We start from the raw sequence: 54,640 nt of genomic DNA on the forward strand, positions 1-54,640 counted from the left end.
ACAGGAATACACGATCGACGCGGACGCTTTCGAGCGCCGCCTCGTCGAGTCCTACGGCCCCGATGTGGCGGTGGATGTGCGCGCGCTCGGGCTGGCCCGGGTCTGACCGGGCCAGCGGGCCGAGCCGGAAGGCATCCGGGGATGATCGGATAGCCTGCACGGGTGCGTACACCGCTTCCGGCCGCGGGTTCAACTCGCCGCGGGCTGATCGCCGCGGCGACGCTGGCCCTGCTCGTTTCGGGGGCGTGCGCCGACGCCAAGCCGACATCCGAGCAGCAGCGAGGGCCCGATCCCGAGGTGCTGATCGATGAGCTGACCGCCGGCCTCTCCCGGGACAACCCCTACCGTGACCCGGACACGGAGGAGCGGGCGACGGCCCGGCGGGCAGCGCGGTCGCTGGTCACCGAGCCGAATGCCGCCAACGACCTGGATCAGGTCTTCGGCGACCTCGGCTTCCGGGCTCATCATGGGACGGACCCGGTCACCGACCGGCCGTTCGACCTCTACCTCGCCGATGGGTCGGACGATCGTTCCTGGGGCGCCGTGCTGGTGGACCGGGGCACCGCGCCGCGCACGGTGATCGAGGTGCCGCACCCCGGCTTCGACATCAACACGGAGAAGCTGGGCCTGGCCGTCCACCGGAAGACGCCGGGAAGCGTGCTGCTCGTCGCCGGGGCACACCGGCAGGCCGCCGACAGCGACGCGGACGTCGCCCACAACGACCGCTCGCTGTTCCACACCCTGGCGACCGAGTTCGCCAGGAACGACCTCGACCAGATCCAACTGCACGGCTTCGCCGACCGGAACCTGCCCACGTCCGACGCGGTGGTGTCGACGGGGTCGGCTCCGGTGACCCCGGTGGCCCGCCGGATCGCGGACGGCCTCTCCGAGGCCGGGCTGAACACCTGTCGGGCGTGGGTGCGGAAGTGCGGCCAGCTTGAGGGTAAGACCAACCAGCAGGGCCGGGCCGCGGCGGAGCTGGAAGCGGTCTTCGTCCACCTGGAGCTGAGCTGGTCGGTCCGGCGGGACGCCGAGGCCCGTGGCCGTGTCGCGGAAGTGCTCGCGGCGCAGCTCGCCGTGGCCTGACCCGTTGCAGGGTCGCCGTCGAGGTCAGATCCGGCGGGCCGTCCGCCAGCGCAGGGCCCAGTAGCCGGTGCCGTCCAGGATGGACTCGCCACCCAGGTCACCCATGGTCGGGCCGTTCGCGGTGGTACGGCTCGAAATGAACCTGTGGTGTCCCCGGTCGTCGACGCCGAGGTACATGCCGGAGTGCTCGATGTTCGCGCCCTGCACCGGCCCGGCGTTGAAGAACAGGAGATCGCCGGGGAGCAGCCGATCCAGCTCCCGGGCCCGCTTACCGGTGTTCGGCATCAGCAGGGCCCCTGGTCCCACCGAGGCCATCGCGGTCGCCCGCCGGGGCAGGCCGGGGCCGGCGTTGTTCGTGCCGAGGAGCGGGTAGCCCATCCGGTAGCCGTAGACCATGCGCAGGAAGCCCGAGCAGTCCAGGCTGCGGATGTGCGACGCCGTCGGCTTCTCCTTCTTGTCGGGGAACTCCCACGACACACCGAGGTAGTCGTAGAAGTCGGAGTTCTCCGCGCGACCGTCCGGGTCGATGTCCGACAGAGGCCCGAAGGCGGCGTCACCGGAGTACTGCCGGCCTTTCGCGTCCTTCTTCGGCACGGCGACGTAGGTGTACTCCCGGGCCACCGCCAGCACGTCGGGCGAGCGGTCGGTACGGGCCTTTCGGAACCAGTCGGTGAACCACTTCTCCTTCTCGGCACCCGCCCGCCACTCCCGTGGTGCCAGTCGTACCCAGAGCTCGGCGGGGACCTTGGCCTTGGTGAACCGCGACTCGGCGAACGTCCGCTTCGGGCCGCTGATGTGCACAGTGCGGGCACCGTCGGTCATGATCGCGACGGTCCTGCCCTTGGCGTCGACCATCTGTGTCCGGTTCGGCGCGGTCAACCGTCGGTAGCTGTAGCCGGAGCCGCTGGTCACGGCCGCCTGCGCGGCCTGCGCGCCGAGGCTCAGCTCGATCGGATCCGCCGCGCTGTGCCGGGCGATGACGTAGGCGAAGGTGCTGCCGCCGCTCAGCAGAGCGAAGGCGGCGACGGTCATCAGCATGGCGCGGCTGCGGGAGTAAGTCCGGTAGTTCATGCCTGTCCCTCGTCGGTGTGGGGCCTCAGGTGACCGGCACGAAGCCGGCCACGACGCCGCTGAACGCCACCCCGTAGGTGATGACGGTGACCATGACGGTGGCCAGCACTGTCGCCTTCGGCGGCTGGCGTACGAGCTGGTAGGCGATCAGCCCCGGTGCCACGAAGCCCAGGGTCTGGTGTGCGAAGAGCAGCGGCAGGTCCCGTTGGACGATCACGAACAGAGTCATCTGGAGGAGGACGCTGAGCAGGACGATCGCGGCGAAGAGGCGCTTGCCGTAGAGGATCACCATGCGCTGCATCAGCCGGGTGAGGGCGTAGGTGACGACGGTCATGACCACGATCACCGCAGCCTGGAGCGGGTCCTCGATCAGCGCGAGCGCGATCCAGCCCGGCGTGATCATCCCGCCTGGCGAGAGGTTCGTGGTCAGATAACAGAGCAGCGCGAAGACCAGGCCGATGCCGAGGCACGCGGTGGCCAGCTGGGCGCTTAGTTCTCCTCCGAATGTCACCGGTAGGTCCTTCCCAGGAACACGGTCTCGCCGTCCACGGCGGAAGCGCGCGCGGTCGGCGGACGGAGCATCGATTCGGCACGACTGTGGTCCTGCGGTTCCCAGCTCGGCAGGGCGGCCAGCTCGTGCAGCAGCACCTCACCCTGCCCGTGGATGTTCCCGACGGCGACGATGGAGGCATCCTCCGCCGTCACCGCCATGACCTCGCTGATCAGCCGTTCCGACGGGAGCTTGCCGCCCAGGTCGACCACCCGGCTCTGCAACTCGGCGGGAACGTTGACCTTGGCGCTGCGGGTCATCTCGCCGATCAGCACGATGCACTGCGGCTGTACCCGGCCGGCGAGCGTACCCATCTGGCCGTTCCGTTCCACCCGGTCCGGTCGACAGTTGATGACCATGGTCAACGGCTTGCTGATGAGCCGTTGCTTCTCCAGTTGCTCGATGTTCATGTACGTCGACTCCGGGTCGTTGGCGGCGAAGATGTTGGCGAAGCGGACGCGCTTGTCGCCGTACAGAACCCGGGCCACGGAGAGCACTCCCGGGTCGGGTGGGGCCGACCACATGCCGGTGAGCGCGCTGTGCCTGTCGACGCCGAGTTGTTCGGCAACGGCGAGTGCGATGGCCACGTTCTCCTTGAAGGTGATCCAGCCGAAGCCGGACATCTCCTGGTCGGTCACCGACTCGGGGTCGACCGCGATCAGTCGGCAGTTCCGTTTGGCTGCCTCCTTCTCCAGGATCGCCAGTCGGTCCTTCTCCGCGGTGATGCAGATGCCGTCCTCGGGCATCGACCGGCTCAGCGACCGGGCCACGTCGTCGAGGGTCGGCCCCATCTCGGCGAGGTGATCCTCGCGGACGTTGCAGAGCACCCCGATGGTGGATCTGATGAGCTTGCTCTGGTTGATCTCCTGCAACGCCGGCATGACAGCCATGCACTCGATGACGAGCGAATCCGGGTGGTAGACGGCGGCCCGCCGGACGATGCCGATCTGCTCGACCACGTTGGCGATCCCGAACTTGCGGTGCACCGGCTCCTCGCTGGCATCCGGGAAGATGAACCTCGCGGCGGTGCCGGTGGTCTTGGCCACCACCACCTTGCCGCCGCCGCGCAACGCGCCCGCGCAGAGTCGTGTGATCGAACTCTTGCCACGGATCCCGTTGACGAGCACCCGGTGCGGGATGGTGTCGAGGTTGCGGTTGTGGTTCCGCTGCTCGATCACGCCGGCCACCAGGAGGGCGAGGCAGCAGAGGCTGTAGACGGTGTAGAGGTAGAACATGCTCAGCCTTTCGTCGCCCGGTTGCGAGTCCCCGCCGCGTGCCGGACGCGGGCGAGGACGCTGGTCCGGTCGGCTCCCGCACCGCGTAGCCGCAGCGCACCACCGAACCGGGCGGACCCGGTGTGTCGGACCTGGCGACAGATCTCCAGGCACATCGCGATCGCACCGATGTCGTCGTGGCGCTGCGGCGGGACGGGCAGATCCACGGTCCCGTCGGCCATCCGCTCGGCGAAGGAGCTCAACCTCCGCAGCGGCCGGACGAAGATGTAGAGCTGCCACAGGTGGGTGAGAAGGGCGATGCCCACCACGGCCCCGGCCACAAGCAGGGTCCACCGCCGCTCCACCATCGTGGGCAGGCGCAACGCGGCGACGTCCTGCTCCAGCACGACCGCCCACTCAAGGTGGGCGACTGTCGTCGGCACGGTCAGACCGGAGGCGGCGACCATCGCCGGGGTACCGTCCTCGGTGGTCGACCGGCCAACAGTGCTGCCTGGCAGCACCTCGACGGCGACGCTTCGGGCCAACGCGCCCTGTAGCGGCTGGAACGCCTGGAAGCCCTCCGAATCCAGGATCGTCCGCAGCTCGGCGTCGACGACCCGGACGCGGCCATCCACCCGACGGACCAGCCCGAGCAGGCGGTCCGGGTCGAACTCACCGACCACAGCGAAGCCGTCGGAGCGCTGGTTGAAGGCGTACACGAGCGGCAACCGCTCGGCTGTGTCGTCGAGATGGATGCCGACCTCGCCTGGCAGCGGCGCGACGGTCCGCAGCGGTTTCCGGCCCGCGCCGGCCACCATCTTTCCGTCGTGGTCGACCAGGTACAAGGCCCGCAGCCGCTGCTCGGCGGCGAGTTCCCGGTCGAGGGTCCGGTCCGCCTGCCCGAGGTCCTTCGAGGTGATCCCCTGCGAGACCCGGGAGACGGTGGTCAGGCCGTCATCCAGCAGGTGCCCGAGGGCGTTGCTGGCCTCCTCTGCCCGGCTCTCCGCATCCCGCACCAACTGCACGGGAATCGTCGGATCGGTAGCCTGCAACGCGACCACCGTGGCCGCCGCCGGCCAGAGCATGGCGACCACCACGGCGACGGTCAGACCCTGGAGGACGGTTGGCCGCCACCGCTGGTCCGGCGGGTACTGGTCGCCGGAGGCCAGGGCCAACGCCCGCGTGATCCGGTGCGCCTCGCGGATGCGCATCGGCGGACGGCGCCGGGTCATCACGCCGCAGGCGTCGGCCTTGGCCTGGTTCAGCAGCGCCCGGACCGGCCGGACCAGCGACATGCGCATGAGTACGAAGCTGAGCAGTGTCACGAGCAGCAGGCTGAGCCCGAGCAGTACCCCCTTGGTGCCCGAGGTTCCCGCGCTCACGTCCGCCGCGAGCAGGGAGACGACCACGAGCCCGGTCTCACCCACCGGCGCGGACGACACCACGAGCCTGCGGTCCGTCCACTCCTTGACCACCACCTCGCGGCTCTGGGGCGAGTCGGACCCGGCCAGGCCGGCGAAGACGGTCGGCAGGTGCACGGCGTCGACCGCACTGGCCCCCTGCATCAGACTGCTCTTGCCGTCCGGCCCGATCATGTGGACGCCATGTCCCGCGTCGGGGTTGAGTCGCAGGTTCCGCATGGTGACCTGCTGGAGTGCGAGTACCGCCCGGGTGTCGTCCAGCGCGACGGCATAGACCAGCACCGGGCCATCAGCCGTGGTGGCGGCGATCGTCCTGTCGACTTCCAGCACCGGCGGCAGGAGGTCGAGCGGTAGCGCCGCGCCCTTGGCGGCGAGAGGTCGCCGGGAGGCGGTTTCCACGATCACCGCGCCGGTGAAGCCGGCGCCCTCCCCGACCAGGCGGGTCAGCAGATCGGCGTCGCTAGTGGTGCCCCGGTCCTGCACGGTCCGGCTGAGGTTGGTCGCCCGGTTGCGGGCCTCGGTCTGCATGCTCGACGCCAGTTTGGACACGACGTCACGCTGGGAGTCGACGACGGCTGGGAGCACCCCACGCTCGGCGCTGACCGCGAACCCGAGGATCGCCATGGCGACCACGAACATCGTGGTCCAGAGATAGACGAGTGAGGGTGCGCTCGTGCCGGCGGGAAAGGACGCGGCCGGCAACTGCTGGTCGAGCGCCCGTCGCCTCCAGGCCAGCAACTGTTCATGATCGTCTGCGGGCCCAGCCGTCGACTGCCATGGCGCGTACTGCGCCGACCTGCCTGACACGAAACGACAACCTTCCCCGTCGAGCTACTTCCTGGACCGCTGCCTGTCCAGCTCGTCAGCCAGGCGACGGCCGCTGGCCGCCGCGAATGCTAGCAAGGTGTGCCACCACGAGATCTGTGACGATTTCGCCTTTGTGTCGGCTCAGTTGCGGCTGTTACTTACGCGGCACTCCGCGTACCACCAGGCCTGCGGTGTCGGCGGCCCTGGTTAAGAGGTTGCCTTCGATCCGCTCGACCGCGGCCTCGTAGATCCGGCGGCGCCCAGGGGAGAGGGCCGGATCCGCCAACGCCCGCTCAAGATCGACCAGACGGATGTCCGGATTCAGATCAACGAAGGTGGGGATCGCCTCGATGGCCACCACCTTCCACCTCTTCGTCTCGCCGGCCGGACCGAACGTCACCCGGGTCATCGCGCCGTCACGGTTGGCGTTCACCGGCTCGGCGTGCCGGGCGATCTGGTTGCCCATCCCGTAGACGATCCAGGTGTCGCCGATCCGCTCCACCGGCTGGACGACGTGTGCGTGATGCCCGAAGACGACGTTCACGTCGTCGATGGCGGCGATCTGACGGGCCCAGGTCTGCTGGTCGACGTCCGGTTCGTGCTCGTACTCGGTGCCCCAGTGCAGGCTGACCACCACGATCTCCGCGCCCGCCTCCCGGGCCGCCGCCGCGTCCCGCCGAATGGCCTTCACGTCGATGAGGTTCGCCACCCACTCCTTGCCGGCGGGCGGGCGCAGACCGTTGAAGCTCTTGGTGAAGCTGATGTGCCCGACCTTCACGCCCTTGGCCCGATAGATCTTGACGGTGCGGGACTCACGCTCGGTCCGGTAGCTGCCGGTGTGCCCCAGATCCGACTTGTCCAACGCGTCGAGGGTCCGCTTGACGCCGTCGTACCCCTGGTCGATCGTGTGGTTCGAGGCGGTGGAGCAACCGTCGTACCCGGTGCTCTTGATGCCCTTGACCACCTCCTGCGGCACGTTGAACTTCGGGAAGCCGATGTAGGGGCCTCCCGGCGGTGCCAGCGGGGTCTCCAGGTGGCACAGGGCCAGATCCGCGCTGGAAACGGTCTCCCGCACCGGCGCCAGCATGGGGGCGAAGTCGAACTCGCCGCCACCGTCGCGCCGGGCCTGGTCCCACAGCTCGGGGTGCAGCAGGATGTCCCCCGCGCCGAGCACGGACACCGTCCGTCCGGCCGCTTTCACCGGGGCCCCCAAGGGGCGGGGTGGGTCGGCCGGCGCGGGAGATTCGACGGACCAGGGTCCGAGGACATAGATCGCCCCGACCCCGACCGCCAGTGCGATCACGCAACTGAGGATCGCCCGTAGCGTGCCGGAGAACCCGCCGCTCACCTGAGAATTGCTCGCCACCGCGACAGGCTAGTACGCCTTGTCCGCCGCCCGCTGACGGGTTGGTCCGCTGTCCCCCTGTCGATCAGCGACCTCGACAGTCGGAGAAGCCGGCGCTCTCGTCTCGCAGACCCTGAGCGAGCATGCCCGCGCGTCTTGGCAGCGGCACGCGCCTCAGCTACCGTGGGAACGCTCCCATGAACTTAGATACATCTATGTGATCTGGAGGCAACACGTCGTGGCTATCCTCTCCTCGCTCCGCCGCAGATCGGCGGCTTTCAGCGTGGCGGCCGTCGCGGGCGCCACCGCCGTCGGCGTCTGCCTCGCCGTCAGCAGCGCCTCCGCCGGCACGCTGTCCGGGTCGCTCTACCGTGACCCGAGTTCGGCCGTCGTCCGCTGGGTCGCCGCCAACCCGGGCGACTCGCGTACGGCCGTCATCCGGGACAAGGTCGCGAGTCAGCCGCAGGCGCGCTGGTTCGCCAACTTCAACCCCTCGACCGTGCAGTCCGAGGTCTCCGGGTTCATCGGTGCCGCCAACGCGGCGCAGCAGATCCCGGTCCTGGCCGTCTACGAGATCACCAACCGGGACTGCGGCGGTGCCAGCGCCGGTGGGGCGCCCGACCTCAACCAGTACCAGACGTGGGTGTCGAACTTCGCCAGGGGACTGGGCAACCAGACCGTCATCATCATCCTGGAAACCGACTCGCTCGCTCTGCTGACGTGCCTGAGCAGCGCCGAGATCAACGCGCGCAACGCGGCGATCTCGACGGCCACCCGGACCATCAAGTCGGGCAACCCCAACGCCAAGGTGTACCTCGACGGCGGCCACTCCACCTGGAACAGCGCTGGTGAGACGGCCAACCGGCTTCGGGCAGCCGGCGTGCAGTACGCCGACGGCTTCTTCACCAACGTCTCGAACTACAACTCCACCTCCAACGAGGCGAACTTCGGTCGGGGGGTCATCTCCGCTCTCAACGGCATGGGGATCTCGGGCAAGCGCCAGGTCATCGACACCAGCCGTAACGGGGGTGCCAGCGGGGACTGGTGCGGCGACGACAACACCGACCGGCGCATCGGGCAGTACCCGACGACCAACACCGGCGACGGCAACATCGACGCGTACCTGTGGGTGAAGCCGCCGGGGGAGGCGGACGGCTGCCGCTTCACGGCCGGCTCGTTCCAGCCCGAACTGGCCTTCAGCCTGGCCAACGGCGCGCCCAACCCGCCCACCACCACCCCGCCGACGACCCCTCCGACGACCCCTCCGACGACGCCGCCGACGACTCCGCCGACCACGCCGCCGGCCGGTGACGGCTGCTACGCGTCGATCGCGGTCAACCAGTGGGCTGGCGGTTTCACCGCGAGCGTGACGGTCACCGCCGGCAAGTCGGACATCAACGGCTGGACCGTGACCGTCGCGCTGCCCAACGGCGCTGTCACCAGCGCCTGGAACGCACAGGTCAGCGGCACCAGCGGATCCGTAGCGTTCACCAACGTGAGCTACAACGGACGTGTCCTCGGCCGGCAGTCGACCAACTTCGGCTTCCAGGGCACCGGCACCGGCCCGGGTGTGTCGGCCGATTGCGTGACCAACTGACATCAGTCGATGCGGCGGCCCGGCGCGGAGGACCACTCTCCGGGCCGGGCCGTTCCTCGCCACCCCGGGTCGCGCTCGCGCCCCCCGTCGCCTTCGGGGACGCCGCGCCAGCTAGGTCCGCACGCTGGTGGCCGGTGGTTTCTCGGCATCCCGACCACGGGTCGGTCGAACCGACCAACTGCTGTGGTTCCTCCCTCTCCTGTGGGACATCTCGTGGCCGGCGAGCAACGCGATCGCCACGGCTGTCAGCAGGCCACCGAACAATGGGATGACGCGCACCCCTGCCGTTGCCAGCAGACCCGCGCCGATCAACGAGCCGGCCGCGAGGCCGAAGTTGAACGCGACGCTGAGGCTGGCCGACGCCATGTCGGTGGTCGACGGGGCCACCTGCATGACGCGGTGCTGGATTCCCGCGATCAGCGAACTGAACGACATCCCCGCCACGGCGAGCAACGGGATCGTCACCACCTTGCTCGCGCCCGCTCCGTAAAGGCCGAGCATCGCCGCGGTGAGAAGCCCGAGTAGAACCAGCACGACGCCGAGCGGAAACCGGTCGAGGACCCGACCGACCGCCCAGGTCCCGGCGACGCCGAACGAGCCCTGGACGAAGAGCAGCAGGCCGAGAGATGCTGCGGCGAACCCGCTGACGTCGAGGAGGAAGACCGTCATGTAGGTGAACGCGCCCATGGCGCCGGTCACCGCGAGGACGGTGGCGAAAAGGAGCACGACGAAGCGTGCTCGGTCCGGCATCGGCCCGATGCCGCCGGCACTCTGTTGCGGTGCGACGCTCGGCAGGAGCAGGGCGACCGCGACGCAGGTGACGAAGCCGAAGACGGCCATCGCGACGAAGGCGGCCCGCCACCCGGCCTGCCCGCCCAGCCAGGTGCTCAGCGGTACGCCGAGGACCGGGCCGAGGGCGTTACCGATCGACAGCCGAGCCACGATGCGGCCGCGGATGTTCGCGGGGAACATCGAGATCGCCACCGGAAACACCACAGCCCAGAAGACACCGTTCGTGGTGGCTGACACCAGTCGCGCGGCGAGCAACACCTCGTAGGAGGTCGCGAAGGCCGACACCGTCGTCGCCGCGGCGAACACACCGAGGGCGCCGGCGAGCAGTGGACGCCGGGGCACCCGCCGAGTGACCCGGGTCAGCGGGAGCGCCACGATCATGACCACCACGGCGTACCCGGTCACCAGCAGGCCGGCCTCGGACCTGGAGCGTCCCAGGTCCGGGGCGATCAGCGTGAGCAACCCGATCGGAAGCACCTCGGTGGTGACGTAACAGAAAGTGGCGGCGGACAACGCGGCGAGGGCATAGACCGCGCGTCGTTGGGGCGCCATTGGCTACCTCCCAGATCCCGAACGCCGATGATGCCGGCTAAATGGATTTTGACGGTAGCATAGACGAGTGGGCATCCCTCGTTGTTCGGCCGTAAGGCGTTGTCCTTGTGTCGGTGTGCGGGGCCAAGCGTGGTGCGCCAGCTCTTGAACTGGACAGGCGTGAACCGCCGTCGACGCTTTTGCTGGTAGCCTCGCTGCTATGCCACTCGACGTGTGCCAGCTACCGATGGTCGGGGGGCACCCCGTGCTGGATCTGGTCAACACACTGGAGCGCGGCGGCACGTCGCCGCACGACTTCCTGTCCGACAGTTCCGCCCTGCTGCGTTGGTCGGTCCAGGTGGGCCTGATCAGCGACGCGGAGGCCGACCAGGTTGGCCGCGCCTGGGGCGACGAGCCGGCGGCGGCACACGCGGGCCTGGCCGCCGTGCGGGACATCCGCGAAGGGCTGTATCTCGTGATGCTCGCGGCGATCACCGGCGCGGACGACGGCGCGGCGGGCGACCCCGTCGCGGCCGGTGCCGCACTGGTCGGGCTTCACCAGCGCTGGTCCGGCGCGGCCGCTCGAGCGAGATTCGTGCTCGACTCGTCGCAGGTACGGCTGGTCTACGGCACGGTGCCGGCCATGTTGGTGCCCGACCGGATCGCCGAGGCAGCCCTGGACCTCATGGTGGCGGCCGACCTGACCCGGGTGCGCCGCTGCCCGGTGCTCGAAGGCGGCTGCGGCTGGCTGTTCCTCGATCGGACCCGCAACGGATCCCGCCGCTGGTGTCGCATGGCCGACTGCGGCAACGCGGTGAAGGCGCGACGGCTCACCGAACGTCGCCGCGCCGCCCGGCCCGCCAGTCCGTAGCCGGTCGACGGTGATGAACGTGGTGAGTCTCCGACGGCAGCGGACGGCTGCCGCCCTCATCTCGGTCCGCCTGGCGTCCCGCCGGGGGTGGCCCTGTGCTGGGACAAGAGGCGTCCGGGCGGCGGGGTGAACGCAGGCCGCTCCCTGCCACCTCCGTTGGACGCCCGGGTCGCTAGACTGAGCGCTCGCGCCCCCGTAGCTCAGGGGATAGAGCATCGGTTTCCTAAACCGTGTGTCGCAGGTTCGAATCCTGCCGGGGGCACCGTACAGATCAGCAAGAACGCCATCTGACCAGCGGGCACGCTCCCGCGTCGATCGGCCGGTCGCCCTCGTCGACATCGATGCCCACGGGTCAGCGGCCGCGCGCTCCAGCACCGCACCATCCGGGCCGGCCGGTCACGACCGGCCGGAGCGGTGGGCGACTCAGGCGGCGTAGATGAGCTTGACGCCGTCCAGCCCCAGGGCGGCTGCCCGGGTTCCGCGGACCCCGCTGTTGAGGTTGCGCCAGCCGTTGTTGCTGGCGGCCTCGTGCACGTACCCGTCGACGACGTTGTAGATGTGCTTCACCCCGTTGACGTTGAGCGCGGCCAGGGCGTCGCCCTGTGCGCCCTGGATGCCGGTCCACAGGTTCGCCCAGCCGGCGTTGCTGGCGGCCTCGTAGATCCGGCCGCCGTTCAGGGCGTAGAGGATCTTCGTGCCGCCCACTGTGATCGCCGCTACCGCCGAGGCGGGGACGCCGGTGTTCAGGTTCCGCCAGGCGTTGGCGCTGTGCGCCTCGTGTATGTAGCCGCCGACGATGCTGTAGATGTACTTGACGCCGTTCAGCGCGATCACCGAGATCGAGGACGAGCTCGCGCCGCCGATGCCGGTGTTGAGGTTGCGCCAGCCGTTGTTGCTGGCGGCCTCGTGCACGTACCCGTCGACGACGTTGTAGATGTGCTTCACTCCGTCGAGGTTCAGCGCGGCCAGCGCGGTGCCCTGCGCCCCGTGGATGCCGGTCCACAGGTTGTTCCAGCCGGCGTTGCTGGCGGCCTCGTGGATCCGGCCGCCGTTGAGGGTGTAGAGGATCTTCGTGGATCCCAGGGTGATCGCGGCTGCCGCAGTGCCGGTCACCGCGCCCGTGCTGCCGGAGACCGGCAGGGCGCGCCAGCCGGCGTTGCTGGCCGCCTCGAACACCTGACGGGGCTGGTCGGCGGGGTTCTGCTGGATGTAGACGAGTGGGCTGATCAGGGCGCCCGACGGGTTGATCATGTGCCAGTGCAGGTGTGGGCCCGTCGAGCTGCCCGAGCCGGGCGCCCCGGCCGCGCCGCCGGAGCGGCCCACTATCGTGCCCGCGCCCACGCTGGCGCCGTCGGCGAGCAGGAACTGCGACAGGTGCAGATACTGGCTGCGGTACCCGTCCGCGTGGTGGATCGTGACGGTGTGCCCGCCCGCGCCGTTGTTCGGGATGTTCTGGATGGTTCCCGCGCCGCAGGCGGGCAGCCGCGTACCCACTCCCATCCCGAAGTCGATGCCGCCGCGCGAGCCGCGGCTGAGGTGGCCCTCCCAGGTGTCGGTGATCGGGTAGGCGCTGAACGGGTTGTAGATCGCCGGTGCGGCCTGTGCGGCCTCGGGGACCAACAGGCCACCGGCGCCGATGGCACCGGCGCCCAGCACCGCCGCGCGCAACATGGTGCGGCGACTCACTGCGGAGGTGGTCGTCTCGTTGCCGCAGCAGCTGCCTTCGTGACCGTCAGTCATTCCCACTCCTTCTGCGCCCGCACCAGGTATCTACGGAGGCTAATGGGTGGGGTGGTCGGGCGGTACCGCGGCCACCGGACGTTGATCAGAGCGTCGGCAGCTGTTCGGCTCGGGTGACCACCTGGTCGATGAGGCCGTACTCCCGGGCCTGCTCGGCGGTGAACCACCGGTCCCGGTCCCAGTCCCGCTGGATCTCGTCGAGGGTCCGTCCACTGTGCTGGGCGATGAGCTCCTGCATCGTCCGCTTCACGTGCAGCATGTTCTCCGCCTGGATGGTGATGTCGGCGGCGGTTCCGCCCATCCCGCCGGACGGCTGGTGCATCATGATCCGCGAGTGCGGCAGCGCGTACCGCTTGCCTGCCGTGCCCGCGCAGAGCAGGAACTGCCCCATCGAGCCGGCGAACCCGAGCGCCAGCGTCGCCACGTCGTTGCGGACGTAGCGCATCGTGTCGTAGACCGCCATCCCCGCGCTCACCGAACCGCCCGGCGAGTTGATGTAGAGGTAGATGTCCCGATCGTCGTCCTCGGCGGCGAGCAGCAGGATCTGCGCGCAGATCTGGTTGGCCGACTCCTCCGTCACCTCGGTGCCGAGGAAGACGATCCGCTCCCGCAGCAGCCGCTCGAACACCTGGTCACCGAAGGTCGGCTGCCCGCCGTTGAGCATCTGTACGCCGTACCCCATCATGTGCCGCCGCCCTTCGCCGTGCCGGCGGGCGGTGGGCCACCCGGTGGACCGGCCCTTCCAGCGTGCCGGCGGTCGCGGCGGCCAGCCCACGGATTCTGCCGCCGGCAGATCCGCCGACGGCAGAACCGGCGCGGCCTACGCGGCGGTCAACCGCCGCGCGCCGACCGGGGCCGACCCCCTGCCAGCCAGGCAAGGGGTACGCGGGCCGGGGCGCGAGCCACCAGCGGAGACCGTCACGCCGACCCGCATGGTCGGCTCGCCGGCCCTGGGCACCCGCTGGAGGGGCAGCCCGCCGCCGAGCGGACCCACCAGAAGGGTGGCATTGCCGATCTCACGTCGGACCGCCTCGACAGGCTCCAGGTGGGTCAGCGCGGCGCGGGGTGCCGCCGGGAGACGGGGCTCGACCCGGCGCATGTCGTCGCGGGCCTCGCCGAGCAGGTCGGCGAGGCTGATGCCGAGCGCTCGGCAGATCGCCGCCAGCACCTCCGACGAGGCCTCCTTCCGGCCCCGCTCGACCTCCGAGAGGTAGGGCACGGAGACATCGGCCGACGCGGCAACCTCGCGCAGCGTGCGGCCCTGACGCTGGCGGTGGCGACGCAGCACTCCACCGATGACTCGTCGCAGCAACGACATGCCGGCCTCACTTTCGCGGTCGTCGTCGGGAACACCCCCATCATGCCCGTCCCCGGCCGTCCGGGCCGACCCGTCCGGGTCCGCGCCGCTCCCACGGCGCGGACCCGGGTCGTTCACCGGCTCAAGTGGGTGTGCCAGGTGGCCGGGTCGGGCACCAACGTGACCGCCGGGAACAAGGCCCGGGTGCCACCGGCCGGGAGCAGGGCACTGTCGTAGATCGACACGTTCGCCCCGTTGACGTCGTAGACGGTCAGCGACTCGTTGCCGTTCTCCCCCCTGAACCGCGCCGGGTGCCCATCCAGGGTGGTGTTCGGGTCGACGTACGCCCGGTCGGCGGGGTCGGTCACGTTGCGGTAGCGGGAGACGCCGATGCTCAACGTCCGGGCCCGCTGCTGGCCGGGGTCGGCGGTGGCCGGTTTCGGAGTCCAGGTCCAATCCGCGTACCAGGTTCTGGGCTCGTCGAGTGACTCGGACACGTTGAGCATGATCATCCGCAGGTTGGCAGGTACGCCCGCCACGGTCGCCGGCATCGGAACGGCGTCGGTGCCGAAGCGCAGCGAACCGGCCACCCGCGCCGCCACGTCCCGCACGTCCGATTCGATCCCGAACACCCGCACCTGTGCCCATCCGTCCGGGGCGTACCGCCAGCGCAGAATCGCCTCCGGCCTCTCGGTACCGGAGTAGCTGACGAAGACGCTGTCCCCGCCGTTGAGTCGAGGGCCGGCGGCGGACTCACCGACCACCGCGGGTTCACCGCTGTCCCGCTGCGGTGCCGATGGCTCCACCCCCCTGGGCAGGAGTGCGACCGTCACGCTCTGACTCCTGTCGTCGTTGCGGCCGTTGGTCGCGCTGAGGTACACACCGGTACCGCTGAGCAGCAGCCCGGCCTGGTAATGGAGATCGCGCATCCCGTCCGGCAGCCAGCCGAACCGGACGTACACCCGCTGTGGGTCGACAGTGGTGAGCGCGGCCGGCAGCCCGGTCTCGCCGTCGACGGCCGCCGGGCCGGCCGGACCGGTGGCGGGTGTGCGGTCCGGGGTCAGCAGGTCGGGGACGGTGAGCCCGCCGACGGTGAGCGCCACCGCCAGCAGCGCGGCGCCGGCACCGTGGGCGAGGCGGCGTTGCCGCCGTGCGGTGGTCATCGCCCGTTCCACGTCCAGCACGACGGAGGGTCGCTCGGCCGACTCGATCTCGGTCAGCATCAGGTCGCCAATCTGGCGTTCGTCAAGCATCGTCGCTCCTCTCAGTTCGCGGTCAGGGTGGGGGTGAGCAGGGTGCGCAGGGTGGCCAGGCCCTTGGCGGTCTGGCTCTTCACCGTCCCCGTCGAGCAGCCCATCGTGCGGGCGGTCTCCTCGACGCTGAGGTCCTGGAAGTACCGCAGCACCAGCACCGCGCGTTGGCGCGGAGGCACCTGCCGCAGCGCGCCCACCAGGGTGATCCGGTCGGTCGGGTCGGCGAAGGCCCTGGACACGTCGGGCAGCGCGGAACCGAGGCGGACCCGCGTCCACCGCAACCGCCGCTCGTCGATCAGTCGCCGCAGCAGCATGGTGCGCACCAGGGCGTCCAGGTGATCGGCCTGCCGCGCCCGCGCCCACGAGCGGTACAGCTCGGTGAGCACCCGTTGGAGGATGTCGTCGCCCCGGTCCCAGTCCCCGCACATCAGGTAGGCGGTGCGTCGCCACTGCGCCATCCGGGACCGGACGTACTCGGTGTATTCGTCGTCGGCCTCGGCTCGCCGTCTGCCGCTCGTCGTCACGAGGGTCGCGCCCCCTCCGTCTGCCGGCCTGCACCGGTTCGTCGTTGTCGTCCGGTAGTCGGGTGCGGGAGCGGCGTCGGTTGCCCGCCGCGACCCGGACGTGCGATCGGCGGCGTACCCGCTATGTTGTGGGCGTGCAGGCGACGGCGGGGCAGCAGGTTCGACGGTGATCCATTTTCCCGCGCAGCGGCGGGGCCCACTGAGCGCGCTGAGCCTTCGGCTCGCCGCTGCCCTGGGCCTGGTCTTCGCCGTGGTCGCCGCGGTCTATCTCGGCCGGGACGGCTACCGCGATGTCAACGAGGACGGTCTCACCCTCCTCGACTGCTTCTACTACGCGGTCGTCTCGCTCTCGACCACCGGTTACGGGGACATCACCCCGGCCGCGCCGTCGGCCCGGCTGGTCAACGTCCTCTTCATCACCCCGGCCCGAGTGATCTTCCTTATCATCCTGGTCGGTACCACCCTGGAAGTTCTGACCGAGCAGTACCGGACCGGCCGTCGCCTGTCGCGGTGGAGGAGAGCCGTGAAGGACCACGTCATCATCTGCGGCTACGGCACCAAGGGGCGTAGCGCTGTCTCCGCCCTGATGGAGAACGGTCTGGACCGTTCGCGGATCGTGGTGGTGGAGCGCAGCGCCGCCGCCCTGCGGCAGGCCACCTCCGCCGGGCTGGTGGCGATCGAGGGCTCGGCGACCCGCTCGTCGGTGCTGAACGAGGCGCACGTCAAGAACGCGAAGGCCGTGATCATCGCGACCGACAGCGACGACGCGTCGGTGCTGGTCGCGCTGACGGTACGGCAGCTCACCGCCGGTCAGGTCCGCATCATCGCGGCGGCGCGGGAGGCGGAGAACGCCCCGCTGCTCAAGCAGAGTGGCGCGCACCATGTGATCGTCTCCTCGGCCACCGCGGGCCGGCTGCTCGGCCTGTCCACCTCGGCGCCGCCGCTGATCGACGTGGTGGAGGACCTGCTCACCCCCGGCCAGGGCATGGCGCTGGCGATGCGTTCCGCCGAGCGGGACGAGGTGGGTCGCTCGCCGCGCGAGCTGGAGTCGTTGGTGATCGCCCTGGTGCGGCGGGGCAAGGTGGTCACCCTGGCCGACCGGGCCGGCGCGGTGATCGAGACCGGCGACATGCTGGTGCACGTACGCGACGACCGTCCCCAGTCGGCGACCACCGCCTGATCGTCCTACCGCTGCCGCGGCGTGCCGGCCCCGCTGTGGCCGATGTGGTGAGGCGGCGTCAGCAGGTGTCGTCGGCGACGCAGATCGCCTCGGTGCAGTTGACCGCCGTGCCGGTGGAGGCCCGGCTGAGCAGCTTGTAGAGCGTCTCCCGCTCGGCGGGATCCAGCGCGCCCAGCACCTCGTCCTCGGCGCTGGCCAGGGCGCATTCGGCCTCGCTGAGGCGTTTCGCCCCATCTTCGGTGAGTTCGACGACGTGTCGCCGACGATCCTCGGGTGAGCGCCGACGCTCGATCAGCTGCTTCGCCTCCAGGTCGTTGAGCAGCCCGACGATGTTGGTGCTGTCCATCTCCAGGATGGTGGCGAGCGCCTGCTGCCCGGTGCCGCCGCCGGCGCGCAGCACGGTGAGCGCGACCAGATGCCGGGGGCGTAGGCCCAGCGGCGCCAGCACCGACTCCGACCGCAGTCGCATCCGCCGGGCCAGATGGTCCAGGAGTGCGCCCGAGCGGTGCTCGGAGGAGTCGAGCGGCTGCGCGGACATGTGACCCAGTCTACCGAGTCTGCGGAACATCGGCCTGCTATAAATAGTTGGTGCTTCACAGACTATTCCTGGAGGAGGAATGATGCATCTGCTGCATATCGACTCGAGCATCCGCGGTGACTGGTCGGTCAGCCGGCGGCTCACCGCCCGCGCCGTCGCGACCTGGCGTGCGGCTCACCCGGACGGCACGGTGGCCTACCGAGATCTGGGCGCGGAGCCGCTGCCGCACCTGGATGCAGACGGTGGGCTGGCTCGCATGACGCCGCCGGACCAGCACAGCCCGGCGCAGCGCGACTCCTGGCAGCTCAGTGAGCGGCTGGTCGACGAGGTGAAGCGGGCCGACGTGGTGCTGCTCGGCCTGCCGCTCTACAACTTCGGCGCGCCCAGCAGCGTCAAGTCCTGGGTCGACCACCTGATCGTTCCCGGGCTGGCGTACGACCCGACGACGCAGGAGGGCCTGCTCGGCGGGCGCGAATTCGTGGTGCTGGCCACCCGGGGCGGCGGCTACGGCGAGGGCACCCCTCGCTCCGGCTGGGACCACGCCGAGCCTTGGCTCCCGCACGGCCTGTCGATGACCGGCATGCAGCCGCGCTTCATCAGTGCCGAGCTGACCCTGGCGCCGTCGGTGCCGGCGATGGCCGAGCTGATCCCGCTGCACGAGGCGAGTCTCGCGGCGGCCGAGAAGGAGATCGACAACCTTTGGATGCCGGCCTCCGCCCAGCGCTGAGGCAGCGCCGGTACTGACGAGAGCGGCCGCTCCCCAACCGGGAACGGCCGCTCTCGTCAATGCGGACGGGTCAGATGATCGTCCAGGTGTCGCCACTGCCCAGCAGGCCGGCGAGCTGCTGCTCGGGGGTCTCGGTGACAGTCGCCTTGGCGGCCGCGAGCTGAGCCTGCACCACGCTGTCGTAGGACGGTCGGTCCACCGAGCGGAACACCCCGATCGGAGTGTTGCGCAGGTCCAGGCCGGGCAGCCGGGACAGCGCGAACGCGTACGCCGGGTCGGTCACCGTCGCGTCGTGCACGACGATCTCCTCGGGGCGGACCGAGCTGGTCTCCCGGACCTCCAGGCCGAAGCCACCCGGCGGGTGCACCACGCAGAAGCGCCCGTCGGCACCGCCGGGCTGGCCGTTCGGCTCGCGAGCAGCGCCGAAGGTGATCGGCTGCCCGTGCTCCAGGCGGATCAGGTAGTCGTCCCGGGTCGACGGGTCCTTGAGCTGTTCGAACGCCCCGTCGTTGAAGATGTTGCAGTTCTGGTAGATCTCCACGAAGGCCGAGCCCTCGTGCTCCGCAGCGGCCCGCAGCACCGACTGGAGGTGCTTGCGGTCCGAGTCGATGGTGCGGCCGACGAAGCTGGCTTCCGCCCCGAGGGCGAGCGAGAGCGGGTTGAACGGGGCGTCCGCCGAGCCGGCCGGGGTCGACTTGGTGACCTTGCCGACCTCGGACGTCGGAGAATACTGGCCCTTGGTCAGACCGTAGATCCGGTTGTTGAACAGCAGGATCTTGAGGTTGACGTTGCGACGCAGCGCGTGGATCAGGTGGTTGCCACCGATGGAGAGCGCGTCGCCGTCGCCGGTGACCACCCAGACCGACAGGTCCGGCCGGGACACCGACAGGCCGGTCGCGATCGCCGGGGCCCGACCGTGGATGGAGTGCATCCCGTACGTGTTCATGTAGTACGGGAAGCGGGACGAGCAGCCGATCCCGGAGACGAAGACGGTGCGCTCCCGGGGGATGTTCAGCTCCGGCATGAACTGCTGGATGGCTGCCAGGATCGCGTAGTCACCGCAGCCGGGGCACCAGCGCACCTCCTGGTCGGACTTGAAGTCCTTGGCGGTGAGCTTGACGGCGACGGGCTCAGACATTCTTCAGCACCTCTTCCAGCGTCGTCTCCAGCTCGGCGGCCGTGAACGGCAGACCGCGGACCTGGTTGTAGCTGATCGCGTCGACCAGGTAGCGGGCCCGGATGACGTGGGCCAGCTGGCCCAGGTTCATCTCCGGGATGACCACCTTGTCGTACGAGCGGAGCACCTCACCGAGGTTGGCCGGCATCGGTGCCAGGTGCCGCAGGTGCGCCTGGGCGATGGAGAGGCCACGCTGGCGGACCCCGCGGCACGCCGCGCCGATCGGCCCGTACGTCGAGCCCCAGCCGAGGACCAGCACCCGGGCGTCGCCGTCCGGGTCCTCCACCTCGATGTCCGGCACCGGGATGGTCTCGATCCGCGCGGCCCGGGTGCGCACCATGAAGTCGTGGTTGGCCGGGTCGTAGGAGATGTCCCCGGTCTTGTCGGCCTTCTCCAGACCGCCGATCCGGTGCTCCAGGCCCGCGGTGCCGGGGATCGCCCATGGCCGGGCCAGGGTCTCCGGGTCACGCAGGTAGGGCAGGAAGGTGGTGCCGTCCTCGCCGTTGGGCTTGGTGGCGAACTCGACCCGCAGGTCGGGCAGCGACTCCACGTCGGGCAGCAGCCACGGCTCGGAACCGTTGGCGACGTAGTTGTCGGACAGCAGGATCACCGGGGTGCGGTAGGTGAGCGCGATCCGGGCCGCCTCCAGCGCCGCGAAGAAGCAGTCCGACGGTGACCGGGGCGCGATCACCGCGACCGGCGCCTCGCCGTGCCGGCCGTAGAGCGCCATGTTGAGGTCGGCCTGCTCGGTCTTGGTCGGCATGCCGGTCGACGGGCCGGCGCGCTGCACGTCCACGATCACCAGCGGCAGCTCCAGCGCCACCGCGAGCGAGATCGTCTCGCTCTTGAGCGCCACGCCGGGGCCGCTGGTGGTGGTCACCCCGAGCGACCCGCCGTAGGAGGCGCCCAGCGCGGCGCCGACGGCGGCGATCTCGTCCTCGGCCTGCACCGTGAGAACGCCGAAGCGCTTGTGCTTGCTCAGCTCGTGCAGGATGTCCGACGCGGGCGTGATCGGGTACGCGCCGAGGAAGACCGGAAGCCCGGAGCGGACCCCGGCGGCGACCAGCCCCAGCGAGAGAGCCGCGTTGCCGGTGATGTTGCGGTAGGTGCCCGGCTTCATCTTGGCGGGCTTGACCTCGTAGCGGACAGCGAAGTCCTCGGTGGTCTCGCCGAAGTTCCAGCCGGCCTTGAAGGCGGCGACGTTCGCGGCGACCAGCTCCGGGCGGGCCGCGAACTTGCGCTCCAGGAAGCGCAGCGTCGACTCGTAGGGCCGGGAGTACATCCAGGAGAGCAGGCCGAGCGCGAACATGTTCTTCGACCGCTCGGCGTCCTTCTTGGACACCTGGTGGGCCGCGAGCGCGCCAACAGTCATCGAGGTCAGCGCCACCGGGTGCACCACGTAACCGGCCAGCGAGTCGTCGTCCAGCGGGCTGCTCTGGTAACCGACCTTGGCCAGGTTGCGCTTGGTGAACTCGTCGGTGTTGACGATGATGTCCGCGCCGCGCGGCAGATCGGCCAGGTTGGCCTTGAGCGCCGCAGGGTTCATCGCCACCAGCACGTTGGGCGCGTCGCCCGGCGTGAGGATGTCGTAGTCGGCGAAGTGCACCTGGAAGCTCGACACGCCGGGCAGGGTGCCGGCGGGAGCCCGGATCTCGGCGGGGAAGTTTGGCAGTGTGGAGATGTCGTTGCCGAGCTGCGCCGTCTCCGAGGTGAACCGGTCGCCGGTCAGCTGCATGCCGTCGCCGGAGTCACCGGCGAACCGGATGACCACCCGGTCGAGTTGACGGATCTGCTTGGTCACTGTGCCACCTTCGTTCGCGACTGCGGGGCTTGCCCGGCCACGGAACCTCCTCGACGCAACGCTTCACCGCACCGCCCCAGGCTGGTCCGGCCGCTGTCGTTCCTCTTCTGAGAGCCTACGTCTAAGGGAGCCCTAACCATCCCCGGAGGTCCGCCGACTGGGAACGGATCTGAGTGCAAAATGCCCGCCTTTGCGGGGTTACGCACCGCCCGCCGTAATTCAGATCACCACCCGGTCGCGCCGACGACCCCGGTCGCGCGGGCCGGGGTCGTCCGTCGATCAGTCGGCGGGGTTGGGCGCGGGCTCGGGCGGTGGGCCGCCGAGCCGGCGCCGCAGCGAGGTCGTGGCCAGCGTGAGGGCCAGCACCACCAGCAGCGTGGAGACCGCGATCAGGATGACAGCGGTCCGCTCAACCGAGGTCAACCCGCCGTCTCCGGTCGTGGCACCGGCGGGCAGTACGCCCTGCGAGCCGGTCGGCGCGGGTGGGGAGACCACCGGCGTGGCCAGTGCGGCTGCCGCGGTGATCCGGAAGCTCATCTGCACCCGCCGGGTCGGGCCGCTGCGTGGATCGAGTTGCCCGATCACGGCACCGGACAGCGGCGCTTCCCGCTGAGCCTGCGGCGTCGCCTCCACCGGCAGCTGCACCTCGGCGGTCGTGCCCGCCAGCACCAGGCCGGCGTCGCAGCGGGTACGCGTCGGGTCGACCGCCACACAGCCGAGCGGTGGGGTCGGCACTGTCACCCCGGCCGGCAGGACGACGTCGACCCGGCCGGCGGCGTCCACCGCGCCGGTGTTGCCCAGCCGGAGTGTGAGGGTGCTGGGGCCGCCGCTGATGTCGAAGGTCACCTCGTCGGCGGCGAGCGCGATCCCGGGCACCGGCGGGCCCGCTGGGAAGAGCACCGCGAAGCCCTGGTCGTCGGTCGCCTCCCCTTCCGCTCCCGGCGCGTCCGCGACGACCTGGACCGAGCCGCTGAGCGGCATCTGCTTCCACGCCGTGCCAGCGACCCGCAGCCGCAGCGCGGTGCTGAACCGGGCGCCCGCTTCGGCGGTCCAGGCACCGCACCGGTACGTCCCACCACCGGCGGCGGCGCAGCCCTTCGTGCCGGCGTCGGTCAGCCCGGCGGGCAGCGTGTACGAGAGTCGGATCTGTTCCGTGGTGGTGCCGGTGTTGTGCACGGTGACCTGGAGGGTGGCGGCCGTGCTCGGCGTGTTCCAGTACGCCTCGGTGAGGATGACGTCGCCGGTGGTGACCTGCACGCCCAGCGGGCTCTGCGGCGGCGGCGCCGAACCCGGGGCGGGCGGGCGGACCGTCGGCCCCGGCGGTGTCGGCGGGGCGGGGGGCGCCGTCGGTGGCACCGGGGGAGCCGGGCTGGGCGGTCGGGTGGTGGCGCCCGGCGCGGGCGCGACGGTGGTCGGTGCCGGCGGGACCTCCGGGGCGGTGGTCACCGGCGCCGGTGGTGTCGTCTCCGGTGGTGGCGCGGAGGTTTCCGGCGCCGGTCCGGTCGGCTCCGGTTCACCGCCCGGGTCCTCGGTCGGGGTGGGCTCCTCCGCCGGTGTGGTCGGGGGCTCCTCGCCTCCCGGCTCGTTGACCGGCTCGGCCGAGGTCGCGACCGGCTCCGCGTCCGGTGCGGCCGCGCTGGCCCAGGCCGGCCCCACGGCGAGCGCCGTGAGCAGGCCGAGCGCGAGCGCGGTCGCCAGCAGGGGCGTGGAACGTCGCCCCTCCGCCCGGTTACCGGGCGATGCCTTCACGCGGGACATCAATCCTCCGGTGACATGGGTGGGTGTCCAGTATTCGGTAACAGTTGCCCCGGGGCACTAGTCTCATGCGAAACAAATTCGTAACGTGTTTGGGACGACCCGTCCGGGCGGACGGTAGGCTGCCGACTGTGAACGGATACCTGGGCTCGTACGCGACGCTCGGGCTCCTGCTGCTCGCCAGCGTTCTCTTCTTCGTTACGGCGTTCTCGGCCAACCGGGTGTTACGCCCGGCGCGTCCGGCCGACCCGCCGGGCAAGCGGGCCAGCTACGAGTGCGGGCTCGACCCGGTCGGCGCCGACTGGGCGCAGATGCAGATCCGCTACTACGTGTACGCCTACCTCTACGTGCTGTTCGCGGTCGAGGCGGTGTTCCTCTTCCCCTGGGCGGTGGTCTTCGACCGGCCCGGCTTCGGTCTGGTGACGGTGGTGGAGATGGCGGTGTTCGTGGCCGTGCTCGCGCTCGGCATCCTCTACGCCTGGCGTAGGAACATCCTCCGCTGGACCTGAGCGCCACTGCTTCCGGCGATCGTGTCGGTCCCTCGGACCGTTCGCTGTCGGTCACGGCGACGACCGGTCAGGCGAGGCCCCGGCGGGTGGCGGTGGGCGGGCGGTCGCCTCGGATCGAGGCCACCATGTCCAGCACCCGGCGGGTCGGGCCGACCTGGTGGGCCCGGAAGACCCGGGCACCCAACCAGGCCGAGACGGCCGTCGCGGAGAGCGTCCCCTCCAGCCGTTCGGCTACCGGCAGTCCCAGCGTCTCCCCGATGAAGTCCTTGTTGGAGAGCGCCACCAGCACCGGCCAGCCGGTAGCGGTCAGCTCGTCCAGCCGGCGGGTGATCTCCAGCGATTGCCGGGTGTTCTTACCGAAGTCGTGCGCCGGGTCGATGAGGATGCCGTCGGGGCGTACCCCCGCCGCCACCGCGCGCTCGGCGAGCCCGGTGACCGTCGCGACCACGTCGGCGACCACGTCGGTGAAGGCGGCGCGGTGCGGCCTGGTCCGCGGCGTCAGCCCGCCGGCGTGCGAACAGACCAGGCCGGCACCGGTCTGCGCGGCGACCCGGACCAACGCCGGGTCGGCACCCGACCAGGTGTCGTTGAGGAGGTCGGCGCCGGCCGCCACGGCCTCCGTCGCCACCTCGGCCCGCCAGGTGTCGATGGAGATCACCACGTCCGGAAACGCGGCTCGGACAGCGGCGATGGTGTCCACCGTGCGCCGGATCTCCTCGGCGACGTCCACGTCCGCGCCGGGGCCGGCCTTGACGCCGCCGATGTCGATGATGGCCGCGCCCTCGTCCACCGCCCGCTCCACCGCGCGCAGAGCGCTGTCGGCGGCGTAGGTGGCCCCGCGGTCGAAGAACGAGTCCGGCGTGCGGTTGATGATCGCCATCACCACCAGCTCGCCGGGGGCGAACGTGTGCCCACCCAGCCGAAGCGCCCCGGCCATGCCCGCCTCCTGCAAGTTCACGCCGCCGCCGCCGCGTCGGCCGGTCCCGACGCTAGCCGGTCGCCCGTCCACCATCCCGGGCGGGCGTCGGCACCGATCGCGATCGAGGCGGGTGGCGGGGTCGCTCCCGGCCGGCTGCCATGCCACGATCAGTACATGGGTCAGCTTCTGCTCCTCCTGGTCGTGGCGTTGACAGTCGCAGCGGTGATATTCGGTGTGACGGTGCTGGTCAGCGGGCGTGATCCCGGCCTGGTGCCGGCCGAGCCGGATTCGCAGGCCGTGGCGTTGCCGGGCACCCGCCCGTTGCGTGAATCCGACGTGGGGGCGGTCCGTTTCGACACCGGGTTGCGCGGGTACCGGATGGACCAGGTCGATAAGGCGTTGCGCCGTGCCGCCTACGACATCGGTTACAAGTCCGAGCTGATCGGCGTACTGGAGTCGGAGGTCATCGCCTTGCGTGAGGGGCGCACCGACGACGCGGACGTGCTGCGGCAGGCCCGCGAGCAGTCCGCCAGCAAGGTGACTCCCGCGGACGCGACCGAGCCGGGCGAGGCAGTCGAGCCGGGCGGAGACGCGCCGCTGACCGGCGAGGCGGGCTCGGCCCCGGTCGGTTCGACGACTCCCGGCCCGTTGCCCGCCGCCAGCTCGTCCCCGACGGATTCCGACGGGGTGGCGCCTGCCGCCGCGCCCGCCGACGACGAGTCGGCCGATCGTGAGCAGACCGCCGGCACCGACCAGCATGACGCGGTGGTTCGGTCGGAGTCGGCGTGACCGAGCCGGAGGGCGCTGACGATCTTCGCGAGGCGGCCCGACCCGGTGCCGGTGAGGTGACCGCCACGGTGATCGTCGAAGCCCCGGCGGAGCGGGTGTTCGCCGCGCTGCTCGCCTGGGAACGTCAGTCCGACTGGATCCCGTTCACCCGCGTCCGGGTGGTCGAGGGCGACGGCCGCGAGGGCAGCCGGATCGAGGCGGTGACAGCGCTCGGCCGGGCGACGCTGCGCGACGAGATGCTGGTGGTCCGGGTCGACGAGCCGTACGAGATCGGCGTCGTGCACCACGGCCAGCTGCTGCGCGGCCCGGGGGTGCTGCGCTGCACCCAGCTGGACCGGGACCGCACCCAGGTCGTCTGGCACGAGTGGTTCCACCTGCCGGGCGGTCGGGCCGGTCGACTGGCGTGGCCGGTGCTCTGGCCCGGCTCCAAGCTCGGCCTCACCCAGGCGCTGAAGAGGTTTGCCCGTCTGGTCGAGCAGGGCCGGCTGCCCTGACCGGGGAGCCCGGTGCCGGCTGCCAGCCCGGTGCGCGGAAGAGATGCCCGACCCGGTGCCGCCAGGTCACCGCGGCCCGCAGGTCCCGGGCGATCGAGGCGTACTCGTGGAAGGCCACCCGGACCGGGTTGTAGCTGCCGACGTTCTTGGTCAGGCCGTACACGCAACGTTCCCCTTCCGGCGCGAACGACCCGAAGAGCCGGTCCCAGACGATCAGGATGCCGCCGAAGTTGCGGTCCAGGTAGCTGCCCTGCGACGCGTGGTGCACCCGGTGGTGCGACGGGGTGTTGAACACCGCCTCGTACCAGCGCGGCATCTTCTCGATCCGCTCGGTGTGGATCCAGAACTGGTAGAGCAGGTTGACCGAGCCGCAGAACGCGACAACGGCCGGATGGACGCCGGCCAGGATCAGCGGGATGTAGAACACCCAACTGGTCAGGCCGGTCCACGGTTGGCGCAGCGCGGTGGAGAGGTTGAACCGCTGCGACGAGTGGTGCACCACGTGCGAGGCCCAGAGGATGCGGATCACGTGGTGGCCGCGGTGCGACCAGTAGTAGCAGAAGTCCTGCGCGAGCAGGATCAGCGGCCAGGTCCACCAGAGCTCGGCGACCCGCAGTGGGGTGAGCGCGTAGAGCAGCGCGTACGCGGCGGCGATCGGCACCTTCCAGAGCAGGTCGGCGAAGATGCTGCCCAGCCCCATCGTCAGGCTGGTCGCGGTGTCGGCGCCGCCGTAGCCGACCTCGTCGTCGTCGCGGTGCAGCAGGTAGGAGATTCGCTCCAACACGATGAGAAGCACGAAGGCCGGGATCGACCAGGCGATGACGTCCGGGAACTCCTTCACCGCGCGGCCTCCGCTCGCCGTCACCGGTCGGGGCGCACCGTCGGGTGACCTCGACCTACCGGTCGGTAACAAGCACCATAGGCAGCCGGGCGGCCGGTGGCAATGGGGTGTCGGACGGATGCCCTAGCGTGTACGGGGTGACTGACCTGGTGATCGGCGCCGACGGGCTGGCCCGCTGCGCCTGGGGGTCGAGCACCCCCGACTACGCCATCTACCACGACACCGAGTGGGGGCGGCCGCTGCGCGGAGACGACGCGCTCTACGAGCGGATGACGCTGGAGGCGTTCCAGTCCGGGTTGTCCTGGCTGACCATCCTGCGCAAGCGTCCGGCGTTCCGACTGGCCTTCGACGAGTTCCACATCCCGACCGTCGTCCGCTACGACGACGCCGACGTCACCCGGCTGCTGGCCGACGCCGGCATCGTCCGCAACCGGGCCAAGATCGAGGCGGCGATCGCCAACGCCCGCGCCGCACTGGAGCTGCCGGAGGGCCTGTCCGCGCTGCTCTGGTCCTTCGCGCCGGAGCCCCGGCCGACTCGCCCCGCCTCGTTCGCCGAGCTGGCGCCGATCACCCCGGAGTCGACGGCGATGGCCAAGGCACTCAAGAAGCGCGGCTTCCGGTTCGTCGGCCCGACCACCGCGTACGCGCTGATGCAAGCAACCGGGATGGTCGACGATCACATCGTCGGCTGTCACGTCACCGTCCCACCGGGGGCGTGATGAGATGGCAGGCATGACGACCGAGACCGCGCACCGGGCCGGTGCGGCCGGCAACGCCGACGGGATGGGCACCTGGGCCGTGCTGCTGCCCGCCGAACGGTACGAGGCCGAGCGGCTCGTGCACCACGACACGCTGGAGCTGACCGGGCTGACCGACGTCGCCCGGCCAGGGCCGGGCGACCAGGTGGCAGTGCTGGTCGACGCGCCGCCCCGGCTGGTGGCCCTCGGCCGGGTCACCGAGCCGGGACGACGACACCGCGAGGACCCGGACGACCCGCAGTCCCCGGTCGAGCCGGGCACGCTCGTCGTCGCGTACACCCGGCGGGCCTTCGACGAGCCGGTGCCGGCCGACCTGTTGACGCTCGACGGGCCGGTGACCGCCGTGGAGCCGGCGGCCTTCCGGGCGCTGGCCGACCAGCTCGGCCCGCCCCCGGCGCGCCGAACCTGGCTGGTCAGCCTCGACCTGCCGATCGAGGCCGACACGCCGGCCGAGGCGGTGCGGCTCTTCTGGTCCTACGTGCAGGAGCTGGGCCCGCGTGAGCTGCCCGCCTTCGTCTCGCCGTCCGGCGACGAGCTGGCCATGCAGGCGTTCGTGCTGGGCGAGCAGGCCAACCAGGACCCGGAAGAAGACGATTAGGGCGTGTGTCGAAGTCCTCGGTCGAGCCGAGGCGGAGTCCAGGCGGCGGTTCGGCAAGGCGGAGGGTGGCCCGGATACCGGTGTTGTATCCGGGCCACCCTCCAACGCGGCCGGACGTCGTCTGGGCCCGCCGCAGGCCGGCCAGGGGCTTCGACACACGCCCTAGAACAGCTTGTCCACCCGTCCCCGCCAGTCGGCGAGGACCGGGCCCGGGTCGGTGTCCAGCACCCGTTCCAGCAGCGTGGCGTAGACGTCCCGGAAGTCCGTGGTGTATTTCAGGTCGCCGTCGTCGAGGTCGGTGAGGCTCGGCGGTGCGCCGTGCCAGCCGCCCCGGACGCCCGCGCCGAGCAGCAGCACATCCGAGGCGGTGCCGTGGTCGGTGCCGTCGGAGGCGTTGGCGCGTACCCGACGGCCGAACTCGGAGTAGACCGCCACCACCACCTTCCGGCCCGCCTCGGTGCGACTCATCCGGTCGGCGAACCCGGTCAACGCCCGGTCCAGCTGACCCAGCAGCACCGTCTGCAACTGCTTCTCGTCGGCGTGCGTGTCGAAGCCGCCCAGCGACACCGAGAAGACCCGGGTGGACACTCCCGCCTCGACGCACTGCGCGACCAGGTCCAGTTGGGCGTCCAGCGGAGTCTTCGCCCCGCCGGTGGCGGTCGCCGGAGCCTGCTCGCCGTCCGGGTCTGCCATGTCCGGGTTGTCGGAGTCGCGTACCTGGCGGATCATCTCGTCCACCGATCGCAGGTCGGCGAAGCAGGCGGCGGCCCGGGCTCGCGCGGCGGACTCACCCGGCTCGGCGGCTTCGAACGCGGTCAGCGTCTGCGCCGACAGCCCCTTGGCGGCCTTCCGGTCGGTCACCGGTACGGCCGCCCCGGCGCTCTGCGCCCCGGCCAGCAGCGGCGGCAGCGCCGGCTCGAAGGAGACCGCCAGCCGGGGATCGCCACCGGCGCCGTCCAGCCACCGCCCGAGCCAGCCGGTGTTGCCGGGCCGGTCCGGTTGCGCCGTGTGCCAGATGTCCATCGAACGGAAGTGGCTGCGGTCCGGCTTCGGGTAGCCGACCCCACGCACGATCGCCAGCCCACCGCCGGACCAGCGCTGGTGCAGACCGGCCAGCGCCGGGTTGAGGCCGAAGTCGTCGTCCAACCGCCGCACCTCCCCGTCCGGGTACGCCAGCTCCGGGCGAGCCGCCCGGTAGGCCGGGTCGCCGTACGGGATGACCGTGTTGAGGCCGTCATTGCCGCCGTAGAGGGTCACCAGCACCAGCGTGCGGGACTGCGGGTCCCGGTCTCCGCTGGTGTCCAGCAGGTCCCGCAGGCTGTACGCGCCGGCCCCGGCGGCCAACGCGCCAGCGCCGACCACCCCACTGGTCAGCAGGAACCTGCGTCGGGTCACTGTGTCCATGTCGACTCCTCCGCTCAGCTGACTGTGTATTCGGGGCTGACCAGGCCGGCGGCCAGCAACTTTCGGGGCTCACCGGCCAGCGGGGTGAGAGCGGCGCGGGTGCGCGCGCCCCAGCCGTCGACCACGAGCAGTCGGGCCAGCGCGTCCGGTCGCCCGGCGGTGGGCGCGGCGGTCAGCCGGGCCAGCACCGCTGGAGCCGTGGCGGCGGCGAGCACCCCCGCCGTCCGCAGCCGGGCCTGCAACGACGAGGTGGTCAGCCAGGCGGACCCGGCCGGCCAACCGCCCACGCTGGGTGGACGCAACGGCACCTGGTCGAGCGCGTTCAGACCGGCCAGCAGTTGTCTGCGTTGCTGCTCGGGCAGCGCGGACGGTCGGATACCGAGTTGCCGCAGCGCACCGACCAACCACTCCACCGGCTGCTTCACCAGCGTGCCCCGCGTCTGCGCGAAGGCCGGTGCGGAGAATAGCGCGCGTAGGGTCGCGATGGTGTCCGCGCCGGCCAGGCCGTCCGGGGCCGGGGTCTCGGTGCCGGCATAGCGGAACCAGAGCCGACCGGCCACGAAGGTCGCCGCCGCCGGTTGGGCGGCCAGCAGGCCGGCGTACGTTTCGGCGTCGAACCGGCCGCTCTGCCCCAGGATGCTCTTCTCGCCACTGTCGTGCCGGCGGGCCTCGAAGCGGGCCGCACCGGTACGCCGGTCGACCACCCAGCCGGTGAGGGCCCGCGCGCCGGCCTTCACGTCGGCCTCGCTGTAGGCGCCGATGCCGAGGGTGAACAGCTCCATCAGCTCGCGGGCCAGGTTCTCGTTCGGCGCCTTGCGGGTGTTCTTCTGCCCGTCCAGCCAGACGATCAGGGCGGGGTCGCGCACCATCGCGGCGACCAGCGGGCCCAGCGGCCCACGACCGTGCCGGCGCAGCGTCTCCAACTGGCCCACCATCAGCCGCGCCGACTTGACCTTCTGGGCGCTGGTCGCCCAGTGCCCGTGCCAGAAGAAGACCAACTTTTCGGTCAGCCCGTCCTCGGCGGTCACCATCCGGTCCAGCCACCACTCGGTGACCTGCTGGAGTTGCCTGCGGCGCTCGGCGTTGGCCTGCTGCCGTTGCTCGCGGGTGGAGTCCTTGGTCAGTCCGGCGTACGGGTCCGGGGGCAGCGTCGGAACCGGCGTGGCCGCCGCACCCCGGTCCGTCGCGGGCGGGGTGAGCAGCCGGTCCAGGGTCGCCGCCCTCCCGGCCCGCTCGGCCGCGTCCACCTCGTCGGCGGTCGGCCCGAAGGTGGCCCGGCGCAGCAGGTGCGCCACCACTTCACGATCGCTCATACCGGCCGACGCTAGGTGGCCCGTGTTCGAGGACGGTAAGGGCGGCGTCCGGATCGCGTTCAGCGTCCCTCGAAGACCGGTTTCTGCTTGCCGACGAAGGCGAGGGTGGCCGCCCGGTGGTCGGCGGTGGCGCCGCAGATCGCCTGGGCCTGCGCCTCGGCGGCGAGGGCGTCGGCGAGGGTGCCGGCGTCGGCGATGGAGAGCTGTCGCTTGATCGCCCCGTACGCGACGGTCGGGCCGGCGGCGAGGCGGGCGGCCAGCTCCTGGGCGACGGGCAGGACCTGCTCGTCGTCGTCCGTCAACCGGTTGAGCAGGCCCAACCGGCAGGCCTCCTCGGCGCGGACCGGCTCGGCCAGCATCAGCAGCTCCACCGCCTTGGCGTGCCCGACCAGTCGCGGCAACGTCCAGGAGGCGCCCGTGTCGGCGGCGAGACCGACCTTGGCGAAGGCCATCAGGAAACTGGTGGTCGGACCGCCGATGCGGATGTCGGCCAGGAACGCCAACGACGCGCCCGCCCCGGCGGCCATCCCGCGGACCGCGGCGATCACCGGCTTGGGCAGGTTGGCGAGCCGGGCGGCGATCGGGTTGTAGTGCGCCCGCACGGTGCCCAGCGGATCATTGCCGGAGTTTTCCAGGGTGGCCACGTGCTCGCGCAGGTCCTGCCCGGCGCTGAACGACCCGCCGGCCCCGGCCAGGACCACCGCGCGGCAGGACCGGTCGGTCTCCAGCTCCGCGAGGGCGTCGCGCAGCGCCTCCTTGAGCGCCACGTCGAGCGCGTTCATCGCCTTCGGCCGGTTCAGCGTGAGGGTGACGACGGCATCGGTCCGGTCGACCAGCAGCGGCTCGGTCACGTGTCTAACGACCCTTCTGTCGGACGATGCGGTTGCCGGCGTCGAGGCACTGTTCGACGTACCGGTCGGCGGCCGGACGCAGGCGGGCCGCGTGCCGGTCGAAGAAACTGGCCGCGGCGGTGCCGGGCCACCGCTCGGGCAGCAGCGCCGGGGGCAACTGCGGATCCTGGAAGAGGAACGTACGCCAGGCGTGCACGAGGCGGAACCGCGTCGCGTACGCCTCCTCGTCGCTGCTGCGTACGGTGACCGCGGCGAGCAGCGGGCGCTGGTCCGCGACGAACCGCTCGTAGGCGCGGCCGATCTCGGCCAGGTTCCAGGCGCGTCGGACCACGCCCATCGCGCCGGGGGTGCCGGAGAAGTGCGAGGCGGTGAACCGCTCGAACCGGATGCCGGTCTCGGCGAGGAGCAGGTCGACATCCTCGGCGGGGCGGGTGGCGACCCAGGTCTGCTCGTCGAGCGTCCCGTAGCCGAGGAAGCTCAGGTTGGCGGCGAGCCGCTGGCGGTCCCGCCGGGAGCCCGGGGCCTCCAACACCAGCAGATCGAACCGGCCGTCCCAGGTGACCCGGCCGGTCCGGTAGATCCGGGCAGCTGCCTCGTCGAGTCGGCGGGCAGCTTTCGGTGTGATCGAATATCCGGGTCCGGAGACCAACCGGAGAGGCTCGAGCCAGCCTTGGCGCACCATCCGGGAGACGGCGGTGCGAACTGCTGGCGGTGCGATACCCAGCGGCGCCAGTAGCTTGACCAGGGCAGCAACCGGTGCCCGGCCACCCCTCGGACGGAGGTGGTCGCCGTACAGGTCGAAGAGTGCCGACCGTGCCTGCATGACCGCACATTGTGACAGGCCTTCTCAAGATAAGCTAGATGCTGTTACATCAATGCTGCTCCGGTTTGGGTCCGGCGGTGTTCATCAGGGAAAATCGTTGTTGACACCCCCGCGACCGTTGCGGGTGGTCGTGACGAAGTGGCTGTGGGGCAACCCACCGACCCTGGTGTAGGTCTGAGGGGAGACAACATGGCGGCGATGAAGCCGCGGACGGGCGACGGTCCGCTGGAAGTCACCAAGGAGGGGCGGGGCATCGTCATGCGGGTCCCGCTGGAGGGCGGTGGCCGGCTCGTCGTCGAGATGACTCCCGACGAGGCCAACGCGCTCGGTGACGCACTGAAGGCAGCGGCCGGCTGAGTAAGGAGTGCTCCGGGCGGCTCAGGCCGCCCGGAACGTTCTTCAGGCCCTGAGCCACCGGAACCACCGGTGGCTCAGGGCCTTCAACGCTGCGGGCAGGCGGGTTGGCCGCCGACCCGCGACACTTTCCTGGAGGTGCGGTTCCGCGTGCTCGCCATTCGTCTGATCGCCGAGCCCGACCGGCTCGACGTCCTCGTTCTGCCCGTCCGCTCCGCCGATTCGACGGCGGAAGGTGACACCTCGGCCGAGCCGGCACCGACCGCCGTGGCGGGCCCGGACGGCACGGCTGACGAGGCGACCGCGCTGGTGTCAGCGGCCCGGCTGACCGGCCGAGCCGGCGAGGTCCACACCCAGCTGCGCCCCGGGCGTACCCCCGGCCGGCTGCTACTGCTCGGCATCGGCGACGGCGACGAGGCGGCCTGGCGGGCGGCCGGCGCGGCCCTGGCCCGCTCAGCCTCAGCTGAGACGCATATCACCATCGCGCTGCCGGCCGAGGTGACAGCGGCCGCGGTTCGCGGGTTGACCGAGGGGCTGCTGCTCGCCCCGTACCGCTTCCGGCTCACCGAGGCCGGCGACCGACCGGCGCTCACCGGCGTCGACCTGCTGCTCGACGACCCCACCGGGTACGAGGACACCGTCGCCACGGCCCGAACCACGGCCGCGATGACGCATCTCGCCCGGGACCTGACCAACACCCCCTCCTCGGTGAAGACCCCGCAGTGGTTCGCCGACCAGGTGGCCACCGCCGCAGCCGACCTTCCGGACCTGCGGCTGCGGGTCCGTGGCCCGGCCGAGCTGACCACCGAGGGCTTCGGCGGGATCCTCGCCGTGGGCGGTGGCTCCGCCAGCGGACCGCGGCTGGTCGAGCTGGACTGGCACCCCGCCAACGCGCGCACCCACGTGGTGCTGATCGGCAAGGGCATCACCTTCGACACCGGCGGCATCTCGATCAAGCCGGTGGCGTCGATGAAGCTGATGCGCAAGGACATGGCCGGAGCGGCTGCGGTCGTCGCCGCCACCGTGGGCGCCGCCGCGCTGCGGCTGCCGGTCCGGATCACCACGTTGACCCCGCTGGCCGAGAACATGGTCAGCGGCTCGGCGTTCCGCCCCGGCGACGTGATCCGGCACTACGGCGGTACGACCAGCGAGACGACCAACTCCGACGCCGAGGGTCGTCTGGTCCTCGCCGACGCGCTGGCGTACGCGGTGCAGCAGCTCAAGCCGGACCTGCTGCTCGACCTGGCCACGCTCACCGGCGCGAACTCGGTGGCGCTGGGCAAGCGCACCGCCGCCCTGTACAGCGAGAACGACGAACTGGCCGCCAGCGTGCTGGCGGCGGCCGAGGCGGCCGGCGAGTCGGCGTGGCGGATGCCGCTGCACACCGACTACGTCGAGTACCTCGGCAGCGAGATCGCCGACCTCTACAGCGCGCCCACGCAGGGTGCCGGCTCGGTGCTGGCCGCGCTCTACCTGCGCGAGTTCACCGGTGACCTACGAGACCGCTGGCTGCACCTGGACATGTCCGCCCCGTCCTGGGCCGACGGAGACCAGGCCGAGGTCAGCCGCGGCGCCACCGGTTGGGGCGTCCGCTCGCTGCTGCGCTGGCTCGCCGACGTCAACTAGGGAGTGGGTCAGAGCCTCGGCGGGACCGGGGCTCTGACCCGTCCTGGGCTCGAATCAGCACTTCACCGCGGCGAGCAGCCCGTGCCCGACCGGAAGCAGCGCGGGGATCCAGTGCTCCGACTCCCGGACCGCTTTGATCGTTTCGCGAACCGTCACCGTCTCCGCGTCCCGGGCGGACGGGTCTCCGATGCGGCCGCTGGCCAGCACACCGTTGAGCGCCAGCACGCCCCCCGGGCGCAACAGCCGCAGCGCCGCCTCCACGCAGGCGTGGAAGCCGGTCGCCTCCGCGTCCACGAAGACCAGGTCGTACGCACCGTCGGCGAGCCTGGGCAGCACGTCGAGCGCCCGACCGGTGATGATCCGGGTACGCCCGGCCGCGAAACCCGCCTCGGCGAAGATCCGCCGGGCGATCCGCTGGTGCTCCACCTCCACGTCGATGGTGGTGAGCACGCCGTCGACGCGCATGCCGCGCAGCAACCAGACACCGCTGACCCCGGTGCCGGTGCCGATCTCCACCACCGCACGGGCGTTGCCGGCGGCGGCCAGCAGCCGCAGCGCCGCCCCCGCGCCGGGCGTGACCGCGTCGAGGCCGACCTCCCGGGCCAGGCTGCGGGCGGTACGCAGAACGAGATCCTCGGTGACGTACGACTCGGCGAAATGCTGGGCCTGTGTCGTCGAACTGCCGGAACCGGCGACCGTGGCGATGGGGCACCTCCGGGGGCGGTGCGTGGTGCGGGGGCGGGTTGGCACTGTGAGCGTAGAGGCGACAGTCGTGGGGCGCGCAGCCGCGCCTCCGCCGGGAGCGATCACCGGGGGCAACCGCTGACTGCGCCGCGTCCATCCGTGCAATCCTGGAGGCGGTATCCCGTCAGCCGCGACCAGACCGGCCCGTGGCCGGGCGACGCGGCACGGGATCCGGGGACGGACTGGGAGGCACCGACGTGACCGACGGCTGGGACTGGCGCCGGGGCGGTGAGACTCCGGCTCCGGCGCGACCGCCCGGGGCAGGAGCCCCGTCGGTGGGGCCGCCGACCATGCCGGGGGCTGACCGCCCGCCCCTCGCCCCGCCAGGCAGCGGGCCGGCACCGGGCTGGCCGACGTCTTCCGGCGGGCCGACACCGGCCTGGCCGACGTCGGCTTCGGGCGGGCCAGGCTCTGCCGATGCGTCGGCCTGGTGGTCGGACGCGCTTGCCGACCCCTGGCGCGACCCGGCGGCCCCGACCGCTGTGGTGGTGCCCGGGGTGGTGGCTCCCGGCGCCGAGCCGGAGCCGGTCACCGACCCTGATGCGCCGGGCCGGCCGACACTGCGCCACCTGTTGCTCATTCCCGTGATCACCGCGCTGCTGGCCGGCACCCTCGGCGGTGCGTTGGGCTACGCGTTCGCGGTGCGCGGCGGCGCTGGTGCGGCGGTCCTCGGCGGTGCGCCCGCAGAGGTGCCGGCGTTGGCGCAGCGCAAACCGGAGTCGCTGGCCGGGGTCGCCGAACGGGTCCTGCCCAGCGTGGTCACCGTACGGGTGAGCAGCCTCGGCGGGACCAGTGAGGGCTCGGGTTTCATCGCCACCACCGACGGCCATGTGATCACCAACGACCATGTGGTGGCCGGCGGCACCGGCAAGGCCTCGGTGGTCTTCAACGACGGCAGCACCGCGCCGGCGACCATCGTCGGCCAGGACGCGGAGTCGGACATCGCAGTGATCAAGGTGAGTCGTCCCGGGTTGCGACCCGTGGAGTTCGGCGACTCCGACGCGCTGGCGGTCGGCGATCCCGTGCTCGCCATCGGCTCGCCGTTGTCGCTGGCCAACACGGTCACCGCCGGCATCGTGAGTGCGCTGGACCGGACGATGCAGGCCGGCGAGCCGGGCGGCCCGGTGCGTTACTACGCGGCCATCCAGACCGACGCCGCCGTCAACCACGGCAACTCGGGCGGCCCACTCGTCGACGGCGCGGGCCGGGTGGTCGGAGTGAACTCCACCATCAAGTCACTGGTCGCCGAGGGGCAGGAGGCGGGCAACATCGGGCTCGCCTTCGCCATTCCGATCAACCAGGCCAAGCGGGTGACCCAGGACATCATCGGCACCGGCAAGGCCCGGCGTACGGTGATCGGCGCGCGGGCGGACGGCCCGACCGGGGTCGTCGGGGGCGGCCTGCGGCTGGCCGAGGTGGAGCCGTCCGGCCCTGCGGACGGCGCCGGACTGAAGGTCGGTGACGTGATCCTCAAGATCAACGGGCGGCCGATGACCGAGCCGACGGATCTGACCGCGCTGGTCCGCAAGTTCGCGCCGGGTTCGATCGTGACCGTCGAGTATCGGCGGGGCTCCGCCCGGCAGAACACCTCGGTAACTCTCGCCGCGGACGCGAAGTGACTCGGCGCGGAAGCGAAGTGAACAGCGGCGCACCCCTTGCCCGAAAGCCGTCCGTCGTGCGTAGTCTTGCTGCTGACGCCGAGAGGAGGCCCGCGGGATGCTCGACAACCTGAACTGGTGGGAGATCGGTGCGCTGCTGCTCCTGGCGCTGTTGATCTTCGGTGACCGGCTTCCCGCCGTGATCACCGACGGCCTGCGGTTGGTGCGAAACCTGCGCAACATGGCCCGCAACGCCACCGGTGACCTGAGCCGTGAGCTGGGCACCGACATTCAGTTGGAAGACCTGCACCCGAAGGCGTTCATCCGTAAGCACCTCCTCAGCGAGGAGGACGAGGCGGCGATCCGCAAGCCGTTGCAGGGCGTCTACGACAACCTGCGCGCGGACGTCAGCGGCGTGCACAACGACCTGAAGGACGTGGCCAACGCCGCCGACCTGCGGTCGAACGGCAATTCGCCCGCCAGCACGGCCACCAGCACTTCCTCGGCCCCGGCCCCTCGGGCCAGCTACGACGACGCCACCTGACCGACCCGCCCCCCCGGGGCCCGCGCTTTGCCTTGATCAACTCGATTTTCAGGAAGTCGGCCCGTCAAACGGCGCGGGATGCCCCGACTTCCAGAAACCCGAGTGGACCATGGCGGCCAGCGCTCGGCCAGCACCTGGCTGGATCACCCACCGACGCGAATCAGCCCGCCGGCCGACAGTGGCCGACGGGCTGACGGTGTTCCGGGTGGTCAGCGACCGGCGGGCTTGAGACCGAGCGGCTTGCCGAGCAGTGATTCGCGGCGCAGGGCGAGCCGGTCGGCGACCGTGCCGAGCGCCTGAGCGGCCGGGGACTCCGGCTCGGCCAGCACGATCGGGTTGCCGGCGTCGCCGGCCTCGCGGACCCGGGTGTCCAGTGGGATCTGACCGAGCAGCGGCACCTGCGCGCCGATGGTCCGGCTCAGGGACTGGGCCACCGCCTCACCACCGCCGGCGCCGAAGATCTCCATCCGGGAGCCGTCCGGCAGATCCAGCCAGGACATGTTCTCGATGACGCCGACCACCCGCTGGTGGGTCTGCAGGGCGATCGCCCCGGCCCGCTCCGCGACCTCGGCGGCGGCGGTCTGCGGGGTGGTGACGATCAGGATCTCCGAGTTGGGCAGCAACTGGGCCAGCGAGATGGCCACGTCACCGGTGCCCGGCGGCAGGTCGAGCAGGAGCACGTCCAGGTCGCCCCAGTAGACGTCGGCCAGGAACTGCTGCAACGCCCGGTGCAGCATCGGGCCGCGCCACACGACTGCGGCGTTGCCGGACGTGAACATGCCGATCGAGATCACCTTCACGCCGTGCGACTGCGGCGGCATGATCATGTCTTCGACCCGGGTGGGCCGCGCCTCGGTGCCGAGCATCCGAGGCACCGAGTGGCCGTAGATGTCGGCGTCGACGACCCCGACGGCGAGCCCACGGGCGGCGAGCGCCGCCGCCAGGTTGACGGTGACGCTGGACTTGCCGACGCCACCCTTGCCGCTGGCCACCGCGTACACGCGGGTGCGCGAGCCGGGCTGGGCGAACGGGATGACGGGCTCCTCGGTGGCGCCGCCGCCGCGCAGCTGCGACTGCAACGACTGCCGCTGCTCGGGGGTCATCACCCCGAAGTCGATCTCAACACCGGTGACTCCGGGCACCGAGGCGACGGCGGCGGTGATGTCCGTACGCAGCTTGTCCTTCAGCGGGCAGCCGGCGACGGTGAGCAGCAGCTCGACGCGGACCACACCGCTGGCACCGATCGTGGCGGAGCGGACCATGCCCAGCTCGGTGATGGGCCGGCGGATCTCCGGGTCGTTGACGGTGGCCAGGGCGGCCTGGATCGCGTCCTCGACGGTGCTCACGGGTGCTGACATGCCCGCAATGCTACGTCGCGGGGCATCCGTTGCCGCCGCTGCCCAGGGCGGTGTGAGCCAATCGATGACCCGTCGGTCAGCCCTCGGACCGGCGCGGGCCGGTGCCGTCCGGCCGGGCGTTGCGGGTGAAGTCGCCGTCCAGGTCGTCGCGGGGTTCTTCCAGGCCGACGCCGTCGGTCGGCCGCTGGCCACGTCGCTCCTGCCGGTTGTCCTTCTCCTGCTGGCGGCGCTCCAGCCGCTGCCGGCGTTGCCCCACCTCGTCCAGTTCCTCGGCCAGCCGGGTCAGCTCGGAGCGGAGGAAGTCGCGGGTGGCGACCTCGCCGAGCGCGATCCGCAGGGCCGCGATCTCCCGGGCCAGGTACTCGGTGTCCGCCTTCTGCGCGGTGGCTCGCCGCCGGTCCTCCTCCAGGGCCACCCGGTCCCGGTCGGCCTGCCGGTTCTGGGCCAGCAGGATCAGCGGGGCCGCGTAGCTGGCCTGCAACGACAGCACCAGGGTCAGGAACGTGAAGGTGTACGGGTCGAAGCGCAGGTTCGCCGGGGCAAGGGTGTTCCAGACGAACCAGATCGCGATCACCACAGTCATGACGACGATGAAGTTCGCGGTGCCCATGCCGCGGGCGATGCCCTCGGACCACCTGCCGAACGCCTCCGCGTCGAACCGGGGCAGCTTGATGCCCCGGGGCTCGCGTGGCTGGTCGAGGCGCTCCGTCCGACGCTGGTCAGCCATCCGTGCCGTCCAGCGCGGGGTCGGTGGTGCCCGGGGCGACGAGGGCGTCGCGGTCCCGCCAGTCCCGGGGCAGCGAGTGGTCCAGCACGTCGTCCACAGTCACGGCACCGACCAGCCGGTTGTTGCGGTCGATCACCGGCATGGCGACCAGGTCGTAGGTGGCCATCCGGCGGGTGATCTCCGGCAGCGGCGTGGTGGGGCGCAGCGGGTCGATGTCGTTGACCACCACCTTGCCCAGCAGGTCGGCCGGGGGTTCGCGCAGCAGCGCCTGGAAGTGCACCATGCCCAGGTACCGGCCGGTCGGCGTGTTCTGCGGTGCCCGGGTCACGAAGACCTGCGCGGCCACGGCGGGGGAGAGCTGTGGCTCCCGGATCCGGGCCAGCGCCTCGGCGACTGTGGCGTCCGGCGGCAGGATGACCGGCTCGGAGGTCATCACACTGCCCGCCGTGCCGGGGGTGTACTTGAGCAGTTGGCGTACCGGGTCGGCCTCGTCCGGCTCCATCAGGTCCAGCAGCACGTCCTGCTCGGGTGGGGGCAGTTCGTTGAGCAGGTCCGCGGCGTCGTCCGGGTCCATCTCCTCCAGGACGTCGGCGGCCCGCTCCCGGTCGAGGGCGGCGAGGATCTCCACCTGGTCGTGCTCCGGCAGCTCGCTGAGCACGTCGGCCAGTCGTTCGTCGTCCAGCGCGGCGGCGACCTCGTTGCGTCGCGCGTCGGGCAGATCCTGCAACGCGTTCGCCAGGTCGGCGGGGCGCATGTCCTCCAGAACGGCGAGCAGGTTCGCCGTACCCCGGTTGTCGGCGATGCCGCTGAGCCCGCGCACCCGGTCCCACTCGACCTGGTGCAGGTGGCCGCGGCGGCTGAGCCGGCCGGTCTGCTCGCGGACGGCGACACGGGTCAGCGACCACTCACCACCCCGGGTGCACTCCATCGCGACGTCCACGACGGCGCCGGGCTGGCCGCCGGGGTCGAGTTGCACCCGCCGGTCGAGCAGTTCCTGGAGCACCAGCAGCTCGTTCGGACGTTTCTCGAACCGGCGCAGGTTGAGGGTGCCGGAGCCGAGCACGACGGCGTCCGCGTCGATGGAGGTGATCCGGTTGATGGACAGGAAGATCCGACGACGCATCGGCATCTCGGCGACGAGGCCCACCACCTCCGGCGGACGCTTCGTCGCCCGCAGCCGTGCCACGGCGTCACGAACCCGGCCCACCTGATCGCCGTTCGGGTCGAAGACGGCGACTCCGGCGAGACGGGCGATGTAGACCCGGGTCGGCGTACTCACGGGCACCAGCCTAAGCGCCTAGTGTTTATCAACATGTCGACCTTGGCCTACGAGATCGTGGACGTCTTCACCGATCGCCCCTTCGCCGGTAACCCGCTGGCTGTGGTGTTCGGTGCGGAGGCGCTGGCCACCGAGCAGATGCAGGCGCTCGCGTTGGAGTTCAACCTGTCCGAGACGGTGTTCGTGCTGCCGCCGACCCAGGTCGGCGTCACCTACCGGGCCAGGATCTTCACCCCGGTGGAGGAGTTGCCGTTCGCCGGGCACCCCAGTGTCGGCGCGGCGGTCACCGCCTGCCGGCGGGGCATGTTCGGTGTGGGACAGGTCACCCAGGAGTGCCGGGCCGGTGTGCTGCCGATCGAGGTGACCGCGTCCGGGGCGACGCTCACCGGTGGCGCCCCGACGCTCGGGCCGGAGCTGGACCCGGAGCCGTTGCTGGAGATCGCCGGCCTGGTCGCCGAGGACCACATCGGGCCCGCCCCACGGGTCGCCGGCTGCGGGCTGGAGTTCCCGTTTCTGCCGGTACGGCCGGAGTCGGTGGCCCGCGCGCAGGTGAATGCCGCGGCGGCGCAGCGGTACGGGGTTTCGCACGTCAGCGTCTTCTCCTGGGACGCGGCCGCGCAAACCGCGCACGCCCGGGTCTTCGTGCCGGGAATCGGCGTTCCGGAGGACCCGGCGACCGGTTCGGCGGCCCTCGGCCTCGGTGTCTGGCTGGTCGCGAGCGGTCTGCTGCCCGGTGAGGGTCGGTCCGAGTACGCCGTCAGTCAGGGCGTGGAGATGAACCGTCCGTCCGCGTTGGCCTGCACGGTCACCGCGGCGAACGGGGCGGCGGTCGGCGCGACCGTCGCCGGCCAGGTGGTGCCGGTGGCCCGCGGCGAGATCGCCGTGCCGCCGTTCGTGGGCTGAGCGGAGGCGCCGATGCGGGAGGATGCGGGTGTGACGGACGAGACCGCCCCCGGGGGCACCCCACTGGTCGACGAGGCGATGAAGAAGGCCGCCGTGGCCTGGGTCAGCGTTGCGGGTGGGCCGGCGCTTGCGCTCTGGTGCGCCCCGCTGGAGGGCGCGCTGCTGGTGGTCAGTGGGCCGGGCGAGCAGGCCGCACCGGGTCTGGCCGACGCGACGGAGGCCCAGGTCACCCTGCGCGGCGACCACGGCGGCCGGATCGTCACCTGGCCGGCCCGAGTGAGCCGGTTGCAGCCGGGCACCGAGGCGTGGGACGTCACCGCGCCGCTGGTGGCGGCGAAGCGCCTCAACGCGCCCGGCCCGACCGCTGACCTGGTGGCCCGGTGGGCCGCCGACGGATGCGCGGTGAACCGCCTCGCCCCGGCCGGTACGCCGCTGGCCGGAGCGGAGTTGCCGGCCGACGCGCAGGCCGAGCCGCCCCGGGCGAGTCCGGCGGTCCGGGCCACCCGCAAGCCGTTCCGCCTGCACCGGGTCCGCCGCCGCTGATTGGTCGATCAGCCCGTCCGACCGCCGACGCCCGCCACCGCGGCGTCGGCGTCGACGAGGGCGAGCACCTCGCCCAGGGTGCCGAGGGCGGGGCCGCACCAGTCCCGGTCGGCGTTGAAGACCATGTGCGTGGCCAGATCCGGTGCGGCGAGCCGGACGGCGGTCATCCCGGCCCGCTCGGCGCCGGTCAACTCCTGGCTGCCGCCGTCACCGACGTAGAGGCAGTCGCTTGGCGCGAGCCCGAGCCGCTGGCAGGCCGTCAGGTAGAGCGTCGGATCCGGCTTGCACCGCCCGACCTGCACCGAGAAGACCCGTACGTCGAGCAGGGGGGCGACCGCGAGCTGCGGCAGGAAGGCCGGCAGTTCGTGCGTACAGTCGCTGATCACGCCGGTGCGCAGGCCGCGCTGACGCAGAGCGGCCAGCACCGGCACCGCGTCGGACCGCAGCCAGGTGTCGGCGCGGACCGCCCGGTGCCGGGACGCCACCGCTGCCCGTACCGCATGGTCGCTGGGGTGTACGCCGGCCTGGGCGCACACCCAGCGCAGTGTCGCCTCCGCGTCGCCGAGCCGGCCGCTGGCCCGCTCGTAGTAGGTGCGGTTCAGCACCTCGGTCAGGACCTCGGTGGGACATCCGAGCAGCTCGGCGGTGCCGACGTGCGCGACACCGCGTTGTACCGAACGGGTCAGGGTGCCGAAGAAGTCGAACAGCACCGCCTGGTAGCTGGGCATGGGAGAGCGCCTCCGGGCGGTCGAGGGTCGCCGGCGCGGAACCGCGTGATCGTAACGGAGTGATGACCCTCCGTGCTGACCGTCATACGTGTGAGGATTACGTCCCGTGCCCCCACCTTCACCCCGACCGTCCCTGGATCCGCTGACCACCGGCGCGGTCGGGCTGGCAGTGGTCGCCGTGTCGTCGTCCGCGCCGCTGATCGCGTACGCCGCCGCTCCGGCGCTGGCCATCGCGTTCTGGCGCAACCTGCTCGCGGTGGCCGTCCTGAGCCCCTTCGCGCTGGTCCGACGCCGCGCCGAGTTCCGCAGGCTGACAGTGGGCGCGGGCCGGCGGGAGGGCCTGTTCTGCGTTCTGTCCGGGGTCGCCCTCGCCGGGCACTTCGCGACCTGGGTGCCGAGCGCCCAGCTCACCTCGGTCGCCACGTCCACCGCCCTGGTCGCCACCCAGCCGGTCTGGCAGGGGCTGATCGCCCGCGCCCAGGGGCGTCCGCTGCCCCGGGTGGTGTGGACCGGCATCGCGGTGGCGGTCGGCGGCGCGGCGGTCGCCACCGGGGTGGACGTCGGGGTCTCCGGCCGGGCCGTCCTCGGTGACGTGCTGGCGCTGATCGGCGCCCTGTTCGCCGCCGTCTACACCGCCTTCGGGGAACGGGCCCGGGTCAGCATCAGCACCACCACCTACACCACCATCTGCTACGGGATCTGCTCGCTGATCCTGCTGGCCCTGTGCCTGGTCGGCGGCGTGCGGCTGACCGGCTTCGACGGGCGTACCTGGCTGGCCATCCTGGCCCTGGTGGCCGGCGCCCAACTGCTCGGGCACTCGATGTTCAACTACGCCCTGCAGAAGATCCCGGCGACAACTGTGAGCGTGCTGATCCTGCTGGAGGCACCCGGCGCGGCAGTGCTCGGCTGGGCCTGGCTGGGGCAGGTGCCCCGCCCGTACGCGCTGCTCGGCATGGCGATGCTGCTGGCCGGCGTGGCGGTGGTGGTGCTGGGCGGCGCCCGCGCCGGCCGCCGTGCGGCCGAACCCACAGCCCTGCCCGCCGACCCGACGCCACTGTCCTGACGGAGATTCACAGGTACGCGGCGAAGTGGTCCGCGACCAGGTCGGTCAGTCCCTCGCCGTCCAGGCTGCCGTCGACCCGGATCACGCGGACCTTCAGTCGCTCGGCCTGCACGATCGCATCCGCCGCCACCAACTCGTCGCGTTCCCACCGGTGACGGTTCGCAAGAACCGGGTCGCTCGACCCGGCTACCGCAGCGCTGGCCCGGGGCAGTCGGGTGATCTGGTGGGCGCGGAACCCGGGGGTGGGCACCAGCACCACCATCTGCCGTACCGACTCCACCAGCGGCGCGACCAGTTCCGCTCGCAGTCCCCAACCCTCGGCCACCACCCGCCGTCCGCAGACCAGTGCGCTGAGGTCGTCGAGCACCCATTCGAAGCGACGGGGGAAGCCGGCCAGTGTCTCGGCCGCCATCCGCGCCGGATCGGTGTGCACCCAGGCGGCGTCCGGGTCGGGGTCAGCCGGCGGGTCACCACGTCGGACGCGGTCGGCCACGCGTCGGTCGTCGTGGCCGCGAGCGTCGTGCCGGTCGTAGAGGTACGCGGTCAGCCCGTGCCGCAGCGCCAGGTTGACGGCGACAGTGGACTTACCGGCCCACTGTCCGCCACCGATCCACAGGGCCCGTCGCGCGGTGGCTGTCGCATCGAAATCCATGGACTTACCCTGACCGCCGACCGGGCCAAGATCAAGTCTTGTTATCGCGGGTCGAGGATGATGAAGTGAAGGTGGAAGGCACCTCCCGCACCTCGACGCCCCCTGGTGGTCGGCGCGGAGTCGCCGAGAGCGGCGAGCAGCCTGCCCGGTTCCCCGTCGGCGAGGAACACAACATCAACGCTGGTTCCCTCCGCGGAGGGCCCGCCCGGCGTCTGTCCGGGTGAGGAGGGCGATCCGTTGACGACTGAGGACCGTACCCGGGACGGCTTCGCCGACTTCGTCCGGGCCGAGACCGCCGGGCTGACCCGGCTCGCGTACCTGCTGACCGGTGACCGGCATCATGCCGAGGACCTGGTCCAGGTGGCACTCGCTCGGGTCGCGGTGCGGTGGGAGCGGATCGTCGACCCGCGCGCCTACCTGCGCCGGGTGCTCTGCACGCAGGCGGCCAGTTGGTGGCGCTGGCGGCGGGCCCGCCCACCGGAGCGGCTGGACGGGGCGTTGCCGGAACGACCCGGGCCGGGTGACGACACCGATCTGCGGCTGGTGCTGTCGGCGGCGCTGGCCCGGTTGACCGCGCGGCAGCGCGCGGTCCTCGTGCTGCGCTACTACGAGGACCGCACCGAGACGGAGACGGCGCAACTGCTCGGCTGCCGGGTCGGCACCGTGAAGAGTCAGACCCGCCACGCCCTCAATCGACTCCGTGTCCTCGCCCCCGAGTTGGCCGAACTCGTCGGCCGTGACCCGCAGGAGGTGGCCCGGTGACCACTCGGCTCTCCGAAGCGCTGCGTCGCCTCGCGGACGACGTGCCGCCCGCGCGCGTACCGGAGGGGTTCTTCGACGCGGCGCGGACCCGGCACCGTCGTCGCCGGGCCGTCGTCGCCGGCGCGCTCGCCGTCCTGGTCCTGCTCCTGGGCACTGGGTACGCGCTGCATCCAGTCGCACTGCCGCTGCCCGCCAGCCCTCGGCACGACGCCCCGGGCCTGCCCACCCGGCTCGTCGACCCGCCGCTGCGGACCGCCTCGGTGGGGGCGTCGGCGCCGGGTGCCGCCGCGATGCTCTTCGGCGGTCCCGCCGTGCGCACCAACTGGCTCGAGACCCGGATGGCTGTGGTGGCCGCCGACGACGACCGATACCGCGTGCTGAACGGCGATCCGGCCGTCGCGGGTTTTGAGGCGATGCTCTCCCCGGACGGCCGGTATGTCTGGATGGGCGCGTCGCTGCTCGATCTCACGTCCGGAAGGACCACCACGGACCGCCCGGACGGCTATCCACTCGCCTTCGCGCCCAACGGCAAACGCCTGGTGTACGCCGACGACGACACCACGTTCACGTCCCCGAACACCTACTCCACCCCGTACGTGGGGGTCTACGACCGGGATCGCGGAACCGACGTGCTGCGGGTGCGGGTCGGCACCACCTGGGTTCCGCCAGGGCGCACTGCCGCGCTGTCGCCGGACGGCGGCGACCTCGCCCTTCAGCTCCGCGACGAGGTCTGGTTGGCCCGGGTGGACGACGCGGGCGCGGATCGGGTGGCCGAGCCGTACCGGAAGCTGCCGTTGGCGGGCGGGCGGCTCGCCGGGGCCGGGTCCTGGCTGCCGGACGGCCGTTCGGTTGCTGTCCTCGGCAGGTCCACCTGTACCGACTGCCCGGTTCCGTCCTACCGACGCACCTGGACGCTGGTCCCCCGGTCCACAGTCGACGGCACCCCGCTGGCCGGCGCGGCGTTCCCGCCGCTGCGCTCCCGCTCGTTCGTGCAACTGCTCGGCTGGCGCTCGGCGGACGAGGCGGTCGCGTTGGTCGGCGTACCGGGCCCGGCGGCGGTGGACAGCCCGGAGGAGCACGACGTCGCCTGGGGGCCCTATCACGAGGTCGGCACGGAGGCGGTGGAACTCGTGGTGCTACGTCGGGGGGCGACCGCGCCGGAGGTGCTCTTCCGGACGCCGGAGGGCATCACCGACCTGTCGGTCGCCGCCGACCTCGCGATCGACGGGGCGGTACGCGAATCCGGCCGCCCCCACTACGGGCCACCGCCGTTCTGGGCGCTCGCTGTGGGGTTCATCCTGGCGGTGCTGGTCGCGCTGCCCGTGCTGTCGTGGCTGCGACGCCGGCGCGCTCGACGGTCAGACCGACTCCTCCGCGGCGGCTAACCTCCGTGCACCTCGATGACCCGGGTCGTCGGGGCGGCCTCGCCGAGGGCGGCACGCAGGGCCGCCCGGTCCGGGTCGGCGAGGAACGACTCGTAGCCGGCCCGTCCGGCGAACCGGATCACGTGCACCTCGGTCTGCCCGTCGGTGCCGTGCAGTCGCCGTTCCAACCGGCCGCCGTGCCGTTCCAGCAGGGCCAGCACGGCGTCCTCGTAGCGCTGCCCGGCGGCCTCCGCCCCGACGGCGAACTCGACGATCGCGACGAGTGTCAGCTCATCGGCCCGGTCAGTCATCGAGACCGACCGCCTTGACGCTCGCCGCCCACAGCCGGGCGGCGAGCTGCGGATCGGCTGCCTTCCGGAGCGGTCGACGCGGGCGTCGGTCGACGTAGTACCCCCCGTTGATCAGCCGGGAACGCTCCTGTCCGGCCAACCACACCAGGGTCTCGGCGCCCTTCTCCGGGCTGCGGAACGGCATGAGGCGCATGCCGACCGCGACGATCCTGCTGTCGTTGGCAAACCGGGTACGGACCACCCCGGGGTGGAAGCTGTACGCGGTCGTGTCCGGCCAGCGCCGGGCCGCCTCGGCGGTGAACAGGATGTTCGCCTGTTTGCTGGTGCCGTACGCGCCCAGCGGCCAGTAACTGTTCAGTGGCTTGTTCAGGTCGTCCGGGTCCAGGGCGCCGAAGCGGTGCGCGCCGGAGGCGGTCACCACGACCCGGCCCACCCGGTCGGCCAGCAGGTTGGTCAGCAGAAACGGGGCCAGGTGGTTGGCCTGGATCGACATCTCGAAACCGTCGACGGTTTTCAGTGGTTGCAGCGCGATCGCGCCGGCGTTGTTGGCGAGCACGTCGATCCGGTCGTACGCCGCCCGGAGCTGCTCGGCCAGTCGGCGTACGTCGTCGAGGATCGCGAAGTCGGCCCGGAACAGCTCCGGACGTTCGCCGGAGGTCTCCCGTACCCGTTCGGCCGCGGCCTGCAGGCGGGCCGGGTCCCGCCCGACCAGCACCACCTGGTCGCCCCGGCAGGCCAGGTGCACGGCAGCGGCGAGCCCGATGCCGGAGCTGGCCCCGGTCACCACCACCAGTCGGCGCCCAGTGAGATCTTCCACAGGTCCATTCACCCCGGTCATGGCGCGAGGTTACCGTGGCGTCACAACGCCCTTTGGGATCGTTAAGGTCCCGGATCTGTCGTCAGGTGGCGTCGGCATGCCCGCCGGACGCTGGAAGGAGCGCATCCATGGCCGCAGTCGGTCGCCCCCGCAGGTCCTGCCTCGCCGTGCCGGGTTCCAGCGTGAAGATGCTCGGCAAGGCCCAGGGCCTCCCGGCCGACCAGGTCTTCCTCGACCTGGAGGACGCCGTCGCCCCACTGGCCAAGCCGGACGCGCGCAAGAACATCGTGGCCGTCCTCAACGAGGGCGACTGGGCCGGCAAGACCCGGGTGGTCCGGGTCAACGACCTGACCACCCCGTGGACCTACCGGGACGTCATCGAGGTCGTCGAGGGCGCCGGCGCCAACCTGGACTGCATCATGCTGCCGAAGGTGCAGACCGCCGCCCAGGTGCAGTGGCTGGACCTGACGCTCACCCAGATCGAGAAGACGATCGGCCTGGAGGTCGGCCGCATCGGCATCGAGGCGCAGATCGAGAACGCCGCCGGTCTGGTCAACGTGGACGCGATCGCCGCCGCCTCGCCGCGCGTGGAGACCATCATCTTCGGCCCGGCCGACTTCATGGCGTCGATCAACATGAAGTCGATGGTGGTCGGCGGCCTGATCCCGGACTACCCGGGCGACCCGTACCACTACATCCTCATGCGGATCCTGATGGCCGCGCGGATGCACGACAAACAGGCCATCGACGGCCCGTTCCTGCAGATCCGCGACGTCGACGCGTTCCGCGAGGTGGCCAAGCGCTCGGCCGCGCTGGGCTTCGACGGCAAGTGGGTGCTGCACCCGGGCCAGATCGACGCCGCCAACGAGGTCTACCAGCCGGCGCAGGCCGACTACGACCACGCCGAGTTGATCCTCGACGCGTACGAGCACTACACCTCGGAGGCCGGCGGCCGGCTCGGCGCCGTGATGCTCGGCGACGAGATGATCGACGAAGCGTCCCGCAAGATGGCGCTGGTGGTCGCCGCGAAGGGCCGGGCCGCCGGGATGAGCCGTACCTCGTCGTTCACCCCACCGGAGCAGTGACCGGCCGGGCCGGGACGACCGCCGCCGGCTGTCGAACCGGCCCGACAGTCGCCGGTACGCCGGCCCGACCGCTGGTCAGTAGCTGCTGCTGTCGTTGTTCGTCACGATCGCGTAGACGATCGCGGCAACGTAGAAGAGGATCACCAACACCAGGAACCCGGTGAGGATCCAACCGACGATGATGGCTGCCTTCGCCATCCCCGCACCGCCCTCGCCGCTGAGCCGGATCTGCTTCTGCGCGACGTGCCCGAGGATCGCGCCGATCGGCGCGGTGATGCAGGACGTGAAACCGATCAGGGCCAGCACGAACGCCGCGATGGCCATCCCGTTGGTCTTCGGCGGCTGCGGGTAGCCGTAGCCGGGGTACTGCGGCGGGTAACCGGGCGCGTATCCGGGGATCGGCTGGGTCGCCGGCTGCTTCGCGCCGGCGTACGGGTCGACCGGGGCGTACGGGTCCGGGGCGTACGGGCTGGTCGCGTACGGGCTGGGGGCGTACGGGTCGACCGGGCCAGCTTGCGTGGGCACCGGCTGACCGGCCACCAGGGTCGGATCCGGTGCGGGGCTCGACGGCTGGGCCGACCACGTGGGGTCGCTCCAGTTGCCGGGCGGCGGGGGATTGGTCATACGAACTCTCCGTCAGGTTGGGGTGCGCAGACAGGGTAGCCAGCGCTGCCCAAACCCGACGCCCCCGCTTCCGGGTGCCGCGTTGCTCGGGCCGGTCGTAACGGGCAGGATCCCTGCCATGGCATACGACGCGCGCGCCGCGGACCGCTCCGGCAGTCGACCCCGACGGGACGTCAGCCGCCCGGGTGCGGCCCGGCGCGCCCGGACGGCCCCCCCGGCGAACAACCCCGGCCCCGACGAGCCGGTCGCGCTCACCGACCCGGTCACCATGCGCCTCGACGGGCGGGTCGCCCTGGTCACGGGGGCGGGCAGCCCGGACGGCATCGGGTACGCCACCGCCCGCCGACTCGTCGACCTGGGCGCGCGGGTGGCCATCGTCTCCACCACCCGACGCATCCACGAGCGGGCGACCGAGCTGGGAGTGACCGGTTTCGTCGCCGACCTGACCGACGAGTCCGAGGTCGGCGCGTTGGCCGATGCCGTCGCCGAGCAGTTGGGCGACGTCGAGGTGCTGGTCAACAACGCCGGCCTGGCCAGTCGCGCCAGCCAGGGGGTGCTGCGGCCGGTAGCGCAGCTGACCTACGACGAGTGGCGCGGCGAGATCGACCGCAACCTCTCCACAGCGTTCCTGTGCAGCCGGGCGTTCATCGGGGGGATGGCCGAGCGGGGTTGGGGTCGGATCGTCAACCTGGCGGCCACGGCCGGCCCGGTCAACGCCCTGCCCACCGAGGCCGCGTACGCCGCGGCCAAGGCCGGGGTCGTCGGGCTGACCCGGGCCCTGGCCATGGAGATGATCGCCGACGGGGTGACCGTCAACGCGGTGGCGCCCGGCACCATCTACACCGCGGCGTCCACCATGGCCGAGATCAAGCAGGGGTTGGGCACCCCGGTGGGGCGGCCGGGCACGCCGGACGAGGTCGCCGCGGCGATCAGCTTCCTCTGCTCGCCGGCCGCCTCGTACATCACCGGGCAGATGCTCGTGGTGGACGGCGGCAACAGCGTCCGCGAGGCCCGCTTCCGCTGACCGCGACGGGCCACACCGGCCGTTCGTCAGTCAGTAGCTGCCACTGTCGCCGGAGTTGCTGAAGGCCACCAGCGCCAGCCAGCCACAGCAGGCCAGCACTGTGAGCCCGGTGAAGACGTAGCCCAGGATCAGCCCCCAGGTCGCGAGCTGGTCGCCCTCCTCGCCGCTGGTACGGATCTGCCGCTTGGCCACGTGACCGAGGACGGCGCCGGCCGGCGGAAAGACGAAGGCGAACACCAGCGACAGGATCGCCAGCACGTTCGTGCCCCGACCCGGCCCGGCCGGCGGTGGGCCGTACTGGCCGTAGGGGCCCTGCGGGGGGTACGGCGGTTGCTGACTCCAGTGCGCCGACTGCTGTGGCCCCTGGTGGCCGTACGGCGACGGTTCGCCCTCCGGCGGTCCGTACGGTGAGCGTTCCGCTGGCAGCTCGTACGCCGGCTGGTCCGTTTGCGGCGCGTACGGTGACTGGCCGGCCGGCGGTGGCGCGTACGGCGACTGGTCCTTCGGTGGCTCGTAGGGTGACGGCGGCGGCTCGTCCTCGGGCGGTCCCGACGGCGGTGGGTAGCTCACAGCTGTCCTCCTCCTGCCGGTGCCGGAAAAGTCCCTCTTGCCGGACGCTACCCGCAGCGGTGAACCTTTTCACAGCGGTTGTGTGGACTGGTCACCTTGGCCTCCTCGACCCGAGGGGCCGATACTGACCCAGCGTTCAGTTACCCATGAGTAGTGCGCGGATCCCCGGAGGCTGAGATGGCCCGACTCGCCCAGACGCCCGGCCTGACCGATGTGCAACAGTCGATCCTGGAGACCGTTCGGGACTTCGCCGACAAGGAGATCATCCCGCACGCGCAGCGGCTGGAGCACGCCGACGAGTACCCCACCGACATCCTCGACGGCATGCGCGAGATGGGGCTGTTCGGCCTCACCATCGACGAGGAGCACGGCGGCCTCGGCGAATCACTGCTCACCTACGCGCTGGTGGTGGAGCAGTTGTCCCGCGGCTGGATGTCGATCTCCGGCATCGTCAACACCCACTTCATCGTGGCGTACCTGATCTCCCAGCACGGCTCCGCCGAGCAGAAGGCCCGGCTGCTGCCGAAGATGGCCACCGGCGAGGTGCGGGGAGCGTTCTCCATGTCCGAGCCCGAGACCGGCTCCGACGTCTCGGCGATCAAGTCCCGGGCCGTCCGCGACGGCAACCAGTACGTGCTCAACGGGCAGAAGATGTGGCTCACCAACGGGGCCTACTCCTCGGTGGTGGCCACCCTGGTCAAGACCGACACCGGCGCCGAGTCCGTCTACGGCAACATGAGCACGTTCCTGCTGGAGAAGGAGCCGGGCTTCGGCGAGACCGCCCCCGGCCTCACCATCCCCGGCAAGATCGAAAAGATGGGTTACAAGGGCGTCGAGACCACCGAGATGGTGCTCGACGGCGTCACGGTGCCCGACTCCGCGATCCTCGGCGGCGCCGACCAGGTGGGTCGCGGCTTCTACCAGATGATGGACGGCATCGAGGTGGGCCGGGTCAACGTGGCCGCCCGCGCCTGCGGCATCTCCATCCGCGCCTTCGAGCTGGCGGTGAGCTACGCCCAGCAGCGCAAGACCTTCGGCCAGCCTCTCGCCAAGCACCAGGCGATCGCCTTCAAGCTCGCCGAGATGGGCACGAAGATCGAGGCCGCGCACGCCCTCATGGTCAACGCCGCCCGGCTCAAGGACGCCGGCCAGCGCAACGACGTGGAGGCCGGGATGGCCAAGCTGCTCGCCTCCGAATACTGCGCCGAGGTCGTCCAGGAGGCGTTCCGCATCCACGGCGGCTACGGCTACTCCAAGGAGTACGAGATCGAGCGGCTGATGCGGGAGGCCCCGTTCCTGCTCATCGGCGAGGGCACCTCAGAGATCCAGAAGACCATCATCTCCCGAGGCCTCCTCAAGGAATACAAGCTCTAACCCCGCCCCGCCCTCACCCAACCCAGACCCCCGCGATCTTGCGCTTTCGGTTGCCCGATTGCCCCTTGTGTCACCCTATGTCGGGACAGCAAGTGCAAGATCGCGGAGATGGGGTGGGGTGGGGGGTTCGGGTCAGGGCAGGCGGGTCAGGTTGGCGGCGGCGCGTTCGACGATGAGACAGCGGTCTTCGACGTAGTCCATGCCGGCCTCCTCGGCGATCCTCCGCGCCTCGGCCGAGACGATGCCCAGTTGCAGCCAGACCGCTGGAGCGCCGATCGCCGCCGCGTCCCGCACCACCTGCACGGCGTCGGCAGCCGGTCGGAACACGTCCACCAGGTCGACGGGGTGCGGAATGTCGGCGAGGGTCTTGTAGGCCCGTTCCCCGAACAGTTCGTCGACAGTCGGGTTGACCGGGATGATGCGCCAGCCGTACTGCTGCATCTGCAACGGCACGCCGTGCGCGGCCTTGAACGGGTCGCGGGACGCGCCCACGACGGCGATCACGGCGGAGTCGGCGAGGATCTGCTGAGCGGTACGCACCCGCCGACTGTAGCTCCGACTAGAGCAGCGTCAGCTGCTCGGCCGCCGCCGGTTGCGGCGGCTCGGGCAGGCTGCGGTTGTCGCGCCGCTCTCCGCGGTGCAGCCCGTGTCGGCGGACGGCGATCCGCACCCGTGCGGTCAACTCCCGCTGGTACGCCTGCGGCGCGTACGCGCCGGCCCGGTAGAGCTCGCGGTAGCGGGGCACGAGGTGTGGGTGCTCCCGCGCGAGCCAGTGCGCGTACCACTCCCGGGCGCCGGGACGCAGGTGCAGGGGCAGGGCGGTCACGCTGGTCGCGCCGGCGGCGGCGATCGCCGAGACGGTGGCCTCGATCGACTCGTCGCTGTCGCTGAGGCCGGGCAGGATCGGGGCCATCAGCACGCCGACGGAGAAGCCGGCGTCGGCGAGCGCCCGGACGGCGTCGAGCCGCCGGTGTGGGTGCGGTGTGCCCGGCTCGACGGTGCGCCAGAGATGCTCGTCGACGAACCCCACGGAGAAGGAGATGCCCACCGTGGTCACCTCGGTGGCCTGGCGTAGCAGCGGCAGGTCACGCAGGATCAGCGTGCCCTTGGTGAGGATCGAGAACGGGTTGGCGAAGTCTCGTAGGGCACCGATGATCTGCGGCATCAGCCGGTAACGACCCTCGGCGCGCTGATAGCAGTCCACGTTGGTGCCCATCGCCACGTGCGCGCCCCGCCAGCGCGGTGCGGCCAGCTCCCGCCGGACCAGCTCGCCGGCGTTGACCTTGACGATCACCTTCTGGTCGAAGTCGGCACCGGCATCAAGATCGAGATAGGTGTGAGTATTTCTCGCGTAACAGTAGACGCAGGCATGAGAGCAGCCCCGGTACGGGTTGATCGTCCACTCGAACGGAACGCGGGACTGCCCGGGCACCCGGTTGAGGATGGACTTGGCCTGCACCTCGTAGAAGGTCATCCCGGCGAACTCGGGGGTGTCGAAGGTGCGGACGACGGCGCCGGGCAGCGCCAGCGGCAGGGGTGGCGTCGCTGGCGCTGCCCGCTCGGGGTCTCCCTCGACCGGGGGAGCGGTGAGGTTGTCCCAGCGCATGGGCACTATTCGAACACGTGTACGAGGCAAGCGCAAGTGACCCGCCGTACACCGGTGGGCGTCCGCGTGGTCGGAGAGGGGAGGATGGGAGCCATGGAGACGTCGACCTTCGTCTACGACGGGGACTGCGCGTTCTGCACGAGCTGTGCGGAGTTCATCGAGCGCCGCATCCCCACCGCCGCACGCGTGGTGCCCTGGCAGTTCGCCGACCTGGACGCGCTCGGCCTCACCGTGGCCGAGTGCGAGGAGGCCGTGCAGTGGGTCGGCGCGGACGGCTCACGCGCGGCCGGTCCGGACGCCATCGCGAAGCTGCTCGCCGCGAGTGGTCCGCTCTGGCGGGTCGCCGGCGCCGGCCTGCGGATTCCTCCGGTACGCGTCGCGGCCTGGCCGTTGTACCGCTGGGTGGCG

57 protein-coding genes and 1 tRNA gene (2 of these 58 only partly in view) are annotated in these 54,640 nt (G+C 71.3%); 25 read left to right on the plus strand and 33 right to left on the minus strand.

Going from position 1 to position 54,640, the window contains the following annotated elements:
* Positions 1–106: the 3' portion of a carbohydrate kinase family protein gene (locus ABZU43_RS04110; protein WP_355005068.1), read on the plus strand. 872 nt of this gene lie to the left of the window's left edge; only the last 106 of its 978 coding nucleotides appear in the window; its start codon lies beyond the left edge, outside the window; the stop codon is at positions 104–106.
* Between the two features lie 56 nt (positions 107–162).
* Positions 163–1,086: a hypothetical protein gene (locus ABZU43_RS04115; RefSeq protein ID WP_355005069.1), complete on the plus strand. Its 924-nt coding sequence runs from the start codon at positions 163–165 to the stop codon at positions 1,084–1,086.
* A 24-nt stretch (positions 1,087–1,110) separates the two neighbouring features.
* On the opposite strand, the gene ABZU43_RS04120 is transcribed toward ABZU43_RS04115, so the two are convergent.
* The 5 genes from ABZU43_RS04120 to ABZU43_RS04140 all read right to left on the minus strand — a co-directional run bounded on the left by ABZU43_RS04120 (position 1,111) and on the right by ABZU43_RS04140 (position 7,515).
* A complete protein-coding gene (locus ABZU43_RS04120) occupies positions 1,111–2,157 on the minus strand; it encodes an NlpC/P60 family protein (RefSeq protein WP_355005070.1) in 1,047 nt (348 codons plus the stop codon).
* A 25-nt stretch (positions 2,158–2,182) separates the two neighbouring features.
* Positions 2,183–2,668 (minus strand): poly-gamma-glutamate biosynthesis protein PgsC/CapC, encoded by a 486-nt coding sequence (locus tag ABZU43_RS04125; RefSeq protein ID WP_355005071.1) that lies wholly within the window; start codon positions 2,666–2,668, stop codon positions 2,183–2,185.
* Positions 2,665–3,942 carry a poly-gamma-glutamate synthase PgsB gene (pgsB, locus tag ABZU43_RS04130; protein WP_355005072.1) on the minus strand — a complete coding sequence of 426 codons (1,278 nt, stop codon included), beginning with the start codon at positions 3,940–3,942 and terminating at the stop codon, positions 2,665–2,667. The genes ABZU43_RS04125 and pgsB overlap by 4 nt, the downstream gene beginning before the upstream one ends.
* A gap of 2 nt (positions 3,943–3,944) precedes the next feature.
* Complete coding sequence (locus ABZU43_RS04135) at positions 3,945–6,080, minus strand: HAMP domain-containing protein (protein ID WP_355005073.1); 2,136 nt, start codon at positions 6,078–6,080, stop codon at positions 3,945–3,947.
* Positions 6,081–6,303: 223 nt separating this feature from the next.
* A complete protein-coding gene (locus ABZU43_RS04140) occupies positions 6,304–7,515 on the minus strand; it encodes a CapA family protein (protein WP_355005074.1) in 1,212 nt (403 codons plus the stop codon).
* 217 nt (positions 7,516–7,732) lie between these two features.
* Here ABZU43_RS04140 and ABZU43_RS04145 point away from each other — a divergent pair, with 217 nt between their 5' ends.
* Positions 7,733–9,091, plus strand: a complete 1,359-nt coding sequence (locus tag ABZU43_RS04145) for a glycoside hydrolase family 6 protein (RefSeq protein ID WP_355005075.1) — start codon at positions 7,733–7,735, stop codon at positions 9,089–9,091.
* Between the two features lie 111 nt (positions 9,092–9,202).
* Here ABZU43_RS04145 and ABZU43_RS04150 read toward each other — a convergent pair whose 3' ends face one another.
* Entirely contained in the window at positions 9,203–10,435 is a 1,233-nt protein-coding gene (locus tag ABZU43_RS04150; protein WP_355005076.1) for an MFS transporter, read from the minus strand.
* Positions 10,436–10,634: 199 nt separating this feature from the next.
* Between ABZU43_RS04150 and ABZU43_RS04155 the strand changes: the two genes are divergently transcribed.
* Positions 10,635–11,285 carry a CGNR zinc finger domain-containing protein gene (locus ABZU43_RS04155; RefSeq protein ID WP_355005077.1) on the plus strand — a complete coding sequence of 217 codons (651 nt, stop codon included), beginning with the start codon at positions 10,635–10,637 and terminating at the stop codon, positions 11,283–11,285.
* A 189-nt stretch (positions 11,286–11,474) separates the two neighbouring features.
* Positions 11,475–11,547, plus strand: a tRNA-Arg gene (locus ABZU43_RS04160).
* Positions 11,548–11,708: 161 nt separating this feature from the next.
* On the opposite strand, the gene ABZU43_RS04165 is transcribed toward ABZU43_RS04160, so the two are convergent.
* The 5 genes from ABZU43_RS04165 to ABZU43_RS04185 form a co-directional block, all read right to left on the minus strand.
* Positions 11,709–13,025 (minus strand): M23 family metallopeptidase, encoded by a 1,317-nt coding sequence (locus ABZU43_RS04165; protein ID WP_355005078.1) that lies wholly within the window; start codon positions 13,023–13,025, stop codon positions 11,709–11,711.
* Between the two features lie 85 nt (positions 13,026–13,110).
* Positions 13,111–13,707, minus strand: coding sequence for an ATP-dependent Clp protease proteolytic subunit (locus tag ABZU43_RS04170; RefSeq protein ID WP_355005195.1), 597 nt, complete (start codon positions 13,705–13,707; stop codon positions 13,111–13,113).
* Positions 13,708–13,845: 138 nt separating this feature from the next.
* Positions 13,846–14,343 (minus strand): helix-turn-helix transcriptional regulator, encoded by a 498-nt coding sequence (locus ABZU43_RS04175; protein ID WP_355005079.1) that lies wholly within the window; start codon positions 14,341–14,343, stop codon positions 13,846–13,848.
* A 113-nt stretch (positions 14,344–14,456) separates the two neighbouring features.
* Positions 14,457–15,575 carry a hypothetical protein gene (locus tag ABZU43_RS04180; protein WP_355005080.1) on the minus strand — a complete coding sequence of 373 codons (1,119 nt, stop codon included), beginning with the start codon at positions 15,573–15,575 and terminating at the stop codon, positions 14,457–14,459.
* 11 nt (positions 15,576–15,586) lie between these two features.
* Positions 15,587–16,099 (minus strand): SigE family RNA polymerase sigma factor, encoded by a 513-nt coding sequence (locus tag ABZU43_RS04185; protein ID WP_355005081.1) that lies wholly within the window; start codon positions 16,097–16,099, stop codon positions 15,587–15,589.
* Positions 16,100–16,265: 166 nt separating this feature from the next.
* On the opposite strand from ABZU43_RS04185, the gene ABZU43_RS04190 reads away from it, so the two are divergent.
* Positions 16,266–17,279, plus strand: coding sequence for a potassium channel family protein (locus ABZU43_RS04190; protein ID WP_112603739.1), 1,014 nt, complete (start codon positions 16,266–16,268; stop codon positions 17,277–17,279).
* Positions 17,280–17,337: 58 nt separating this feature from the next.
* Here ABZU43_RS04190 and ABZU43_RS04195 read toward each other — a convergent pair whose 3' ends face one another.
* Positions 17,338–17,817, minus strand: a complete 480-nt coding sequence (locus ABZU43_RS04195) for a MarR family winged helix-turn-helix transcriptional regulator (RefSeq protein ID WP_124854267.1) — start codon at positions 17,815–17,817, stop codon at positions 17,338–17,340.
* Between the two features lie 82 nt (positions 17,818–17,899).
* Between ABZU43_RS04195 and ABZU43_RS04200 the strand changes: the two genes are divergently transcribed.
* Positions 17,900–18,544, plus strand: a complete 645-nt coding sequence (locus ABZU43_RS04200; protein WP_355005082.1) for an NAD(P)H-dependent oxidoreductase — start codon at positions 17,900–17,902, stop codon at positions 18,542–18,544.
* A 70-nt stretch (positions 18,545–18,614) separates the two neighbouring features.
* Here the strand turns inward: ABZU43_RS04200 and ABZU43_RS04205 are convergent, their stop codons facing one another.
* The 3 genes from ABZU43_RS04205 to ABZU43_RS04215 form a co-directional block, all read right to left on the minus strand.
* Positions 18,615–19,682 carry a 2-oxoacid:ferredoxin oxidoreductase subunit beta gene (locus tag ABZU43_RS04205; protein WP_355005083.1) on the minus strand — a complete coding sequence of 356 codons (1,068 nt, stop codon included), beginning with the start codon at positions 19,680–19,682 and terminating at the stop codon, positions 18,615–18,617.
* A complete protein-coding gene (locus ABZU43_RS04210) occupies positions 19,675–21,522 on the minus strand; it encodes a 2-oxoacid:acceptor oxidoreductase subunit alpha (RefSeq protein WP_196920913.1) in 1,848 nt (615 codons plus the stop codon). The genes ABZU43_RS04205 and ABZU43_RS04210 overlap by 8 nt, the downstream gene beginning before the upstream one ends.
* 279 nt (positions 21,523–21,801) lie before the next feature.
* Positions 21,802–23,280, minus strand: a complete 1,479-nt coding sequence (locus ABZU43_RS04215) for a hypothetical protein (protein ID WP_355005084.1) — start codon at positions 23,278–23,280, stop codon at positions 21,802–21,804.
* 128 nt (positions 23,281–23,408) lie between these two features.
* Between ABZU43_RS04215 and ndhC the strand changes: the two genes are divergently transcribed.
* Positions 23,409–23,786 (plus strand): NADH-quinone oxidoreductase subunit A, encoded by a 378-nt coding sequence (gene ndhC / locus ABZU43_RS04220; protein ID WP_091394827.1) that lies wholly within the window; start codon positions 23,409–23,411, stop codon positions 23,784–23,786.
* A gap of 67 nt (positions 23,787–23,853) precedes the next feature.
* Here ndhC and folP read toward each other — a convergent pair whose 3' ends face one another.
* Positions 23,854–24,723 carry a dihydropteroate synthase gene (gene folP, locus ABZU43_RS04225; RefSeq protein WP_355005085.1) on the minus strand — a complete coding sequence of 290 codons (870 nt, stop codon included), beginning with the start codon at positions 24,721–24,723 and terminating at the stop codon, positions 23,854–23,856.
* 156 nt (positions 24,724–24,879) lie between these two features.
* Here folP and ABZU43_RS04230 point away from each other — a divergent pair, with 156 nt between their 5' ends.
* Both ABZU43_RS04230 and ABZU43_RS04235 read left to right on the plus strand, forming a co-directional pair.
* Positions 24,880–25,494 carry a DivIVA domain-containing protein gene (locus ABZU43_RS04230; protein ID WP_355005086.1) on the plus strand — a complete coding sequence of 205 codons (615 nt, stop codon included), beginning with the start codon at positions 24,880–24,882 and terminating at the stop codon, positions 25,492–25,494.
* Positions 25,491–25,988 (plus strand): SRPBCC family protein, encoded by a 498-nt coding sequence (locus tag ABZU43_RS04235; RefSeq protein WP_355005087.1) that lies wholly within the window; start codon positions 25,491–25,493, stop codon positions 25,986–25,988. Before ABZU43_RS04230 ends, ABZU43_RS04235 begins: the two co-directional genes overlap by 4 nt.
* On the opposite strand, the gene ABZU43_RS04240 is transcribed toward ABZU43_RS04235, so the two are convergent.
* Positions 25,933–26,853, minus strand: a complete 921-nt coding sequence (locus tag ABZU43_RS04240; protein WP_355005088.1) for a sterol desaturase family protein — start codon at positions 26,851–26,853, stop codon at positions 25,933–25,935. The two genes, ABZU43_RS04235 and ABZU43_RS04240, sit on opposite strands and share 56 nt — an antisense overlap.
* 113 nt (positions 26,854–26,966) lie before the next feature.
* On the opposite strand from ABZU43_RS04240, the gene ABZU43_RS04245 reads away from it, so the two are divergent.
* Both ABZU43_RS04245 and ABZU43_RS04250 read left to right on the plus strand, forming a co-directional pair.
* Entirely contained in the window at positions 26,967–27,548 is a 582-nt protein-coding gene (locus ABZU43_RS04245; protein WP_355005089.1) for a DNA-3-methyladenine glycosylase I, read from the plus strand.
* Positions 27,549–27,561: 13 nt separating this feature from the next.
* Positions 27,562–28,185: a hypothetical protein gene (locus ABZU43_RS04250; RefSeq protein WP_355005090.1), complete on the plus strand. Its 624-nt coding sequence runs from the start codon at positions 27,562–27,564 to the stop codon at positions 28,183–28,185.
* 162 nt (positions 28,186–28,347) lie between these two features.
* On the opposite strand, the gene ABZU43_RS04255 is transcribed toward ABZU43_RS04250, so the two are convergent.
* From ABZU43_RS04255 to ABZU43_RS04270, 4 genes are read right to left on the minus strand one after another with little or no spacing between them, the layout of a single operon-like run.
* The gene (locus ABZU43_RS04255; protein ID WP_355005091.1) at positions 28,348–29,589 is read right to left on the minus strand and encodes a DUF1501 domain-containing protein; all 1,242 of its coding nucleotides are present in this window, start codon (positions 29,587–29,589) and stop codon (positions 28,348–28,350) included.
* A gap of 14 nt (positions 29,590–29,603) precedes the next feature.
* Positions 29,604–30,902, minus strand: a complete 1,299-nt coding sequence (locus tag ABZU43_RS04260) for a DUF1800 domain-containing protein (RefSeq protein ID WP_355005092.1) — start codon at positions 30,900–30,902, stop codon at positions 29,604–29,606.
* 59 nt (positions 30,903–30,961) lie between these two features.
* Positions 30,962–31,753 (minus strand): enoyl-CoA hydratase-related protein, encoded by a 792-nt coding sequence (locus ABZU43_RS04265; RefSeq protein WP_355005093.1) that lies wholly within the window; start codon positions 31,751–31,753, stop codon positions 30,962–30,964.
* A gap of 4 nt (positions 31,754–31,757) precedes the next feature.
* A complete protein-coding gene (locus tag ABZU43_RS04270; RefSeq protein WP_091394799.1) occupies positions 31,758–32,576 on the minus strand; it encodes a PaaX family transcriptional regulator C-terminal domain-containing protein in 819 nt (272 codons plus the stop codon).
* Positions 32,577–32,765: 189 nt separating this feature from the next.
* Between ABZU43_RS04270 and ABZU43_RS04275 the strand changes: the two genes are divergently transcribed.
* Both ABZU43_RS04275 and ABZU43_RS04280 read left to right on the plus strand, forming a co-directional pair.
* Entirely contained in the window at positions 32,766–32,933 is a 168-nt protein-coding gene (locus ABZU43_RS04275; protein WP_007455245.1) for a DUF3117 domain-containing protein, read from the plus strand.
* A 147-nt stretch (positions 32,934–33,080) separates the two neighbouring features.
* Entirely contained in the window at positions 33,081–34,556 is a 1,476-nt protein-coding gene (locus ABZU43_RS04280; protein WP_355005196.1) for a leucyl aminopeptidase family protein, read from the plus strand.
* A gap of 54 nt (positions 34,557–34,610) precedes the next feature.
* Here the strand turns inward: ABZU43_RS04280 and ABZU43_RS04285 are convergent, their stop codons facing one another.
* On the minus strand, positions 34,611–35,306 hold the full coding sequence (locus ABZU43_RS04285) for an O-methyltransferase (protein ID WP_308193641.1): 696 nt from the start codon (positions 35,304–35,306) through the stop codon (positions 34,611–34,613).
* Between the two features lie 191 nt (positions 35,307–35,497).
* Between ABZU43_RS04285 and ABZU43_RS04290 the strand changes: the two genes are divergently transcribed.
* Both ABZU43_RS04290 and ABZU43_RS04295 read left to right on the plus strand, forming a co-directional pair.
* Positions 35,498–36,919 (plus strand): trypsin-like peptidase domain-containing protein, encoded by a 1,422-nt coding sequence (locus ABZU43_RS04290; RefSeq protein WP_355005094.1) that lies wholly within the window; start codon positions 35,498–35,500, stop codon positions 36,917–36,919.
* Between the two features lie 97 nt (positions 36,920–37,016).
* Positions 37,017–37,442: a preprotein translocase subunit TatB gene (locus ABZU43_RS04295; RefSeq protein ID WP_355005095.1), complete on the plus strand. Its 426-nt coding sequence runs from the start codon at positions 37,017–37,019 to the stop codon at positions 37,440–37,442.
* Positions 37,443–37,651: 209 nt separating this feature from the next.
* Here the strand turns inward: ABZU43_RS04295 and ABZU43_RS04300 are convergent, their stop codons facing one another.
* The 3 genes from ABZU43_RS04300 to ABZU43_RS04310 form a co-directional block, all read right to left on the minus strand.
* A complete protein-coding gene (locus tag ABZU43_RS04300) occupies positions 37,652–38,800 on the minus strand; it encodes an Mrp/NBP35 family ATP-binding protein (RefSeq protein ID WP_355005096.1) in 1,149 nt (382 codons plus the stop codon).
* A gap of 76 nt (positions 38,801–38,876) precedes the next feature.
* The gene (locus ABZU43_RS04305; protein ID WP_355005097.1) at positions 38,877–39,527 is read right to left on the minus strand and encodes a DUF1003 domain-containing protein; all 651 of its coding nucleotides are present in this window, start codon (positions 39,525–39,527) and stop codon (positions 38,877–38,879) included.
* Positions 39,520–40,806, minus strand: a complete 1,287-nt coding sequence (locus ABZU43_RS04310; RefSeq protein WP_355005098.1) for a CBS domain-containing protein — start codon at positions 40,804–40,806, stop codon at positions 39,520–39,522. Before ABZU43_RS04310 ends, ABZU43_RS04305 begins: the two co-directional genes overlap by 8 nt.
* Positions 40,807–40,839: 33 nt before the next feature.
* Here ABZU43_RS04310 and ABZU43_RS04315 point away from each other — a divergent pair, with 33 nt between their 5' ends.
* Positions 40,840–41,709: a PhzF family phenazine biosynthesis protein gene (locus tag ABZU43_RS04315; RefSeq protein WP_355005099.1), complete on the plus strand. Its 870-nt coding sequence runs from the start codon at positions 40,840–40,842 to the stop codon at positions 41,707–41,709.
* 12 nt (positions 41,710–41,721) lie between these two features.
* Positions 41,722–42,252 (plus strand): hypothetical protein, encoded by a 531-nt coding sequence (locus ABZU43_RS04320; protein ID WP_355005100.1) that lies wholly within the window; start codon positions 41,722–41,724, stop codon positions 42,250–42,252.
* Between the two features lie 8 nt (positions 42,253–42,260).
* On the opposite strand, the gene ABZU43_RS04325 is transcribed toward ABZU43_RS04320, so the two are convergent.
* On the minus strand, positions 42,261–42,980 hold the full coding sequence (locus ABZU43_RS04325; RefSeq protein ID WP_355005101.1) for an HAD family hydrolase: 720 nt from the start codon (positions 42,978–42,980) through the stop codon (positions 42,261–42,263).
* A 106-nt stretch (positions 42,981–43,086) separates the two neighbouring features.
* Between ABZU43_RS04325 and ABZU43_RS04330 the strand changes: the two genes are divergently transcribed.
* Positions 43,087–44,043 carry a DMT family transporter gene (locus ABZU43_RS04330; RefSeq protein WP_355005102.1) on the plus strand — a complete coding sequence of 319 codons (957 nt, stop codon included), beginning with the start codon at positions 43,087–43,089 and terminating at the stop codon, positions 44,041–44,043.
* A gap of 7 nt (positions 44,044–44,050) precedes the next feature.
* Here ABZU43_RS04330 and ABZU43_RS04335 read toward each other — a convergent pair whose 3' ends face one another.
* A complete protein-coding gene (locus ABZU43_RS04335; RefSeq protein ID WP_355005103.1) occupies positions 44,051–44,695 on the minus strand; it encodes a hypothetical protein in 645 nt (214 codons plus the stop codon).
* Positions 44,696–44,932: 237 nt separating this feature from the next.
* Between ABZU43_RS04335 and ABZU43_RS04340 the strand changes: the two genes are divergently transcribed.
* Both ABZU43_RS04340 and ABZU43_RS04345 read left to right on the plus strand, forming a co-directional pair.
* Positions 44,933–45,457, plus strand: a complete 525-nt coding sequence (locus ABZU43_RS04340; RefSeq protein ID WP_355005104.1) for a SigE family RNA polymerase sigma factor — start codon at positions 44,933–44,935, stop codon at positions 45,455–45,457.
* Entirely contained in the window at positions 45,454–46,842 is a 1,389-nt protein-coding gene (locus tag ABZU43_RS04345) for a hypothetical protein (RefSeq protein ID WP_355005105.1), read from the plus strand. Before ABZU43_RS04340 ends, ABZU43_RS04345 begins: the two co-directional genes overlap by 4 nt.
* Here ABZU43_RS04345 and ABZU43_RS04350 read toward each other — a convergent pair.
* Together ABZU43_RS04350 and ABZU43_RS04355 are read right to left on the minus strand one after the other, a co-directional pair.
* Entirely contained in the window at positions 46,839–47,132 is a 294-nt protein-coding gene (locus ABZU43_RS04350) for a hypothetical protein (RefSeq protein WP_355005106.1), read from the minus strand. The two genes, ABZU43_RS04345 and ABZU43_RS04350, sit on opposite strands and share 4 nt — an antisense overlap.
* A complete protein-coding gene (locus tag ABZU43_RS04355) occupies positions 47,125–47,949 on the minus strand; it encodes an SDR family NAD(P)-dependent oxidoreductase (RefSeq protein WP_355005197.1) in 825 nt (274 codons plus the stop codon). The genes ABZU43_RS04350 and ABZU43_RS04355 overlap by 8 nt, the downstream gene beginning before the upstream one ends.
* A gap of 128 nt (positions 47,950–48,077) precedes the next feature.
* Between ABZU43_RS04355 and ABZU43_RS04360 the strand changes: the two genes are divergently transcribed.
* Positions 48,078–49,034, plus strand: a complete 957-nt coding sequence (locus tag ABZU43_RS04360; protein WP_355005107.1) for a CoA ester lyase — start codon at positions 48,078–48,080, stop codon at positions 49,032–49,034.
* Positions 49,035–49,109: 75 nt separating this feature from the next.
* On the opposite strand, the gene ABZU43_RS04365 is transcribed toward ABZU43_RS04360, so the two are convergent.
* Complete coding sequence (locus ABZU43_RS04365) at positions 49,110–49,658, minus strand: DUF4190 domain-containing protein (RefSeq protein ID WP_355005108.1); 549 nt, start codon at positions 49,656–49,658, stop codon at positions 49,110–49,112.
* A 118-nt stretch (positions 49,659–49,776) separates the two neighbouring features.
* Between ABZU43_RS04365 and ABZU43_RS04370 the strand changes: the two genes are divergently transcribed.
* Positions 49,777–50,682, plus strand: coding sequence for an SDR family NAD(P)-dependent oxidoreductase (locus ABZU43_RS04370; protein ID WP_355005109.1), 906 nt, complete (start codon positions 49,777–49,779; stop codon positions 50,680–50,682).
* Between the two features lie 30 nt (positions 50,683–50,712).
* Here ABZU43_RS04370 and ABZU43_RS04375 read toward each other — a convergent pair whose 3' ends face one another.
* Positions 50,713–51,252: a DUF4190 domain-containing protein gene (locus tag ABZU43_RS04375; protein WP_355005110.1), complete on the minus strand. Its 540-nt coding sequence runs from the start codon at positions 51,250–51,252 to the stop codon at positions 50,713–50,715.
* 177 nt (positions 51,253–51,429) lie between these two features.
* Here ABZU43_RS04375 and ABZU43_RS04380 point away from each other — a divergent pair, with 177 nt between their 5' ends.
* A complete protein-coding gene (locus tag ABZU43_RS04380; RefSeq protein ID WP_355005198.1) occupies positions 51,430–52,626 on the plus strand; it encodes an acyl-CoA dehydrogenase family protein in 1,197 nt (398 codons plus the stop codon).
* Between the two features lie 132 nt (positions 52,627–52,758).
* Here the strand turns inward: ABZU43_RS04380 and ABZU43_RS04385 are convergent, their stop codons facing one another.
* The gene (locus ABZU43_RS04385; RefSeq protein WP_196928457.1) at positions 52,759–53,166 is read right to left on the minus strand and encodes a CoA-binding protein; all 408 of its coding nucleotides are present in this window, start codon (positions 53,164–53,166) and stop codon (positions 52,759–52,761) included.
* A gap of 19 nt (positions 53,167–53,185) precedes the next feature.
* Complete coding sequence (locus ABZU43_RS04390) at positions 53,186–54,232, minus strand: Rv2578c family radical SAM protein (protein WP_355005111.1); 1,047 nt, start codon at positions 54,230–54,232, stop codon at positions 53,186–53,188.
* A gap of 93 nt (positions 54,233–54,325) precedes the next feature.
* Between ABZU43_RS04390 and ABZU43_RS04395 the strand changes: the two genes are divergently transcribed.
* Positions 54,326–54,640: the 5' portion of a DUF393 domain-containing protein gene (locus tag ABZU43_RS04395; RefSeq protein ID WP_109819716.1), read on the plus strand. It continues 105 nt past the right edge of the window; only the first 315 of its 420 coding nucleotides appear in the window; the start codon lies at positions 54,326–54,328; its stop codon lies off the right edge, out of view.

Source organism: Micromonospora sp. NPDC005205 (genome assembly GCF_040608275.1).
Lineage (GTDB): Bacteria > Actinomycetota > Actinomycetes > Mycobacteriales > Micromonosporaceae > Micromonospora.

Excerpts from the sequence above, each read along its gene's own strand:
- ABZU43_RS04170 (WP_355005195.1), bottom strand. The coding sequence starts at position 13,707 with ATGGGGTACGGCGTACAGATGCTCAACGGCGGGCAGCCGACCTTCGGT.
- ABZU43_RS04300 (WP_355005096.1), bottom strand. The coding sequence starts at position 38,800 with ATGTCAGCACCCGTGAGCACCGTCGAGGACGCGATCCAGGCCGCCCTG.
- ABZU43_RS04195 (WP_124854267.1), bottom strand. The coding sequence starts at position 17,817 with ATGTCCGCGCAGCCGCTCGACTCCTCCGAGCACCGCTCGGGCGCACTC.
- ABZU43_RS04350 (WP_355005106.1), bottom strand. The coding sequence starts at position 47,132 with ATGACTGACCGGGCCGATGAGCTGACACTCGTCGCGATCGTCGAGTTC.
- ABZU43_RS04255 (WP_355005091.1), bottom strand. The coding sequence starts at position 29,589 with ATGGACACAGTGACCCGACGCAGGTTCCTGCTGACCAGTGGGGTGGTC.
- ABZU43_RS04380 (WP_355005198.1), top strand. The coding sequence starts at position 51,430 with ATGGCCCGACTCGCCCAGACGCCCGGCCTGACCGATGTGCAACAGTCG.
- ABZU43_RS04120 (WP_355005070.1), bottom strand. The coding sequence starts at position 2,157 with ATGAACTACCGGACTTACTCCCGCAGCCGCGCCATGCTGATGACCGTC.
- ABZU43_RS04270 (WP_091394799.1), bottom strand. The coding sequence starts at position 32,576 with ATGCAGGCACGGTCGGCACTCTTCGACCTGTACGGCGACCACCTCCGT.
- ABZU43_RS04295 (WP_355005095.1), top strand. The coding sequence starts at position 37,017 with ATGCTCGACAACCTGAACTGGTGGGAGATCGGTGCGCTGCTGCTCCTG.
- pgsB (WP_355005072.1), bottom strand. The coding sequence starts at position 3,942 with ATGTTCTACCTCTACACCGTCTACAGCCTCTGCTGCCTCGCCCTCCTG.
- ABZU43_RS04390 (WP_355005111.1), bottom strand. The coding sequence starts at position 54,232 with ATGCGCTGGGACAACCTCACCGCTCCCCCGGTCGAGGGAGACCCCGAG.
- ABZU43_RS04200 (WP_355005082.1), top strand. The coding sequence starts at position 17,900 with ATGCATCTGCTGCATATCGACTCGAGCATCCGCGGTGACTGGTCGGTC.
- ABZU43_RS04250 (WP_355005090.1), top strand. The coding sequence starts at position 27,562 with ATGACGACCGAGACCGCGCACCGGGCCGGTGCGGCCGGCAACGCCGAC.
- ABZU43_RS04175 (WP_355005079.1), bottom strand. The coding sequence starts at position 14,343 with ATGTCGTTGCTGCGACGAGTCATCGGTGGAGTGCTGCGTCGCCACCGC.
- ABZU43_RS04230 (WP_355005086.1), top strand. The coding sequence starts at position 24,880 with ATGGGTCAGCTTCTGCTCCTCCTGGTCGTGGCGTTGACAGTCGCAGCG.
- ABZU43_RS04275 (WP_007455245.1), top strand. The coding sequence starts at position 32,766 with ATGGCGGCGATGAAGCCGCGGACGGGCGACGGTCCGCTGGAAGTCACC.
- folP (WP_355005085.1), bottom strand. The coding sequence starts at position 24,723 with ATGGCCGGGGCGCTTCGGCTGGGTGGGCACACGTTCGCCCCCGGCGAG.
- ABZU43_RS04215 (WP_355005084.1), bottom strand. The coding sequence starts at position 23,280 with ATGTCCCGCGTGAAGGCATCGCCCGGTAACCGGGCGGAGGGGCGACGT.
- ABZU43_RS04335 (WP_355005103.1), bottom strand. The coding sequence starts at position 44,695 with ATGGATTTCGATGCGACAGCCACCGCGCGACGGGCCCTGTGGATCGGT.
- ABZU43_RS04155 (WP_355005077.1), top strand. The coding sequence starts at position 10,635 with ATGCCACTCGACGTGTGCCAGCTACCGATGGTCGGGGGGCACCCCGTG.
- ABZU43_RS04180 (WP_355005080.1), bottom strand. The coding sequence starts at position 15,575 with ATGCTTGACGAACGCCAGATTGGCGACCTGATGCTGACCGAGATCGAG.
- ABZU43_RS04205 (WP_355005083.1), bottom strand. The coding sequence starts at position 19,682 with ATGTCTGAGCCCGTCGCCGTCAAGCTCACCGCCAAGGACTTCAAGTCC.
- ABZU43_RS04165 (WP_355005078.1), bottom strand. The coding sequence starts at position 13,025 with ATGACTGACGGTCACGAAGGCAGCTGCTGCGGCAACGAGACGACCACC.
- ABZU43_RS04150 (WP_355005076.1), bottom strand. The coding sequence starts at position 10,435 with ATGGCGCCCCAACGACGCGCGGTCTATGCCCTCGCCGCGTTGTCCGCC.
- ABZU43_RS04325 (WP_355005101.1), bottom strand. The coding sequence starts at position 42,980 with ATGCCCAGCTACCAGGCGGTGCTGTTCGACTTCTTCGGCACCCTGACC.
- ABZU43_RS04260 (WP_355005092.1), bottom strand. The coding sequence starts at position 30,902 with ATGAGCGATCGTGAAGTGGTGGCGCACCTGCTGCGCCGGGCCACCTTC.
- ABZU43_RS04360 (WP_355005107.1), top strand. The coding sequence starts at position 48,078 with ATGGCCGCAGTCGGTCGCCCCCGCAGGTCCTGCCTCGCCGTGCCGGGT.
- ABZU43_RS04365 (WP_355005108.1), bottom strand. The coding sequence starts at position 49,658 with ATGACCAATCCCCCGCCGCCCGGCAACTGGAGCGACCCCACGTGGTCG.
- ABZU43_RS04370 (WP_355005109.1), top strand. The coding sequence starts at position 49,777 with ATGGCATACGACGCGCGCGCCGCGGACCGCTCCGGCAGTCGACCCCGA.
- ABZU43_RS04320 (WP_355005100.1), top strand. The coding sequence starts at position 41,722 with ATGCGGGAGGATGCGGGTGTGACGGACGAGACCGCCCCCGGGGGCACC.
- ABZU43_RS04305 (WP_355005097.1), bottom strand. The coding sequence starts at position 39,527 with ATGGCTGACCAGCGTCGGACGGAGCGCCTCGACCAGCCACGCGAGCCC.
- ABZU43_RS04315 (WP_355005099.1), top strand. The coding sequence starts at position 40,840 with ATGTCGACCTTGGCCTACGAGATCGTGGACGTCTTCACCGATCGCCCC.